Source organism: Zunongwangia pacifica, from assembly GCF_023499215.1.
GTDB classification, from domain to species: domain Bacteria; phylum Bacteroidota; class Bacteroidia; order Flavobacteriales; family Flavobacteriaceae; genus Zunongwangia; species Zunongwangia pacifica.
This window is the reverse complement of the sequence record NZ_JAKHSK010000002.1, coordinates 1-57671: the sequence shown is the minus strand read 5'-3', so window position 1 is coordinate 57671 and position 57671 is coordinate 1. Positions and strand designations below refer to the sequence as shown.

Here is a 57671-nt window from a genome sequence, read left to right as displayed (position 1 = left end):
AGTTCCTTGAAATTTTACCAAAAGGTAATTATGAAGCCCTCGGGAATTATCATTATGAAAAGCATAAGCCCCAATGGGTTCCCTTAAAGAAGAGAAATTGAAATTATCTACAACTCCTCGTATATAGGCATTATCACCCAGTCCTAATTGTACTCTTTTACCAACAGCCTCGTTAGGCGATATTCCTAAAAAATCTACCGCTTTTTTATTCAAAATGACATCTACAATGCTGTCGCCTTTGGCTTTATTTTTAGGTAATGTTTTGCCTGCCAATAGTTTTAAATTAAGGACTTTTACTATTTCTGCATCGGTATTATTGGTTTGGATATTATGCCCGTTTTTGGTAATGGGGTTAATAATATCTCTACCACTTACATCTACACCCGGGAACCCCTGGGCACTGCTTACCCCAACGATATTCGATGAATTAAGAAGTTTATTTTTTAAGCTGTTAATGCTGGTTTTATTTTCTGCCGCCCCAATGGATACGGCAATTATTTTATCTGGATTAAAACCTAAATCCCGATTTTTTATAAAATTGATTTGCTGATAAACAACCATAACCCCAATGATTAAAATAACCGAAGCTGTAAATTGAAAAACGACCAGTCCTTTTCTAACCAAAATACCAGAAGTCTTTGTTTTAAACACTGATTTAACGATAACATTTGGGGCAAGTTGAGATAAATGTAAGGCAGGATAAGATCCTGCGATTAGCGTGGTCACGATCCAGGTGATCAAAAGACTACCAATAAATGGTAACGTGAATAAATCTTTATAGTCAAGCTCGATTCCCGTAACCCGATTAAAAAGTGGAATGGCCAGAATGGCCAAAATTAAGCTAAAAATTACCGAAATAAGCGTAATTAACCCTGTCTCAGCATAAAAGCGACCCACAATCGATTTTGTAGAAGCCCCCAATGTTTTATTAATCCCAATCTCTTTATGCCTTTTTTGCGATCGTGCGGTAATCAAATTCATGTAATTGATACAGGCAATAATCAAAATAAGTACGGCTAAAAAGCTAAGATTGCGTACTTCTTCGATATTTCCAATACGGGCAGTGTAAGAATCAGAATAATCTGCGGAATATAAATGGACTTTAGGGAATGGCTGTAAAGAAAAGGTATACCACGGGTCGATAACCTCTTTTTTAATTAATTTCGCCATCTTCTTCTCTACGGAAGTTAAATTGGCATTTTTAGAAAGTAACACATAGGTTTCAAAGCTCGCATTTCCCCAGCTTGGATTTTTCGCAAAATGAGTTGATTTAAAAGAAGCGACCACATTACAATCTATGGTACTGTTACTTGAGAAATCTTTAAACACACCGGTAATTTCAAAATCCTGATAATTTTCCAGCTTCAATTGTTTTCCTATAGGATTTAAATTTCCAAAATAGCGTTTTGCGCTACTTTCAGAAATAATAATCGTATTAGGACGGGTTAGCGCTGTTTTTGGGTTCCCCTGAATAAATTTCAGATCAAAAACATCGATTATTGATTCGTCAGCATAAAAAAATCGTGGCTCGATAAGCTCCTTGTCATTAACCGAAATTGAAGCAGGTTGCCCAAATGCATAATGATAAAACCGAACGGTTTTTTCAATTTCTGGGATTTCTTTTTGAAAAGATGGTCCAACAGCAGACGGACTGGCACACCAGGTTTCAGAGATTTGCTGATCTGTAGTATGAAGCAAAACCCGGGCGATACGATCTCTCTTGGGATACATCGTATCAAAACTTGTTTCATGAAAAACAAAAAGAAAAAGTAAAAGGGTAATTCCCAGCCCTATGGAAAGGCCAAGAATATTAAGAACAGAGAATAATTTATCTGCTTTAATCTTTCTCCAAGCTAGTTTTATATAATTTTTGAACATGATTTAGATTAATTTTGACTGGATAATCGAGATTAAATACTCTAAGGCTTATTTCGAAAATCTCACATGTTTATTCCGTCCGTAATGATTTTACCGGATTTTGTAAAGCGGCTTTTATGGTTCTAAAACTAATAGTTGCTACTGCAATTAAAAGCGATAATACACCGGCGGCGATGAAAAACCACACGCTTAATTCAATTCTAAACACATAATTTTGCAACCATTCGTTAGTAAAATACCAGGCGATAGGTGTAGCGATCACAAAAGCAATCCCAACCAGTATTAAAAAATCTTTGGTTAACAGTAATGTGATATTGGTCACTCCGGCACCCACAATTTTTCGAACGCCAATTTCTTTGGTGCGTTGGGTAACCACTAAAATCGACATTGCAAAAAGCCCTATACAACTTAAAACAATAGCGATTATCGATCCGCTGGTAATCATGCTGGTTAATCGCTTTTCATTTCTAAAAGTACGGTCGATATTTTCATCCAGAAAAGAAGCGGCAAATTCGGCATTAGGCTCGATATTCGCCCAGGCCTTTTTAATTGCATCATAACTTTGTGAAGCCGTATTTGGCGCCACTTTTATATAAGCATAATAAAGATCCCAGTTAGGATTTACCGAAATTGTAAGTGGGGCAATTTCTCTATTTAGATCCTGAAAATTATAGTCTTTAAGTATCCCGATAATTTTATAATCAAGATTATCTTCTATTGGGAGTGAAATATTTAATGGGTTTTCTTCCTGAAGTAATTTTGCCATTTTCTCATTAATTATAAGACTAAGGCTATCGGTAGCAAAATTTCGGTTAAAATCACGCCCTTCTTTCAGTTTAAGATCTAAGGTTTCAATATAATCATAATCTACCGCAAGTACGTTGGTATTGATGTTTCGGCCTTTATATTCAAATCCCATCTGGCTTTCAAAACGCGAACCTGTAGCATCGATTCCTAAAATATTATCGGCACCACTAATGTTTACGATATAGGGATGATCCTGAAGTTCATTCCGCAGTAATTTTAAAGATTCTCTGGCCGATTTTTTACCGTTAAGCGGAAACGCAATGACCTGTTCTTTATTAAATCCCAGATTTTTATTCTGCATAAAATGTAATTGCTGCCACAACACCAAAGTTCCCGTAACCAGAAGAATGGCGATACTAAACTGAAAAACCATTAGTACATTGCGCAGCCTGTTTTTACCGCTCATATCCAGTTTTCCTTTAAGTGATTGAATGGTTTTTAATTTTGAAAGCAATAAGGCAGGATATCCACCGGCAATCAAAGTGATTACCGCCAGGATAAGTAAAAAGCCTAAAATCATCGATGGATTTATGATGCTACTGAATTCAGCCGGAACTCTAAATAAAGACTGAAAAGGATCGGCGATTAAAAGACTTATCAATAAACCTATAATTGCTGAAGTAAGAAAAATAAATACGCTTTCTGCCCAAAATTGAATAAAGAGCTGACTTTTTGCGGCCCCCAGTGTTTTGCGCATCCCAATTTCTTTTAGGCGTTTTGTGCTGCGCGCAATACTCATATTAATAAAGTTTACGCTGGCAATTAGGATAATGAGCATTCCTATTCCAAAGATTAGGTAAGGATAACTTCTGGATACTTCAAAAAGATGATTTTTAATTTTCACAAAATGCCAATCGGTAATCGGCATTAATTTTAGTTTTTTAAAGTTGCCTTCGGCATTAGGCTGCGCGCCGTCCCTTTTGGCATCTTCAATATCTCCTTGAAAGTGAAGATTGGTGAATTTCTGGGCATTTTTTTCAAATTCGTTTACATCAACACCATTTTCTAATTGTACATATACATGATGATTTCTGTGTCCCCATTCGCTTAAATTTTCCTGATAATCAGGCATGTTTTCCATAGAAATGGCAAGACTAAGATTATCATTGGTATTTTTTGGCAGGTCTTTTAGCACTGCAGTAACTACAAAAGGTTTGAGTTCGCCACCCACCTGAATATCGATTGTTTTTCCTAAAATATTTTTTTCTCCAAAAATCTTATCAGCGGTTTCTGCCGTGACTACCACCGAGTTTTGATTTTCCAGCGGATCATTTTTCTTTCCGTAGATTATAGGAAAAGAAAACATTTTAAAATAATCATTATCCAAAAACACTACATCCAGCAATAATTCTTTGTCTCCTTTTTTTACAAGATTATAGCCTTCGCGATATCGGCTGGTATACTTAACACCGGGAACTTCTTCTTTAAGCGTAGGCGCCATCGCGATAGGTTGAGTGATCGTTGCTTTGGCTCCATTAGGTTTTTGCGATACAAAATAAGAGATAAATAAACGATCCTTATTTTTATGAAAATTGTCGAAAGAAAGTTCGTAAACCGAGGCGATGCTTAATAATATGGCTGCAGCAAAGGCAATAGACAATCCAAGAATGTTAAGTCCTGTAAAGGTTTTATCTTTAATAAGGTTTCGCCAGGCGATTTTTATATAGTTTCTAAACATAGCTTATTATTTTGTCCCTATAGCTATTGGGAGATGAGGTTTTATTCGGTTCTTAAGGATTTTACAGGGTTAGCGATGGCGGCTTTAATGGTCTGTATACTTACGGTTATGAGGGCTATGAACAGCGTAATCCCTCCTGCCAGGGCAAAAATCCACCAACTCATTTCGGTTTTATACACAAAATCCTGCAGCCACAACTGCATCACATACCAGGCGAGTGGAATCGCCACAACTGCTGCTACAATTACAAGAATTAGAAAGTCCTTTGATAATAAGCGCGTCACCTGAAAGACGGAAGCCCCCAACACTTTACGAATACCTATTTCGCGTTTTTTGAGCTGTGCTGCATAAGTGGTAAGTCCAAAAAGTCCCAGACACGAAACCAGAATTGCGATCACTGAAAAAATGCTAAATAATTTACCTGTACGTTGATCTTCGCGGTACATTTTTTCATAAGAGCTATCTAAAAATGAATAGTCTAACGGAAAATCAGGCGTATATTCTTTCCATATTTCTTTGACTGCGGCGATTGTTGCTGTGGTGTTAGTTCCCGAAGTTTTAAGATACACGCGATAGGCATCGGGGGCATAATACATCACAGCAGGGCCTATATCACTTTTTAAATCTCTAAAATGATAATCTTCAACAACACCTATAATGGTGCCTTTCGTCTCAAATAATTCAAGATTTTTTCCAACAGGATTGGTCATTCCCATCGCTTGAGCTGCTGTTTGATTGATGATGAAATGTGTAGAATCTGTGCTAATGCCTTTAAAGTTTTCCCCGGCGATTAAATTCATTTTTAAAAGCGGGATAAAATGCTCGTCAATAGCCATCGGGGTAATGACGAGTTCCTGATCGATATCTTCAGAATTCCAGGCGATATCCCCGGTTGAATTTTGGTTGTTGATAATCGGGTTAGAGGCAAATGAAACCTGGCTAACTCCCGGAATATTCTTCAGGCGTTGTTTTACCGTTTCGGCGTTTTGCTGCATACTGCCGCTCATCCAAAAATTAAGTACCTGACTGCGGTCATATCCGGGATTTTTTTCGGTTAAAAAATTAAGTTGGCGCCCAATTATGAGTGTCCCGATGATCAGTATTACCGAAAAAACAAACTGTACGGTAACCAGCACTCTCCTAATGGTACCCCGGCTTACACCGCGCACCCGGCCTTTAATCGCTTCCAGGGGTTTAAAGGAGCTTAGCATTAGCGCCGGATAAATCGAAGAAATCACGAAAGTTATGACCAATACCGTCAAAATAAGCAGGTGGAGTTGCCCTCTGATCAGATCCAGATGAAGCTCCTTCCCTGAAAGTTCCCGAAATGCCGGTGCCAAAACAAAGAGGAGGCCAATGGCCAGCAGACCTGAGATGCCAAAGAACAGGATCGATTCTGCAATAAACTGACCAAAAAGACTGCGTTTTCCGGCGCCCATGATCTTGCGGATGCTTACCTCTTTGGCCCGCTGAAAGGCACGTGCCGTGGCAAGGTTTACATAATTTATGCAGGCAATCGCCAGGATTAGGATCAGTACAATTGCAAATATCTTAACCGTGTTTATGGCCCGGGGTTCCCCGGCCGCACTATACAGGCTCATATCTGATATGGGCTGCAAATAGTAAGCGGCCTTTGCATCAAAAAGATCGGCATTGGGATCGTTTTTTTGCTGAATTTGGGTAAGCTTTTGCGTTACCTCAGCAACAGCTTCCGGCGATTGCAGCTCCAGATACGTGATGTAGTTGAAGTTTCCCCAATCAGAATCCAATGATTTCCAATACCGGTTAGCATCGTTATATTCCGCTTTTAAAATGTTCATGGAAAAAAATAGCTTATAATCAACGCTTGAGTTTTCAGGGATATCTTCTACCACGCCGGTGATGATGTAATTCTCCTTGTGATCAGCCTCTAGTGTTTTGCCTACTACATCAGTGGTTCCGTAGAGTTTTTCGGCAACGGATTTTGTAAGGACTACGGCATTTACATCGTTAAGGAGGTTTTCTTTGGTGCCTGCTAAAAGTTTTCGCTCAAAAAGATCAAAAAATCCATCATCTACGTAGGCCCCTTCTAGTTCATAATCTGTATTGTCTACAGTGTATAACCGGTTAGACCAGTTTTGACGCAACCTTACCGCATGCTTTACCTCAGGGATATCACTTAAAGCATAGACCGCTACCGGCCCTGTGGATTCACCCCAGGTTTGAACCGCTCCCCCGCTTTTTATATTGCTTGAAACCCGAAACACATTCTGGTGATTATCAGTAAAGGTGTTGTAACTCAATTCAGACTGAATCCAGATGATGATAAAAATGGCGATAGTGAGACCAATGGTAAGTCCCAGCAAACTTATGAGATTGTAAAATTTATCCTTCTTTAGGTTTCGCCAGGCGATTTTTATATAGTTTTTAAACATAGCTTATTATTTTGTCCCGATAGCTATCGGAGATGAGGTTTTACTCTGTTCTCAATGATTTTACCGGGTTAGCGATGGCGGCTTTGATGGCTTGAAAGCTTACCGTGAGCAGGGTTAAACTAAGAGCCCCTACAGCGGCAGCTATAAAAATCCATACTGAAATAGTGGTACGATAGGCATACGACTGAAGCCATTGCTGCATCAGATAAAAAGCCACTGGCGACGCAACAAGCAAAGCAATTACAACCAGTGAAACAAAATCCTTGGACAACAGCAGCCACAAGTTAGCTACCGAAGCACCCAGTACTTTACGCACCCCAATTTCTTTAGTGCGCTGCTCGGCGACAAAAGAAGCTAATCCAAATAATCCTAAGCAACTGATAAGCATCGCAAGTAACGTAAACACTTTGGCCAGACTGGCGATACGTTCTTCCTGGGCAAACTTTTTAGCATATTCCTGGTCTACAAAATCGTAGGAGAATGGAGCATCTGGAAAATGGTTCTTATAAACTTCTTCTATAATTTCCAGATTTTTCTGCATACTCTGTTTTGGATTAAGCCTTAAATCCCAGTAGCTGGCACTTTGATACTTATCAAAGGTATAAATGGCTTGTTTTACAGGACGATAAGGGGATTGCGCGATGACATCCTTTACAACCCCTATAATTTTAAATTCGGTATAGTCCTCGCCCTTCTTACCTGTGGTTAAAATTTTTCCAACCGGATTTTGCATATTCATATACCGGACGGCAGATTGGTTAATCAGAACCGCACTCGAGTCTGAAGGATATGCTCTTGAAAATCCTCTTCCCGCAATCATCTGAAGGCCTAAAGTTTCGACATATTCGTAGGAAACCATGGAGTAATTAAAATCTGCCTGAAAACTTTGGGGTTTCCCTGCCCAACCAATTCCAGATCTCGTAGACCATACATCTGTAATAGGGCTGCTTGAAGAGGCCATTTGCGTTACCGCTCCAGAGGCAATAAAGGCATTGCGCATCACATCGGTCTTGCCCCAAAATTCAGCACCTCGCAGCGGTATCTGTATCAGTCCGCTGGTTTCATAACCTATAGGTCTGTTTTTACTGAAATCAATTTGTGACATAACCACCAAAGTGCCGATAATTAAAGCTATGGAAACACTAAATTGCGTGATCACCAAAATTTTTCTTGGTAACGCAGCCATTTTCCCTGTTTTAAACGTGCCTTTTATAACTTTTACAGGCTTAAAGGACGACAAATACAAGGCTGGATAACTTCCTGAAAGTAATGTGGTAATGCTTATAAATAGTAATGCAACACCCCAAAAATACAAGTTGCTCCAGGGGAAATCAATAACTTTATCAGACAGTTCGTTAAAAGCATTAAGGAAAAGCAATACCAAACCTAGTGCAATCACAAAGGCTAAAATCACGATCACAAAAGATTCAATTAAAAACTGTTTAACAAGTTGATTTTTTGTGGAGCCAATAGCTTTACGGATGCCTACTTCCATCGCTCTTTTTTCTGAACGAGCTGTGCTGAGGTTCATAAAATTGATACAGGCCAATGACAAGACAAAAACACCAATTATACTGAACAGCCATACATTTTCTATTGGGCCACCACTTTGGCGACCGTTTTCAAAACTGGTATATAAATGCCATCGATTCATGGGCCACAAGAAGAGTTCTGGATTGTATTTTACCTGTTCAGGATCTCGATCCCTTTTGATGTTTGCTATTAAATTTGAAACCTCACTCATCGTTACCCCATCGGCCAATTCTACAAATAGCTGAAAAGAATCATTCCCCCATTGATCTTCAGCATTCTTTATCCAGCTTCGGTTTGAATAGAGAGACCAGGGCATTAAATAATCTAAATCAGCAAAATCATTTCCTTTAGGAATATCCTTAAAAATACCTGCAACCATCATTTTATGTTGATTGTCAACCATAATCGTTTTGCCAATTGGATCCTGATCGCCAAATAAGGTAGTCGCCGCATTTTGGGAAAGCAATAATGAATTACTATCATTCAATGCTTCAGATTGCCCACTGATAAATTTTAAATCAGTAATATTTCCAAATTCGGGTTGTACAGAATATCCGCGCATCAGCAGGGTATTTCCGTCCACTTTCATAATTCGCTCTCCTTCCCAAGAGGTAATACTTATATTTTTGAACTTGTCTTTATATTCTTCCCTTAAGACAAATTCCAGCGGACGTGGTACCGCATTATCCGTATCAATTTTACCATTATAGGCGATGTTTTGATAAACCTGCGCAATTTGATTTTTATTCTTAAAATAAGCGTTATAATTAAGCTCATCTGCAACCCAAAGCCCTATCATAAGCGTTACCGCCATCCCCAGTGCTAAACCCAGGATGTTGATAGCCGAATAGCCTTTGTGTTTAAGTAAGTTCCGCCAGGCGATTTTGATATAATTTCTAAGCATAATCTATTGCTATTATTATTGCAATTGTTATTATTATTTCAAATGAGTTCCGGATTAAGAGGCTACTTCAGTCCAGGGGTTTATCCTCAAAATAACTCAATAACCACATTTAACCTTTAGCCATTAACCTTTAACTATTAACCCTTTACACTTCCTCTTGCCATTAATTCCGCCTTTGGGGATAGGGGGCTTTATTCGGTTCTCAACGATTTTACCGGGTTTGCGATTGCCGCTTTAATCGCCTGAAAGCTTACCGTTAAAAGTGCAATGCTAATAGCGGCAATACCGGCAAACACAAATACCCAGACGTTAATGGAAATGCGATAGGCAAATCCCTGCAGCCAGTTGTACATAATATACCAGGCCAATGGAACTGCAATTACAATAGCTACAAGCACCAGCACTATAAAGTCTTTGGACAGCAGGCGTACAATACCGGCAACACTCGAGCCTAAAACTTTGCGCACCCCTATTTCTTTGCGCCTTTGTTGTGCGGTGTAGGCCGAAAGTCCAAAAAGACCCAGGCAGGATATCAAAATGGAAAGCGCGGCAAAAATCTGGGACAGCGAACCCATCAACTGTTCGTTTTTAAAACGCCGGTCAAATGCTGCATCAACAAACTCGTATTCAAAGGGATACCCGGGGTTGTAGGTTTTCAGGCTGCTTTCTATGTCAGATAGTACCTGTGCGGTGGGAATTCCGGCTTTGGTTTTGACATACAGGAAATTTGCTGATTCTGGATCGTGGAAATACAGTACAGGATCTCCTGTTCCATACATATTACCGTATACAAAGTCTTTAACAACCCCAATTACAGTGTAAGTTATGCCTCTCCTGATTTTCTTACCCAGAGGGCTTCCTTCACCCATTAATTGAGCAAAAGATTCTGATATTAAAACATTGGCACTATCCTTCTTTACCGATTCGCTAAAACCACGGCCTTCTGCAAGTTGTAGGCCAGCGGTTTCCAGGAATTGAGGAGTGATTCTTCTAAAAGAAATTAAAACATCTTCTGTATCTGTACCACCGTCCCAGGTGAGACCAGAGCCATTGTTACCGCCGGAAAGCAAATCGCTATTTGTCATGCCTAAATTTTTCACAGAACCCCTGGCCAGCATATCCCGTCTGAGCGCATCAAAATTCTTAATGATATCGCCGTTCTCGTGAAGCCTGATCAGATTTTCTTTATCAAAGCCCATATCCCGGCTTTTGATGTGTTTAACCTGCTGATAAACCACAATCGTACTTACGATAAAAAGTATGGAAACCGTAAATTGAAGTACCACGAGTCCCTTGCGCACAAACGGAGCCTGACCTTTTGAAGATCGCCCCTTAAGTACCTGTACCGGGTTAAAGGAAGACAGGTAAAATGAAGGGTATAAACCTGCTAAAATTCCGCATAGCACCAATATCGTCATGAAAATCAACCAGTGCGAAAGGCTATCGAGCCCCAGGCTGAGCTGCTTGTCTATAAGATTATTAAACGGACTCATAAAAAGTGCTAGCAAGATTAGGCTGAGCAAGCCTCCTAAAAAGGCAGTCACTACAGACTCTGTTAAAAACTGTCTTATCAAATCCTGTTTACCAGAACCTAAGGCTTTTCGCACTCCTACTTCATTGGCGCGTTTTTCGCTGCTCGCGGTACTAAGGTTCATAAAATTGATACAGGCGATGCATAATATGATTAGGGCAATTGCCGTAAACATCCGCACATAGGTAATACGACCGCCTACCGCCTTACCACCTTCAAACTTCGATTTGAGGTGCCAGTTTGCCGCGGGATGCAAAATGGCTTCAGTACCCGGATCATCCATTTTTTCCGGGATCATTTTCCGTACTTTGGCATCTACGGCTTTAAAATTGGCACCCGGAGCAAGTTTCACAAAGGTATCGGCAAAATTATTTCCATATTCTTGTGTCCATTCCTGGTCTTTGGCAAAAACTTCATAAGGAGCCAGCCATGTGAAGTCAAAAGACATATTTTTAGGCAGGTTTTGTACCACTCCTGTTACTGCCCAGCTTTCGTTATTATTGACCTGTACCAACTTACCTAAGGCTTTTTGATTCTTGCCAAAAAGTAGATCGGCCGTTTCACGGGTTAAAACAATACTGCGGTCATCCGGGAAAGCAGAAGCTGCCTGCCCTTCTAAAAATTTTAGATTGAAAATATCAAAAAGGTCGGCATCAGCATATCTCCCGTTTCTATTGATCGCATTATCCCCAACCCTAAAAAACAGATCCCAGCTAAAACTTCGTGCGGCCTTATCAATTTCGGGAATCTCAGCTTTGAGGTCTGCTGCCAAAGGCCCGGGAGTTGAGTAAAACGTGCTCCATTCTCCCTGGTAGTTTTGGTTGGTTGGCACATAATAAACCAGCTCTTTATTTTCAAAAATGCTATCATAACTCATCTCATCTTCCACCCATAAGAAAATGAAGCTGGCACAGGTGATTCCTATGGCAAGCCCAAAAATATTGAGTGCGCTGTATCCCTTGTTCTTCCAAAGGTTTCTAAAGGCGATTTTGAAATAGTTTTTGATCATAATTTTTTGATTTTTGATTGATTCTAAACCTCACAGTTTAATCCCGATAGTCATCTGAACTGTGAGGTTTGGCTTATTCCGTTCTTAGTGACTTTACTGGGTTTTTAATGGCCGTCCTTAGTGTTTTAAAACTTGTAATGCCCAGAGCGAGAAAAACCATCCCTATTCCACTTATGGCGAAAACCCACCAGTTTAAGGTGGTTTTATATGCAAAATCTTCTAACCATACAGAAGTCCTCCAATAAGCAATAGGTATGGCAATGACAAAGGCCAAAGCTATAAGCTTTAAAAAGTCCCTACACAGCAAGACCTGTAGTTCAAGTAACGAAGCGCCCAGTACTTTTCGGATGCCGATCTCCTTGATGCGGCGCTCGGTGGTATAGACTACCAGGGCCAGCAAGCCTAAAACGCTTATTAAAATGGCCAGGCCTGTCGCCCAGTTTAGGAGTTTCTGGGTGCGTTGCTGTGATTTGTAAAAATTGGAAACCGTTTCATCCATAAACTGGATCTCAAAATCTGAATCGGGATAAACCGATTTCCAAATATCCTGTATTTTGGCAATGGTACCTGATAGATCTTTAGTGTTAGGCTGAAGCTTAAAGTGAACGATATTGAACTGCGAAAACCAGTCCCGGTAAATATCTCCCACAAACACGACCGGTTGTACCGCTGAGGTTAGTGGCTTTTCATTAAAATCCCGCATAACCCCTACAATGGGATAGCTTTTTGACCCCATTTTCAATTGCTGACCCACCGCTTCTTCAGGCAATGTAAAACCCAGTTTATGCAGCATGGTTTCGTTGATGATATATTCCTTTATGGTATCGTTAAGGGGTTTTCGGCCCGCAAGCAGTTCTAAACCATACAGGTCAAAATAAGCTGCATCTCCAAAGCGCTGTTCCTGAAGCACTTCTATAGTTTCACCATCCTTGCTAAATTCTACAAGGTTTGAATTGAGGTACATAGACGCCGGTGGCGCACCGCCTAAACTAATCATGGAAAGCTCGGGAATAGCAGTCAGGCGGTTTTTTAAAAGCTCTTTTTTACTCATCGCCGCATCGTTCCATGGAAGGTCGAGGTACGCGATATCATTTATAGCAATACCTATATCTTTATTCATCAAGTAATTTATTTGCTTTCCTACCAGAAGGGTACTTATGATAAAAACCTGAGCAACTACAAACTGAAAAACGGTAAGTCCCTTTCTAAAACTGCCGTTAGAATTCTGCGGGCTGAATTTATTTTTTAATACGGAGACAGGCTTAAACCCAGACAATACAAAGGCTGGATAAATACCGGATAACAAAGCAACTACAACTATGAGTATGAACATAGCAGTAATAATCCATGGGTTTACAAAAAGTTTAAAATTTAATCCGGCAGGAATAAATGCAGAAAAAATATGCAACAACCAGAAAGCTAAAACCAAAGATACTAATGACGCCAGTAGCGTAAGCAGGAAAGTTTCACCTAAAAACTGAGAGATCAGTTGCTTCTTTGAACTCCCCAAAGTCTTACGAATGCCTATTTCCCGGGCTCGCTTTGTAGCTTGTGCCGTCGTTAAATTAATGAAATTAATACTGCCCAATAGCAGAAGAAACAAGGCTACCATCCCTAAATTGGATAAGACCTCTTTACTCGCCTGAGGAGCATTATGATCAAACGTACCGTAACGCGTATCAAAATGTAACTCCTTTAAAGGCTGGGCATAGAAACGGTCCCATTCGCCGTCTGCAAGTTTTTCTTGATCGGCATGGGACTTGCTCAGTTTATCCAACTGCTCCTGAATAGTTGCACCGCTTACACCGGGAAGGCTTTTAAAAAGCACTTGTATGGTTGAATTATAGCTATTCCAGTTGGTATTGGTTACCGTTGCTTTAAGATCTGTTTGCAACGCGGTAGGTAGTGAGATAAATTCCTGAAAAATAAAATCGCTTCGTTCCTCAAAATCAGCAACAACACCTGTTATTTTAGCCGGTATGGAGTCATTATAAATCAGGATTTTACCAATAATGTTTTCTGCCGGTGTATTGGGGAAATAGCTTTTGGCCCGTTGCTGCGTAAGCACCACCTCGTTAGGTTCACGCAAACTGGTTTCTTTATTACCTGCCAACCAGTTGTAATCAATCACATTAAAATATCCACTATCCGTAAAAATGACGTGATTGGGCTTTTTGAAAACCACATCCCGACTTTCAACTTCCACTTTTAAAGGTTCGTAATCGTAAAAGGCATTCACACTTTCAAGGCCGCTCACATTTTGTTTTAAAGCATCGGCCAGCACCGAGTTTACTCCACTAAAATGGTCTGTTCCCTCGGGGCTTAAAAATTGCGTTGTGGTGCGGTAAATGCGATCGCCATCTTTATGAAATTTATCAAACGTGAAATCATAATATACCATAAGACCTATCACGAATGATGCGCTAAACCCAATGGCAAGACTGATCACGTTAATGAACGAAAACAATTTATTGTTCCAAATATTTCGCCAGGCTATTTTGATGTAATTTTTAAACATGATTGATGAGTTTTATTCTGTTCTTAGCGACTTTACCGGGTTTTTTAATGCGGCTTTTATACTTTTAAAACTTATAGTGATTAATGCGATTGCCAAAGTGATGATCGCGGCCATTAAAAATTGCCAAACGCTTAAATCTATTCTATAGGCAAAATCCTGTAGCCATTGATGCATAAAATAGTAGCCAATAGGGAAAGCAATTAGAAACGCTATAAAGATCAATTTGATGAAATCTTTAGCGAGCATTCCTACGATCTCGCTAACATTGGCGCCTAAAACTTTGCGAATTCCTATTTCTTTAAAGCGCTGTTCTGTTGCGAAAGTGATTAGACCAAATAAACCAAGACAGGCCACAAATATGGTTAGCAGGGTAAAAATGCTAAGAATTGTACCCATTTGTTGCTCCTTGCTATAGGTTTGCGAAAAAGCTTCGTCTAAGAATGAATACGAAAAATCTTCATTTTCGTTGAAATTGGACCATTTTTCTTCAGCAAAATTTAAGACCGAAGCAATGTTGGCATTTTTCGTTTTTAAGATTAATCCGCCGTAAGGATTATAGGCTAAAACCAAAGGATCGATCTCGTGATGGAAAGATTTAAAATGAAAGTTTTTAATAACACCAATCACGGTAAACTCTTCATTTTTGGGATCTGCAGCACGTTTAAAGGTTTTTCCGATAGGATGATCTCCCAGGTCTAAGATTTTAGCGGCTTCTTCATTGATAATCGCCTTATTTGCTTCATTTTTTAATTCCGAAGAAAAATTTCGCCCTTCAATAAGCTCTAATCCAAGGGTTTCGATGTAATCTTCATCAACGTCATAAAAGAAAAACTTCCGTAGATATTCGTTATTCTTAAAAATACCCCGCAAATGGTCGTCTGTTTCCCCGGCAGGCACATAAGCCGACTGGCTAACACTGGCGATATTGGGGTTTTTTAGCAGTTCTTTTTTATAAGATTGTACTTTTGTGCTGCCCATTCTGTACGCATCCCTAAGTACGATTACCTGTTCTTTATCGTAGCCTAGTTTTTTATGCTGAATAAATTGCATTTGCTTATAAACAACAATGGTAGCCAGAATTAGCCCGGCCGAAATCACAAACTGAAAAACTACCATTCCACTTCTTAAGCTGTTTTTTCTTCCGCTACTGGCAAACTTACTTTTAAGGGCCATTAAGGGCTTAAAGGAAGAAAGTACAAATGCGGGATAGGCTCCTGCCAGCAAACTAATGGCAATCACAAAAGCCAACAATAAAAGAACAGTTGGAACATTTAAAAAGCTAAAAAACTGTAGTTCTTTATCCGCCAGGTCATTAAATGTTGGTAAAAGAAGCGCTATAATACCTGCTGCCAGAAAGGTTGCAAAAGAAGTTGTGAGTAAAGATTCGGTTAAAAACTGTGTTATCAATTGTTTTTTAGCAGATCCCAGTACTTTTCTAATTCCTACTTCCCGACTGCGTTTTGTAGCGGTTGCAGTGGCCAGATTCATAAAATTTATGCAGGCGATAAGCAACATAAATAGTGCTATAGCACTAAAAACATACACGTATTTGATATCTCCGGAAGGGGAAAGCTCGGTATTCGGTGCAAAATCTGAGTACAGATGAATATCCGTAAGCGGTTGTAAAAACAACCCCAACTTATTGTTCTTCTGAAACTCCTCGTATGATATACCTATGGCTTGCTGTACCTGGTCGCTTATATACTTCTTCATCCAAGCAGGGATCTGGGCTTCTAACTGCGCAAGGTCCGTACCCGGCTTTAAGGCTAAGTAGGTCGCAAAACCGGAATTCACCCAGGAGTTTGAAGTACTACTTTTTTTATTCTGCATCGGGATAAACACATCAAACTGCAAGTGGGTGTTATGCGGGGTATTTGTGAGCACTGCTGTTACTTCAAGATCTTGTTCTATATCCTGAAATTTTATACGTTTTCCTATTGGGTTTTCAGTACCAAAATACTTTTTAGCTTCAGAAGAAGTGAGCACTACGCTATTGGGATTTGTAAGTGCTGTTTTGGCGTTACCTTTTATAAATTTGAAGCTGAAGATTTCAAAGAAGTTAGGATCTACATAAGCCGCCCGTAGATTTTCAAAAGTCGTATTGTTATACAGAATTTGCGGATTGTACACCTTACTCAAGCGCGTAACATTCTTCACTTGTGGAAAGTCTTCCTTAAAGGTTTTGGCTACAGGAGCTGCCACCACAGCTTCGTTAAGCTCCTCCCCGTTTACATTACCCCTCAACACAACCCTGGCGATATTCTCGGCATTATCATAATAACGATCATAGCTAAGTTCGTCCCAAACGTAAAGAGTTATCAATAAACAACTGGCAATACCTATAGCAAGGCCACAACTGTTTAAAAAGAATAAAGACTTATCTTTTTGAAGATTCCTCCAGGCTATTTTGATGTAGTTTTTAAACATGATTGATGAGTTTTATTCTGTTCTTAACGACTTTACCGGGTTTTGTAATGCGGCTTTTATACTTTTAAAACTAATGGTGATAAAGGCGATGGCTATGGTGATAAAGGCTGATAAAATAAACTGCCAAACACTTAAATTAATATGATAGGCAAAATCCTGTAACCATTTTTCCCCGATGTAATAGGCCAAAGGAGTCGCGATGATGATACTTATTAAAATTAACTTTAGTAGATCCCAGGTAATTAGTTTTAGAATGGCATTTACCGAGGCTCCAAAAACTTTCCTGATCCCTATTTCTTTTACCCGGCGTTTTAGGCTGTAAGAAACCATTGAAAAAATGCCGAAACAGGCTAACAGCATCGCAATAATTGTCGAGGCATTTAAAATTTTGCTCCACCTAATTTCCTGTTGATATTGATGTTGAACCAATTGATCCAGAAAATTAAAACTGAAACTTTCCTCTGGTAATATATCGTTCCAGGAATCTTCTATGGCAGCCAGCGTTTTTAAATTGGTTTCTGAATTTAATTGAACCAGCACTGTACTGGGAGCTTCCGTATTGATATATTTTAAAGCTATTGGTTCTAATGGATTGAATAATGAATTGAAATGATAATTATCTACTACTCCTATGATCTTTTTTCCGTCGAAAAGAGGCGTCCAGCCATCATCATTTTTGTCCTGAAGAACTTCTCCTACCGGGTTTTCTGAGCCAATAGCTTCAGCAAACTTTTTATTTACTAAAATACCATTCTCAAGATCTACCGGTTTTTCTTTACTGAAGTTTTCTCCCTGTAGTAACTTAATATTCATGGTTTTTAAGTAGTTCTCGTCTACTACTTCTGTTTTAATGCCTTTGCCTAACCCCGGAATAGTAGAACCTACCAATAAACTGCCCATCCCAAAACCAAACTCCTTCATGTCATAATTTTTATAGGATCCAGAAACGATCGAAGCATTCTCTATTGCAGGTAACTTTTTAAGCTCGTTTACAAATAAGGAAGCAAGTTCATTGGCACGTTCTATTTCAGGGTTAAAATTAACCGCAACGATATTCGATGTACTATAACCTAAATCTTTATTCAGCATAAAGCTAACCTGCTGTTTCATGATAAAGCTTAAAATGAGGAATATGATCGATAGGCTAAATTGAAATACGACCAGACTTTTTATAAAACCAGGTGTTTTTGTTGAAGAAACATGCTCACTAAAAAATGATGCCGGTGTTTTTCTTGAAATGTGAATTGCCGGGTAAATACCGGTAATAATCGTTAAAAAAAGCAGTAAACCTAAGATCGATAACCAGATTACAGGATCTGCCCAGAGCTTCATTTCCAGCTTCTTTCCTATTAAGTCTTCAAAAGATGAAGAAAAAAGAGAAGCCATTAAAAAGCCCAATATTAACGATAAAGCACAGTGTAAGAATATTTCACCATAGATCTGAAATCCAATTTGGTTTTTAAAAGCACCTATAGAACGTCTAACGGCTATTTCTTTCATTTTCTCGTCGGTTTGGCTAAGCCTAAGGCTCACAAAATTAATCCCGGCGATGATTAAAATAATTGCTGCTATAACCCCTAAGATGATTGTGTACATAGCATTGGTTACGGTAGGATTGTAGACTTCAGTATTAAAATGAACCTTAGAAAGTGGCTCCAAATGCATTTTCATGTTTTGGTTGGTCGCGAAATTTCCCATATGTTTTTCTAAAAACTCTGGGAATTTTGCTTCAATGGTCTGTACAGAAGATTCATTATTCAGTTTTACCCATAGGTTACAAAAACCGCTAGTCCATTCATTTTTATAATAATCTGCCAATGCTGGGTTGCATGAGCTAAAATAATTTTCGAAAGGAAGCAAAATATCAAACTGGATACTCGAGTTTTTAGGGATCTCTTTTGCAATTCCTGCAACCGTATAACTTTTAATACTATTGTTTGCTCTTATATTTAAATATTTACCAATGGCCTGGCTGGTACCAAAATATTTTTTGGCGATCGCTTCAGTAATAACAACATTATTTTTTTCATCTAAAACCGAAGCTGCATTACCATACAAAAGCGGAAAACTGAAATCATTTAAAAACTCACTACTTACAAAATCGATTTTCTCTTTGTGAAAGTAATTTTGATGTTTTATGTCTAAAGTTAATTGTGCAATACTAGTGATCGATTCGATCTCAGGTATATCATTTTTTAAAGTTAAAGCAGCCTGGTAAGGATGGAAGGCAAATTTATGGATCGAGCCGTCACTAGGATATGTTACTTCTTCCGTAAGGCGGTATAAATTATCGGCATTATCATGAAAATCATCAAAAGACCATTCGAATCTTACATAAAAAACAAGCAGGATACAGCAAGCTAAACCTAAGGCCAACCCACCAATACTTATTACTGAATCTTTCTTGTTCTTAAGAAGATTCCTCCAGGCTATTTTGATGTAGTTTTTAAACATGACTCTTTATTTTGTCCCGATAGTTAGTGGGAGATGAATTATTCGGTTTTTAAGCTTTTTGCAGGATTGATGATTGCTTTTTTTGCAGATTGGATTCCCACAGTTAACATAGCGATACTAATTATTACGGAAGCTGCAAGACCAAAGACCCACCATTTTATTTCTATGCGATGCGCATAATCCTGAAGCCATTGTTGCATAGCGTACCAACCAATTGGGACTGCAATTATGACGGCTACAGCAATGGTTTTTAAAAAGTCTTTTGAGAATAGCATCACAATAGATTGTACCGATGCGCCAAGCACTTTCCGAATCCCTATTTCTTTTACGCGCTGCTCGGTTACCTGAACGATCAACCCAAAAACACCCAAGGCTGCCAGGAATAAACTAAGCGCACTAAAGAAGCTGAAAAACTGTAAAAGTTTGGTTTCGGCATCATATTGTTTTTGTAGTAGATCTGAAACATTATTGATTTCCAGAAGCTTGTAAGGATAAAATTCTTGCCATAATTGGTTGATTTTGGCAACAACTTTTTCCTCAGAGCCAGATTTTATACGCATGAGTAGGCTTCCCCGATCTGGATTTTTATCAGCCTGAATCACGATTGGTTTTGCGCTGGTTCTAAGATTTTCATTATTAAAATTGCTTACAATACCAACAGGCGTTGCTTCCAAATCTTTATTAGCGACATTTAATTGATCTACTTTTAGAAGTTTTGCAGCCTGAGCGGTAATTAGAGATGGCCTTTTCTCCAACTCAGCTTTTTTGGCCGAATCCATTTCAACATAAAAACTTTGTGCCAGGGCATCACCGCCAAAATCATTGCTTAAAAATCTTCCTTTTTCAATTTCCAGGCCTAGTGTTTCAGCTAGGTCGGTATCGGCGAACATATACCAGATCTCCACTTCATCACCAGAATTGTCCGGACTTTCAATTTTTCTGGTCATGTTTCCACCACCGTTTGAAGGTAACCACGAAGTAATGCTTGCTTTCTCTATAAAAGGATTTTTTAGTAATTCGTTTTTAAATCTTTCTCCTTTATTCTGCCAGGTAGAATACTTAATACTTAAAAGATGGGAAGCATCAAACCCAATATCTTTAGTTTTTAAAAGTGCTACCTGCTGATTTACCACGATCATAGCGATGAGTACAACCAGTGAAATTGAAAACTGAAAAATCACGAGCCCTTTCCTTACAAACTGAGTTTGGCCTGTGGCGCTAGTTATAAATTTCTTGCGCAGCGACGCCAAAGGATTTATTCTTGAGATCAATAACGCGGGATATAAGCCGGTAAGAATACTTAAGGCGAAAATCGATGAGGTTGCATAAAGAAATAATAAAATAGAATTGGTGAAAGTGAGCGCCAAAGGATGATCGATATAACTTACGATACCCGGTAAACTCAGCTGATAGATCACAAAAGCCAGAATACCAGAAATAAGAAAAAACAATCCAGATTCTGCTAAATATTGAGAGATAAGCTGAAACCGTTCTGCTCCTAAAACCTTTCTAACACCAGTTTCCTGCATTTTATGAGAAGCTCTTGCAGTAGTTAGATTGATGTAATTGATGCAGGCGATAACCAATAATAAAATTGCTATCGCACCCAAAATATAAAGTTTGTGGGCACTTCCTTTATAGGATTGGTTTTGTGCAAAATCAGATTTTAAATAAATATCCTGTAAAGGCTGTAACTCAAATTTATCTGGATGTTCCGCTTCGGTATAATTTGAATACCAGTTATTGAATTTTGTCTCAAACTTTGTTTTACCTATATCTTTTTTTAGACTTACATAATAGCTTTGAAAAAATCCAAACTGCTGCTTATTAAGCAATTCTGTTCTGGGTTTACGAAGATAAATCACCTCTCCTTTAAGATGTGTGTTTTTAGGAATATCTTTAAAAACCCCGGTGATAAGATATTCGTTAGGCTCATTGCTGTAGGAAGGAAGATCTTTAATGGTTTCACCAACCGGATTTCTTCCGTTAAAAAATCTTTTTACCAATGATTCTGAAATTATAATGTTTGAAGTTCCTTCAACCAAATTTTTTGGACTTCCTGAAGAGATCTCAATATCAAATATGTCCAAAAATGAAGGATTGGTTTGGATCACTTTGGTTTCTGTGCCTTCACCCTGAATATTTCTAAAACTAAAATAGGTATCAAATTGCTCGATGGTAGCAATATTCTCGACTTCCGGGAAATCTTTTAATGCGATATTTGTACCCGAAAGTGCATAATCTCCCTTTTCTAAGAGTTCACCATTTCGGGTATTTATAGTATTTACCCTAAAAATTCGATCCTTTTTAGACCAAAATCGATCATAGGAGGATTCATCGATCACCACTGTTGTCACAGCTAGGCAGGCAGCTAATCCAATCGTTAACCCAATAATATTGATTAATGAATAGGTGCCATTCTTCAAAAGATTCCTCCAGGCTATTTTGATATGATTTCTGATCATGACTATTCGGTTCTTAAAGAGTTTACAGGGTTTTTTAGAGCAGTTTTGATGGTTCTAAAACTTATCAGGATGGTGGAAAAAACTAACATTCCGATGGCACTAAGGGCAAAGACCCACCAGGAAAGTTCGGTTCTATAGGCAAAATCCTGTAACCATTCATTTAGGAGCCAGCCTGCGATAGGAGCAGCGATCACAAAAGCAATAAGTACCAGCACAAGGAAATCTTTACAAAGCAATAGATTAAGCTGTGCCAGCGAAGCCCCAAGAACCTTTCGGATTCCTATTTCTTTGGTTCTTCGATTTATAGTATAAAGTACCAGTCCCAGCAATCCCAGGCTACAAATAAGGATCGAAAGCCCCATTGCCCAATTAAGAAGAGTCGAAAGCCGGCTTTCACTTTGATAGAACCTTTTGATGGATTCGTCTACAAAATGCATTTCAAAATTCTCTCCCGGGAACACCTCGTTATAAGCTTTTTCTATTTGTGTAATGGTATTTTGTAATTGCCCAGAACCTGCGCTGGGCAGCATTATGTGGATATCCCTAAACCTAGGCCAATCCTTACGGTAGGTATCGCCGGTAAGCGCCATAGGATTAATGCCAGATCTTAACGAACGCTGATTAAAATCTTTCATCACCCCTACGATCCTATAATCATCTTCTACTTTTAAAATTTGCCCTAGGGCCTTTTCGGAATCTTGAAATCCTAAGGCATTCAAGGCCGTTTCGTTAATGACTAATTCTTTAATGGTATCGTTTAATGGGAGCCTACCAGCCAATAATGGAATTTCATAAATGTTAAGATAAGCTGAATCGCCATACAAAAATTCAATCTCGGTATTAATTTCCCGATCCCCATTCATAAAATTTACACCAGAAGAATGCGTGCTGTTAGAGGCCGGTGGCATGCCCCCCATACTGATCTTATCTATGGCAGGAATACGTTTAAGTTTATTATACAGCACCAGGTTCTTATCAAAACCCCTGTAGGACCATGGCGCTTGCACATAACCTATGGCCTGGGTTCTAAAACCCATGTCGGATTGCATCAAAAACCGTGTTTGTTTGCTCACCAGTAAAGTTGCAATAAGAAATCCTTGCGCAATGGTGAACTGAAAGACAGTAAGAAACTTTCTTAAACCTGCCTTACCCGGCGCTGTAGTCACCTGATTTTTTAATACGCGTACCGGTTTAAAACGGGTAAGTACAATAGAGGGGTAAACTCCAGAAAGGAGCGTAACGAATAAAATAAGAAGTACACCACAAACAAGGACAAGAGGTTCTTTAAAAACCGAGAATGATAGGCCTGCTGGTATAAAATCTGAAAAAACTTTTAAAAGCCAGTAGGACAATAAAATAGAAATTATTGCAGATAAGATCGTTAAAACCAGAGTTTCGCCCATAAACTGCATTACCAATTGCTTTTTAGAGCTTCCCAAAGTCTTTCGTATTCCTATTTCCTTGGCACGTTGCGTTGCCTGAGCCGTATTGAGGTTTATAAAATTAACACAACCCAAAAGCAGCAGAAAAACGGCTATTATAGAAAGACCCCAGATTGCAGATTTGTTTGAAGTATATTCTGTAAAGCTGAAAATCCCTAATTCCTGATCAAAATGGAGCTCCTTAAGGGGTTGCAGTTTGAAAAGACGTTGAATATTCATTTGTTTGTTGTAGTCAGACTCGTGTGCCGCTGCAATATCATTCAGTTTCTTTTGTAAAACGTAAGGGGTCTTTTTATTTATCCTTACAAATAACTGTGAACTGTTACTGGTGCTTCCCCAATTATCATTGAAAACCTGATCGGACATGTCGGTTGCCTTTGCCGTTTCTAAAGAGAAGAATTCTTCAAAAATAAAATCTGTTCTTTTGGTAAAATTCGCTACAATTCCACTCACTTCCACAAGGATAGAATCGTTATATACCAGTTGTTTTCCTATTAAGTTCTCTGCAGGGATATTTGGAAAATACTTTTCAGCCCGGGCTTGAGTAAGCACGACTTTATTGGGTCCACCTAGTGAAGTTTGAGGGGAGCCTGCAAGCCAATTGTATTGAAAAACATCAAAATACTCCGGATCTGTAAATACGGTATATTCGGGTTCTTTAAAAATAATGCCATTTTCGGTATTCTTCACATTAATAAAACTTCCGGTATACAAAGTGGTAGCCTGCTCCACATCAGCGATCTCTTCTTTTACAACCTGATGCAACGGGATGCTAACACCTGCGTTACCGTAGGTTCCCTCAGGTGAATTAAAAACCGTCTTGATCCTGTAGATGTTGTTAGCATTTTTATGAAAATCATCAAAGGTGAAATCATAATAAACCATTAAGCCTATAACAAAAGAGGCACTAAAACCTATCGCAAGACTAATGATATTGATTGCAGAAAAGATCTTTGAGTTCCAGATATTCCGCCAGGCGATTTTGATATAGTTTTTGAACATGGCTTTATTCTGTTTTGATGTTTTTTACCGGATTTGACAGAGCTGCTTTAATGGCTTGTGAACTTACGGTTAGTAAAGTGATAAAGATGATTACTATTCCTACAAGAGCAAAAACCCACCACTCGACGCCTATATTATAGGTGTAGTTGTTTAGCCACCTGCTCATTGCGTACCATGCGATTGGAGAGGCAATAAAAAACGAAATAAGTACCAATTGTAAAAAATTAGAAGATAAAAGAGTTACAAGCTGGGCGATATTGGCACCTAATACTTTTCGTATTCCAATTTCTTGGATTCTACTATGTACCATATAGGTTGCTAAACCAAATAACCCAAGACAGGATATAAATATGGTTAGGCCTGCAAAAAGAGCTGATAAAGAGGCGGTACGTTTTTCAGATTCAAATTTATTAGCATATTTTTCATCGACAAAATGATATTCAAAAGGATAATCTTGATTAAATTTTTTAAAGATTTTTTCAGCGGTCGCAAGGTTTTCGCTTATACTGTTTTTAGAGTTCAATTTCATATGCATCACCCCAAACCAACGAGAAGGGCCACAGATCATCATGGGTTGGATAGGTTCGTAAGGAGATTGAATTATAAAATCCTGTATAACCCCAACAACTTTCCAATTTGTGTTGCTATCACTAACAATAGCTCCTATAGGGTTTTTCAATCTCATTTTTTCAACAGCCGTTTCATTTAATAAAATAGCGGTACTGTCTGAAGGGTAAGTATTAATATCGATATCTCTGCCAGCAATAATTTTGGTTCCTGTAGATTTTGTAAAATCGGTATCGGCGCTCATAATAGTAAAGCCTGTATCATGATCGGCTTCGGTGCTTCCGTTCCAACTAAACCCCCAACTATCACTATATTGCTCTGTAATTGGACTAAGGGTTTTGGTTACTGCGACTACAGCATTACTTTGTAGTAACTCATTTTTAATCGATAGGTAATTGCTCCTAATATTATCATCTAAAATGGTATAAATTAAATTTTCCTTTACATAACCTGTATCTCGTTGTTGCGCATAGTTAATTTGGCGGTTAATAATGATAGTACATGTTATAAGCAGAATAGCAAAAGTAAATTGAGAAACAACAAGTATTTTACGTGGCATGATGATATCTTTTATGCTACTAATTTTGCCTTTTAAAACTTTAGCAGGCTGAAAGGAAGACAGGTAAAATGCAGGATAACAGCCTGCTAAGAGTCCTGTGAATAAAATGAACCCGATAATTAGTAACCAAAATGTGAAATTGGTATAATCAATATGTAGTGACTTATTTACTAATTGATTAAAGGGATTAAGGAAACTAAATACAAGAAGTAAAGCTAAAATACCTGCAAAAAAAGTAATTAGAATACTTTCTCCTGTAAACTGCAAAATAAGATTTCTTTTTTGTGCTCCTACAACTTTACGGATCCCTACTTCTTTGGCTCTTTTTTCACTACGAGCGGTACTTAAATTCATAAAATTGATACAAGCAATAAGTAGAATAAAAATGGCAATAACACTAAATAATCTAACGGTAATTATTTTTCCTGCCACTAATTTTCCATTTTCACTTTTTGAATAAAGCCATAACTTTTCTAGCGGCCAGCTAAAAACTTCGGTACTGGATGGATGGGCACTTTCTTTGGTATGATTTATAGTGATTTCTTTTATATGCTTGTCAAAATCAACTTGTGAGACGTGCGGTTTTAATTGCACAAAAGTTTGTACAGAATTATTTCCCCAGTAACTATCGTCCCAACCGTTAACTTTCATATAATTCCACGGTAAGATAAAATCAAAGTTAAAACGAGTGTTGTTTGGTAAATCTTTGAGAATTCCAGCTACTTTATATACATGGGATTGCTCTACCTGAATGGTTTGTCCCATGGCATCATTATCATCAAATAATTTCTTTGCTAATTTCTGAGTAATAACAATTCCTGAAGGATCTTTTAATATGGAAGATTCATCACTGTCATATAACGGAAATGAAAACATTTGTAAAAAATCTACATCGGTTATGATTCCTGTAGTTTTAAACTTTTTATTACCTACTTTTAGCCAAAGATCCTCATTAGGATCAACTCTGGCTACATGGGATACTTCAGGATAATCTTCCTTTATTGTTTTTCCCAGAATTTTAGGTGTGTTACCCCAAGCCCAGTTTTCACCATCAAAGGTATCTCGATTGTAGAGTTTATAAATATTTTTCCCATTTTCATGAAATCGATCATAACTTAATTCATTTTCAATCCAAATCAATATGAGAATTGCACTTGCCATACCTACAGCGAGTCCACCAATATTAATTACCGAAAAAGCTTTATTTTTCCAGATGTTGCGCCAGGCGATTTTGATATAGTTTTTTAGCATTGCTTTTTAATTTTATTGGGTTGCCTACCTCACGGGTTTTTAACCCCTGTGAGGTTTAGGCCTTATTCTGTTCTTAGTGATTTCACAGGGTTTGTTATGGCTGCTTTAATAGCTTGTGAGCTAATCGTTAGTAATGCGATGAATAACGTTAGTATCCCAGCACCGGCAAAAACCCACCAATCGAGATTCGTTTTATAAGCAAAATTTTGTAGCCAGAATTGCATTAAATACCAGCCAACTGGGATAGCGATAATGCATGAAATGGCAATCAATTTTAAAAAGTCTTTGGAAAGTAGCGTAGTAATTTGTGCTACTGAAGCGCCTAAAACTTTGCGGATCCCTATTTCTCGTTTTTTAAGTTGTGCGGTATACGTGCTTAGCCCAAAGAGTCCCAGGCAAGAAACGAAAATGGCCAAAATCGAGAATATTTTAAACAGCTTTCCTGTTCTGATATCATCGCGATACATGGTTTCGTATTGTTTATCCAAAAAGGAATAATTAAATGGAAAACCAGGATTATAGGTATTCCAAATTTCTTCAATAGCCACCATACTTGCAGAAATATCACCATCTGTTGTTTTTATGTACATACGATATGGGTCAGGGTCATAATACATCACTGCGGGTTGAATTTGATTTTTCATGGAAGTAAAATTGAAATCTTTTACTACTCCTGTAATGATGCCTTTAGTGTCCCAAAGTTCGAAGCTTTTGCCAATAGGATTTTTAATTCCGGCTTGTTTAACGGCCGTTTCATTCAGTATAAAATGTAAAGAATCTTCAGCACGACCTTTAAAATTTTCCCCTGCCAAAAGCTGCATTTTCATCATTGGGATAAAATCTTTGTTTATACCAATAGGATGCACGATAAAATCGCTTTGTGGATCTTTGCCATCCCAATTGGTATCTCCGGTAGTCATTCCATTATTTACGATGTTACTGTTGCTAAAGGAAACCCCGGCGATATTGGGCAAATTTTCAACTTGATTTACAATAGCTTCTTTATGAGAGCGCATTTTAGAAGACATATAAAAGTTAAGCACTTGCGAGCGATCGTACCCGGGATTTTTACTGGTAATAAAATCCAGTTGTTTCCCAATAATAATAGTGCTAATGATAAGGATTACTGAAAATGAAAACTGAAGGCAAACCAATACCTTTCTAAATGTTCCTGCGCCAACACCAGTGATCACATTTCCTTTAATAGCTTCTAGCGGCTTAAATGAAGATAATAAGACTGCCGGGTAAATGGAAGAGGCGACTAAGGTGGAAACAAACACCACCCCGATCATTCCCCATAATTCGGGCTCAAGAAAATTAAAATGGATATCTTTTCCTGCAACCTGATTAAAATAAGGGGCTAATAAATAGATTAGCCCCATTGCTAAGACAATCGCTAATAAAAAGAAAATACACGACTCAATAATAAATTGTATAAAAAGTTGACTCCTGTCTGCCCCAATAAGTTTACGTAAACTAACCTCTTTGGCTCTTTGTATAGATCTTGCCGTATTAAGGTTCACATAGTTTATACAAGCGATAGAGAGGATAAGCACTAAAACAATCCCAAAAATGCGAACTGTTTTAATACGTGTTGGATCACCACCATAACTGTAAAGATTCATTTGCTGAATAGGCTGGAGGTAATACGAATCTTTTTCGCCACTTAGATGAGCATTGGGATCTTTAGCTTGCTGTATTTTTGTAAGTTTTTGAATCACTTTTTCTTCGGAAGCATCTTTCTGAAGCTTTAAATAGGTTACAAAATTGAAGTTTCCCCAATCACTGTTCATTGATTTCCAATAACCTGTACCGTCGTAGTTTTCAGAAAAAATCAACATTGGGAAAAACAGCTCGTAATCTAAACTTGAATTTTTCGGAATATCTTCAATGATTCCGGTTACGGTAAAATTATCTTTATAATCGGCAGCGATGGTTTTGCCCATAGCTTCTATAGTTCCAAAATATTTTAGGGCTGCTTTTTTTGTAATGATAACCGAATTATTGCCTGAAAAAGGAGCGGATGAATTTCCATCGATAAACTTCAGGTTAAAGACATTGAAAAATTCAGGATCAATAAAAGCCCCACCTCTGGCTTCGAATTTGTTTGATGAGGTACTAAAAATTCGGTAACCATTAAAATCCATTATTCTAGTTGCGTTTTCAACCTCTGGAATTTCGGTTTTGGCGTAATATGCTACCGGGCCAACAGAGCTTCCCCATGTTTGCGAATTTTCGCCACTGCTTAAGATACTGGAAACTCTATAAATATGTGATGAATCACCAATTTTGTTATAATTTAATTCGGCTTTAATCCATACGGCGATAAAGATGGCCACACAAAGGCCCAGTGATAAGCCCAGCAAACTTAGTCCATTATAAAACTTGGATTTCCAAAGGTTTCTCCAGGCCGATTTTAGATGAATTTTAAACATAATTTTTGTTTTGAATAACGATTGATGTATACCCCTAGAATTTTTAAAAATGTTGATCCCAGCTTAAAATATTCTCTTTTGATGATAAGAGATTAGATGATTGATGAATGACCCCTTAAAATGTCTAGTGTTGGTATTCTGCGAGTATATTTTCGGTTACTTTTTGTCCGTCTAACATTCTGATGATTCGATGACTGTACTTTGCGTCGTGTTCGCTGTGAGTAACCATGATGATGGTGGTTCCGGCAGCGTTGAGCTCGGTTAATAAATCCATAACCTCGTTACCATTGCTGCTATCCAGGTTTCCGGTAGGCTCATCGGCAAGAATAAGCTTAGGGTTATTTACTACGGCACGGGCAACGGCTACACGTTGTTGTTGCCCGCCAGATAATTGTTGCGGGAAATGCTTGCGGCGGTGCATAATTTGCATTTTCTCTAAAACTTCATGCACCCGTTCTTTACGTTCTGCTGGTTTTACGCCTGTATAAATTAATGGCAGCTCTACATTTTCGAAAACGCTAAGCTCATCGATAAGGTTAAAGCTCTGGAAAACAAAACCAATATTGTGTTTTCTAAGATTCGCTCTTTTACGCTCATTAAATCCGGCAACTTCGATCCCATTAAAAATATAGCTGCCGCCATCAGGATCATCAAGAAGCCCTAAAATATTAAGCAATGTTGATTTTCCGCAACCCGATGGCCCCATAACCGAGACGAATTCTCCTTCTTTTACTTCAAAAGAAAGCTTATTAATAGCAATGGTCTGTACTTCGTCTGTACGGTAAAACTTTTCGAGATCTGTTATTTTTATCATGATGAATGTATTAGTCCTTAATAATTATGTTTAAAAGTATGGAATTTAGTCTTTTAGCACCAGCTCCTGAATATCTTCATAATTGCTGTAGCTTGAGGTAATGACCCGGTCGCCCGGTTCTAAACCTGAAAGTACTTCGTAATATTCGGTGTTTTGGCTGCCTAACTGAATATCGGTTTTATAAGCAATACTGCCGTCTTCACTTAACTTAAAGATCCAGTTCCCGCCGGTTTCCTGAAAAAACCCTCCCTTAGGAATAAGCACAGCTTCTTTTTCCTGGCTCAATGCTACCCGGATTTGCAGTGTTTGCCCTCTTCTAATTTTTTGTGGAGCGTCTTCCAGAAAGGTCATATCTACCTGAAACCTTCCGTTTGCCACCTGAGTATAGACTTTCTTTATTTCCAGCGTATAACTTTTTCCGTCGAAATTAAAACTTCCCTGCTGCCCGGCGTAAATTCGGGAAATATAATGCTCATCTACATCTACACGCACTTTATAACCGCTAATCACGTCGATTTGTCCCAGGCGTTCACCTTTAGATTTAGACTGACCAATTTCAGCATCTAAGGAAGTCAGCTGCCCATCTACCGGGGCTCTTACGATAAGGTCTTCAACTTTTTTACGCATTAATTCTAAGGCTTTTCTTGTTTTTTCGTAAGATTCTCTTGCCTGTACATTTTCTTGTTTAGATGAAATAGAATCCTGCTGTAGCACTCTTTCGGTTAAGGCTAAACGGTCTTTTTGATAATTGTAATTGTTTTTGGTTTCCAGATATTCCTGTTCAGCAACCGCACCTTTTTCAAATAGTTTTTTATTCAGTTTATATCTTCTTTCCGCTTCTCTAAGACTGCTTTTTACTTCAGTTAGTTGATTGAGCTTACCAATCGTATTCTCCCGAGACGCATTTTGTGTGCGCTGCATTTGTGTAAGCAGATTATAAACCTGGGTTTCCTGATTCACTAAACTCAACTCTAAATCGGTATTCGATAATCTAAGGATAGGCTCTCCTTTTTTCATCATTGCGCCGTCCTCAACAAATTTTTCCTCTACACGACCACCTTCTAAAGCATCCAGGTAAATGGTGGTAATAGGCATCACTACTCCGTTAACCGGAATGTTCTCCTGAAAAATGTCTTTTTTAACGCTGCTTATACTAATTCGTTCTTTTTCAACATTAAGTCGGGTGCTACCACTTGAGGAGAGTAATACAAAAACGATAAGCCCCACTAAAAGTATAATACCAATAATCATGGCTATTTTCTTAGGAGTAAATCGTTTTTTTTCTATAGGTATATCCATTTTGATTGATGTTGTCTAATTGATATTGGTTATTATTTGTATTGTTTTTCTAGATTGAAAATTTTCACATGCTCTTAAAACTATGTTATAATGATGCCAAAATCGTAAGTGTCTGAATTTAAATCATTTAAATTTTTATGCAGAAGGAAAAGTGTTCGTTTTTAAGACACTATCTGTTCGAAAACAAAACAAATTCGAGCAGGATTAAATTTCTAAAGTCATTTTTATTTATAGGTAATAGAAAGTCGTAATATTGTAGGTATGCAATTGAAGAATGCGAACATACTGGTTATAGATGATGATCCCGATGTGTTAACTGCATTACGGATTATGCTGAAATCGTTGGCAAACAAAGTCGTTACCGAAAAGAATCCGAATAATATCGCCGCTCTTTTAGAACAGGAAAAATTTGATGTCATTATTCTGGATATGAATTTTAACGGAGTGGTAAATACTGGTAATGAAGGAATTTTTTGGCTGAATAAGATTAAGCAGATCGATAAAAAGGTAGATGTTATTTTAATTACGGCTTATGCCGATATTGATTTGGCGATACGTTCTTTAAAAAAAGGAGCTTCAGATTTTTTGGTAAAGCCCTGGAAAAATCAAAAAATGATTGAGGCCTTAAAATCGCTGGTTGAAAAAAAGTCAGTAAAACCGCAACTATCCAGACCTACTGCTGCCGGAAATAAAATTATTGGCGAAAGTGAAGAAATGCAGCTGGTATTTGAAAAACTTAAAAAAGTAGCGCCTACAGATGCGAATGTGTTGATCTTGGGTGAAAATGGGACCGGTAAAGATTTGGTTGCCCGAGCGGTACACGATCAATCCCTTCGGAAGAATAAGCCATTCGTAAAAGTAGATGTGGGTGCACTGACGGAGAGTTTGTTTGAAAGTGAACTTTTTGGATATAAAAAAGGAGCATTTACCGATGCGCGTGAAGATCGAAAAGGACGTTTTGAAGCGGCCAACGGCGGTACACTTTTTCTAGATGAAATAGGGAATATTAGTTTACGCCAACAGGCAAGATTGCTTACGGTTTTACAAAACCGAACCATTACTCCGCTAGGATCCAACGAAAGTATTCCTATTGATATTCGGTTAATTTGCGCTACAAATTTAGAGCTGAGTGATCTTGCTGATGAAAATACGTTTAGAAAAGATTTAATTTACCGTATTAATACGGTAGACCTTATGGTGCCACCACTTCGGGAGCGTGGTACCGATATAACCCTACTTAGCCGATATTTTACCGATTTATATGCTGAAAAATACTTTAAAGCACCATTTTCATTCGATAAAGATTTCTTTAGTAAGCTGAAATCACATTCTTTTCCGGGGAATGTTCGGGAGCTCCAGTATGTGTTGGAAAGGGCCGTGATTATGGCTGATGGTGATACCCTGGCTGCTGAAGATTTAGTTTTTTCAGGATTAGAAAAATCGATACCAGCAGCAAACGGAATTCAGGAAACAAATCTTGAAACGGTAGAAAAACAAACGATTTTAAAAGTTATCGAAAAAAATAAAGGAAATATTTCCAAATCGGCTAAAGAATTAGGGATTACCAGGGCAGCTTTGTATCGCAGACTCAATAAATATGACTTATAAAAGGTACAGTTTAGGTCTTTTGCTAAGATTGGTGATTTTAACGGGGGCTTTAACTGCCGTAGCTTTCGGAATTAGTCTACACCAAATGGTATTGCTTGTTTTAGGAGCTATCCTATCCTTAATATTATTTTATAACCTGTATAAATTTATAACCCGTCGTTTTAATGCGATGGACGATTTTTTTGAATCGGTTAAATACAACGATTTTTCAAGACGCTTTGTAAGCAAAGGTGCTCCTGAAGACCTGGCACGCCTTCATAAAGGTTTTAATCTGATTAATGACAAAATTAGAGAGATCAACTCGAATAAAGAGGCACAGTATCTTTATCTTCAGAAAATATTAGAAATGGTAGATGTTGGGATCATTTCTTATAATCAAAAAAACGGAGATGTTCTTTGGGCAAACGAAGCAATCAAGAAAACACTAAGTATTCCTTCCTTTAAAAATATTAAGTTTCTAAAAAGCCGAAAACCGGAATTATTCGAGACTATTTTTGAAATGAGTCATCTTACCGGGAGTTCAATAAGCATCAAAGTAAATGGCGAAAAGCTAAAAGTTTTGGTTTCTGAAACGGTTTTTTATGAAAATGAACATTCGTTTAAGATCATTTTACTACAAAATATTGATGAAACCTTAAATCAAAACGAATCTGAAGCCTGGAAGAAATTATTGAGTGTAATGACGCACGAGATTATGAATTCTATCGCGCCAATTTCTTCGCTGGCCGATACGTTGCAATATCAGGTAAGAGAAAACCTTAAAAATCCCGAAGAAAATACTTTAGATATTTTAGATTTAAATGAAGCGATTGGAAGTATTAAAAAGCGGAGTGAAGGTTTAATGAAATTCGCGAAAACCTACCGTAGCCTAAATAAGGTGACTCATATTAATCGTAACAATGTTTTTGTAGAAGATCTTTTTGCATCGATAGAACGATTAATGAAGCCTTCTTTAGCAGCTAAGGATATAATGTTAAACTTCGATCTTTCTAATTCACAATTACAGGTGAAAATCGACAGTTATCTTATCGAACAGGTGCTAATTAATTTAATTGTAAATGCACGGGATGCGTTACAGGATATTGAAAACCCAGAAATTTATGTGACCGCTAAATCCACTACAGACGGTTACACAATTATAAAAGTAATTGACAATGGTAATGGTATTCCGCCAGAAATTCAGGAAACCATATTTGTTCCTTTCTTTACCACCAAAAAGAATGGTAGTGGTATCGGCTTAAGTTTATGTAAGCAAATTATGATGTTGCATAAAGGGAAAATCCAAATTCATAGTGAAGAACATAAAGGGACGTCGATAAGTCTTTTGTTTTAAAATAAAAGTGTATTTAGTCCTTATCAGCTTCTATTCGAATCATAGAGATACGTCTTATACCTGTAAATAATTTCCTATTAATACGAGTAAAAAGTGTTACGAAATCGAAATAGTTTGTTTTAAGCGATAATTAGTGATATTCAACGAAAAATTCTGTTTTAATCATTGATTATAGATAATTTAGCGAAAAATTTAAAACCTTTACAAAGAGTTTTACGTTAATTTATTAACAAGAAGTTTTAGGTCGATACTTTTAAAATTAAATTGTGCTGTAGGAAAAGTTATATGAAAAAGAGATTTTTAATACTAACCATACTTCTTTTTAGTATTACAACCAATCCGGTTTTTGCTAACGATGGTTCAGATCCACCTAATCCAGGAAAGGCAGCAGAAGATGACGGCCTACCGCCCCCACCTGGTAGAAATGTACCCATTGATTCCAATCTAAGTTTTCTTTTGGTCGGAGGATTATTTATTGGAGTAACTTATATTTTTAGATCTTACTCTAAGAAAGTTCAGTAATTCTTTTTACGTATTTTCCAATAACATCAAATTCGAGGTTTACGATTGTCCCATTTTCTATTTGCTTAAACGTAGTGTTTTCAAAAGTATAAGGGATAATTGCTACAGAGAATGAATTTCTTTCAGAATTAACAACCGTTAGGCTTACGCCGTTTATGGTGATAGACCCTTTTTCTATTGTAATGTTATTTAGCGAAGGGTCATATTCAAAAGTGAATTGCCAGCTGCCATCGATATCTTTAACCTCTATACATTTTGCGGTCTGGTCTACATGTCCCTGTACAATATGGCCATCAAGTCGGTCTCCAAGTTTCATTCCTCGTTCCAGATTCACATGGTCACCTTCAGCCAGGTGATTTAAGTTAGTTTTGTTTAATGTTTCCTGAATGGCCGTAACGGTATAGCTATGATCTTTAATAGAAACCACTGTTAAACATACGCCATTGTGGGAAACACTCTGGTCAATTTTTAATTCGGGTGTCATTGCTGCTTCTACCTCTATATGAAGATTAGTATTTTCTCTAACTAATTTCCTTATTTTTCCTACTTCTTCTACAATACCGGTAAACATGGATTCTATAATATTGGTTACATTTGTATGTAAAAGTAAAATATATATTCGAAGGAAGTATGAAACATCCTAAAAAGATAAAAGTAGGAATTAGTATAGGTGACTTGAATGGAATTGGAAGCGAAATTGTACTGAAGACTTTTGATGATTCCAGAATGCTGGACTTTTGTACTCCTGTAATTTTTGCTTCAACCAAGATTATCACTTTTTTAAAGAAAAAATATAAACTGGCAATTAACTTTCAAGGAATCGATAGTGCAGAACATGCGATCGATGGAAAAGTAAATATTGTAAATGTTTGGAAAGAAAGTGTGACGATTAATTTTGGGGAAGAAGATCCTAAAGTTGGGGAGTATGCTTTTAAATCTTTAGAAGCTGCTACAGAAGCTTTAAAGAAAGATGAAATTGATGCGTTGGTTACGGCGCCCATTAATAAGCATACCATCCAATCAGATAAATTCAATTTTCCGGGTCATACTGATTACTTGGCGAAAGAACTACAGGGGGAGAGCCTTATGTTTATGATTACCGATAACCTTAAAGTAGGATTATTCACAGATCATGTAGCTTTAAAAGATATAGCCAATGTGATTACTCCGGAATTAATAAAAAAGAAAATTGCTATTATTCAGCATACGCTTAGGCAGGATTTTAGAATTCAGAAACCAAAAATCGCTGTGTTAGGTATTAATCCTCATAGTGGTGATAATGGCGTCATAGGCAAAGAAGATGAAGAAGTTTTAAAACCAACTTTAAACGAAATTCGTGAAAGCGGAGAGTTGGTTTTTGGTCCATTTTCTGCAGATAGCTTTTTCGGATCAAAAAATTATAAGAATTTTGATGCCGTAATTGCTTCCTATCACGATCAGGGATTAATACCTTTTAAAACACTATCCTTTGGGCAGGGGGTTAATTTTACAGCAGGATTAAGTAAGGTAAGGACCTCACCCGATCATGGTACCGCTTTTGAAATTGCGGGTACAAATTCTGCTAATATTAATTCCTTTAAAGAAGCTGTTTTTAAAGCAATTGATATTTATAAATGCAGAGAAGAATATAAAAAACTCACAAGAAACCCGCTAAAAAAGCAGAGCAAAAAGATATAAACAAAAAATTGTTTATAAAAAGCTTTTAGTTGATTTTATTTTTTATCTTTGCAGCCGCCTTTGTAAAAGGGCGAAAACTCAAAACTGAGGACGAAATGAGGAAAATGAAAGCCTATACGATCCCTTTTGTGGGGTTAAAGCTTGGGAAACACCAGTTTGAGTACGAGGTTGACAATGAGTTCTTTGAGCATTTTGAGTACGATGAGTTTAACAGTGCCGATGTAAAAATCGATCTGTTATTCGAGAAAAAGACAACCATGATGGAGCTTACGTTTAAAGCTTCCGGGACGGTAAATGTAAATTGTGATATCACAAACGAGCCTTATGATCAGCCAATAGAAAGTAGTTTATTCTTAGTGATCAAGTTTGGGGAAGAGTTTAATGATGATAACGAAGATTTACTTATCATTCCGCATGGGGAGTTCGAGATCAACGTACAACAATATATTTACGAACTTATTGTTCTTGCAGTACCAGCAAAAAAGATTCATCCCGGCGTTGAAGACGGGACGTTAAAATCTGATGTGTTGGATAAACTGGAGGAACTAAGCTTAGGCAATAAAGAAAAGAAAGATGGGGACGATATAGATCCCCGATGGGATAAATTAAAAAATTTACTAAACGATTAAATAATAGTAAGCCATGGCACATCCAAAGAGAAAGATATCTAAAACCAGAAGGGATAAAAGAAGAACTCATTATAAAGCAACTGCACCACAAATTGGTATAGATCCTACCACTGGTGAGGCACATTTATATCACAGAGCTCACTGGCATGAGGGTAAATTATATTACCGTGGTCAGGTGTTAATTGATAACACAGAGGAAGTAGAAGCTTAATTTTGATTAGGGCTTCAAAGAAATATACAGAAACTCTCACAACGTGGGAGTTTTTTGTTTTTAGTTGATTAAGTCCCAAAAAGACCTTAATTTGCACCCCTGTTTACAGAAATTTTAGTACATTTCTCAAATTGTTTGTACACTAACGAGCTGCAAACAAGGTGTATAAATTCAATTCTATGAATAAAATCACAGCAGCCATAACAGCTGTAGGTGGCTATGTGCCAGAAGATGTGTTAACCAACAAGATGTTGGAAGAGATGGTAGAAACCAATGACGAATGGATTACTACCCGAACTGGAATTAAGGAAAGAAGAATTTTAAAAGACCCCAATAAAGGAACTTCATATTTGGGGATTCAGGCAGCTAACGATCTTATCAATAAAACAGGTTTAGATCCTAAAGAAATAGACATGGTTATTCTTGCTTCAGCAACCCCGGATATGCCGGTGGCTGCGACAGGAGTTCATGTAGCTTCACAAATTGGAGCAATAAATGCCTTTTCTTACGATTTGCAGGCAGCTTGTTCAGGCTTTTTATATGCGATGTCTACAGGCGCTGCATATATAGAATCGGGTAGATATAAAAAAGTATTGGTGATAGGGGCAGATAAAATGTCTTCAATTATCGATTATACAGATCGTACGACCTGTATAATTTTTGGTGATGGTGCCGGTGCTGTATTAATGGAGCCCAACGAAGAAGGTTATGGCTTACAGGATGAGATTTTGCGTAGCGACTCTATTGGTAGGGATTCTTTAAGAATCGAAGCAGGAGGCTCACTTTTACCTCCTTCTGAAGAAACCATAGCTAAAAAACTGCATTACGTAAAGCAAGATGGTAAAACGGTATTTAAATATGCCGTCTCTAATATGTCTGGAGTAAGCGCTCAGATTATGGAACGTAATCATCTTACAAATCAAGATGTAGATTGGTTAATTGCACACCAGGCAAATAAAAGAATTATTGGGGCCACTGCCAGTAGAATGGGTGTAGAAGACGAAAAAGTATTGATGAATATCGAAAGATATGGTAATACCACTTCTGCAACTTTACCTTTATTACTTAGCGATTACGAGAAAAAATTTAAAAAAGGAGATAATCTAATATTTGCTTCATTTGGAGGTGGTTTCACTTGGGGAGCTACATATCTTAAATGGGCTTATAATTCTTAAATAACACCCTTATTATTATGGATTTAAAAGAAATTCAGAATTTAATAAAGTTTGTTGCCAAGTCTGGTGCCAGTGAGGTAAAACTGGAAACCGGTGATGTGAAAATCACTATTAGAACGGGCTCAGACGAAAAAGAAACCACAGTTGTGCAACAAGTGCCAATGGGTGGACAGGTACAACCGCAAATGCCCGTACAACAACAGGCACCTGCTCCTGCACCGCAGGAAACTGCTGCACCTAAAGAAGAAGCTAAAGCAACCGAAGATACTTCTAAATACGTTACTGTAAAATCTCCGATCATCGGAACTTTTTACCGTAAGCCTTCGCCAGATAAACCTGTTTTTGCAGAAGTTGGAGATACCATAAAAGAAGGAGATGTACTTTGTGTGATAGAGGCGATGAAACTTTTCAACGAAATTGAAAGTGAAGTTTCTGGTAAGATCGTAAAAGTACTGGTAGACGATTCGTCTCCGGTAGAATTCGATCAGCCTTTATTTTTAGTAGATCCTTCTTAATTCTTACCAATTTTTGCACAGGAAAAATTTTCCTGTAAATAAAAACCACAGGTATGTTTAAAAAAATATTAATTGCCAATAGGGGAGAGATCGCAATGCGTATTATCCGTACTTGTAAAGAGATGGGGATAAAAACGGTAGCGGTTTATTCTACTGCAGATGCAGAAAGTCTTCACGTAAGATTTGCAGATGAAGCTGTATGTATAGGTCCTCCTCAAAGTAGTTTATCGTATTTAAAGATTGCCAATATTATTTCAGCGGCAGAAATCACGAATGCCGATGCGATCCATCCAGGATACGGATTCCTTTCTGAAAATGCCAAGTTCTCTAAAATTTGTGAAGAGCACGATATCAAATTCATCGGTGCCTCGGCAGAGATGATTAATAAAATGGGAGACAAAGCGACTGCAAAAGCTACGATGAAAGCTGCAGGAGTACCATGTGTTCCCGGTTCAGAAGGAATTTTAGAAAATTTTGACCAATGCCTTAAACTGGCTAAAGAAATAGGTTTTCCTGTGATGCTTAAAGCTACTGCCGGTGGTGGTGGTAAAGGAATGCGTGCTGTTTGGAAAGAAGAAAACCTTCAGGCAGCCTGGGATTCTGCTCGACAGGAAGCTGGTGCTGCTTTTGGCAACGATGGCATGTATATGGAAAAGCTTATCGAAGAGCCGCGCCATATCGAAATTCAGATTATTGGAGATCAAACCGGTAAAGCCTGTCATCTTTCAGAAAGAGACTGTTCAGTACAACGTCGTCACCAAAAATTAACCGAGGAAACTCCTTCTCCGTTTATGACGCCTAAACTGCGTAAGCAAATGGGAGAAGCAGCCGTAAAAGCTGCCGAGTATATTAAATACGAAGGTGCTGGAACCGTAGAATTTCTGGTAGACAAACACCGCAAATTCTACTTCATGGAGATGAATACCCGTATCCAGGTAGAGCACCCAATTACCGAGCAGGTGATCGATTACGATTTAATCCGTGAGCAAATTTTAGTAGCGGCAGGAGTTCCAATTTCAGGAAAAAATTACGAACCGCAATTACATTCTATCGAGTGTAGGATCAATGCTGAGGATCCTTATAACGGTTTTAGACCATCGCCAGGAAAAATTGAGACACTGCATACGCCAGGTGGCCATGGGATTCGTATCGACACCCATGTTTATAGCGGATATATTATCCCGCCGCATTACGATTCTATGATCGCTAAATTAATTACTACGGCACAAACCCGTGAAGAAGCGATTAATAAAATGAAGCGTGCATTAGACGAATTTGTGATCGAAGGAATCAAAACAACCATTCCTTTCCATAGACAGTTAATGGACGATCCAAGATATGTGGCCGGGAATTATACCACCGCATTTATGGATGATTTTAAAATGAATCCCATAGAAGAATAGTCAATATCGATTTTATATATAGCAAGCCTCGTTTTTACGAGGCTTTTTTATGGACTAATATTTAGCAATTTCCTTAAACTATTCAGAAAATTTACTTGCTTCTGCCTAATTACTGCTGAAATTATAAAAGTTTGTGTAATTTCAGATTATAAATTTTAAGCATGAATTTTTCGTATTGGGAGCAAAAAAGCTGGCTTTCTGATGTAGATTTTGTGATCGTGGGCAGCGGTATTACCGGTTTAAACTGTGCGCTCCAACTTCATAAAGATTACCCGGGTGCTACTATTTTAATTCTTGAAAACGGACTCTTGCCAGAGGGAGCGAGTACAAAAAATGCAGGGTTTGCCTGTTTTGGAAGTCTTTCTGAAATCTTAGAGGATCTTAAAGTACTACCGGAAGAGGAAGTGGTCGCTTTAATTCAAAAACGGGTAAATGGCTTAAAATTACTTCGGAAGAATTTGGGCGATGAGGAAATTGGATATAAAAATCATGGCGGATATGAAGTTTTTCTGAAAAAAGACAAAAGCCTCTTTGAAGAATGTGAGGCTGAAATGCCCAAGATCAATAAAATGCTTCAGGAAGTTTTTGAAACCGACTGTTTTTCGATTTCTGAGAATAAATTCAGGTTTAAAAATACTATGGAAAAGCTCATCTTTAGTCCGTTTGAATCCCAGATCGATACCGGGAAAATGATGAGCGAATTATTGCGAAAAATTTATAAAAAAGGTATCCGAATTTTGAATAATATTGCCGTCCGAAATTTTGAAGATCTGGGGAATAAAGTGGTGGTGAAAACAACGAATTTCGAGGTGGAATGTAGAAAGTTATTTATAGCTACAAATGGTTTTGCTTCTAAGTTTGGGATCACTAATGTAAAACCGGCAAGAGCGCAGGTTTTGGTTACAAAACCTATAGAAAACCTTCAGATTAGAGGAACATTTCATTTAGATAAAGGTTTTTATTATTTCAGGAATATTAATAATAGATTACTTTTTGGTGGCGGTAGGAACCTGGATATAAAAGGTGAGGAAACTACCCAATTTGGGCAAACAGAAATTATTCAGCAAAAATTAGAAGAGCTCTTAAAAACAACGATTTTGCCAGATCGGGAAGTTAAGATCGACCAGCGCTGGAGCGGAATTATGGGAATGGGAACAAATAAGAAACCCGAAATAGGGCAATCATCGGAGAATGTCTTTTACGGTGTAAAATTAGGCGGAATGGGGATCGCCATAGGCAGTTTAGTAGGAAAAGAACTGGCAAAAATTAGCGAATGATAAAAAGAATATTTTGGTTTATATCAAAGGTTATAGGGTGGTTTTTTCTAATCACGTTTTTGCTTGTCCTTTTTTTTAAGTGGGTTCCATTGCCGTTTACACCCCTCATGGCGATTCGGTATTTTGAGCATCCAGATGAAGAAATTAAGCATGATTGGGTACCCATTGAAAAAATTTCAAAAAACCTGCAACTGGCCGTTATCTGTAGTGAAGACCAGAATTTTGAAAATCACAGTGGTTTCGATTTAGAAGCGATTCAAAAAGCGATTGAAAACAATAAAAAAGGAAAGCGCGTTCGTGGCGCCAGTACCATATCGCAGCAAACCGCCAAAAATGCCTTTTTATGGCCGGGCAGAAATTATGTGCGCAAAGGACTGGAGGCCTATTTTACGTTTTTGATAGAACTTTTATGGAGTAAAGAACGTATTCTGGAAGTCTATTTAAATAGCATTGAAATGGGGAAAGGCGTTTACGGGGCACAAGCTGCTGCACAAAACTGGTTTGGCAAGGAGGCAGTAAATTTAAGTCCGGCAGAAGCTGCTGCGATAGCGGCTATTTTACCAAATCCACGAGAATATCGCGCTAATCCTGCCAGTAGTTACGTAAGCCAAAGAAAAAGTTGGATTACCCAGCAAATGAAGTTTTATGGCGAATTTGATCTAGATAAACCAAGAAAAGTAAAAGAATAACACCTATATTTTGACGACAAAAGACCATTTGTACACCATGTGCGAAGAGTATGTGGAATCCCGAATTCAGCGTATTTTAAGATCCCTTAAGGATCTTGAAGAAGATATGGAAAGCGAAGGGAAAAACAGTGCCGGGGATAAATATGAAACCGGTAGGGAGATGATGAGCGAAGAGTGGAATAAATTATCCAATCAGCTTAGAGAATTCAAGCAACAAAAAGATACACTAAAATTAGCCAAAAACAGAGAGGCTTCTAAACGTGTTCAGCTGGGTTGTTTAGTGAAAACTTCGGCCTCCAATTATTTTATAAGTATTCCGGCAGGAAAGATGGAACATGATAATGAAAGCTTTTATGCGGTAGGTGGGAATTCTCCCGTAGCTAGATTATTAATGGGAAAGACGGAAGGCGAGGAATTTGAATTTAACGGAATTAGAAATACTATTATCAGCGTCGAATAATTAATTTTTCCGTTTTTCAATAAGTGGTTTTGAGATCACAAAATATACAGGAGCGCCGCTAGGGATAGCCGAACGATGTTCTGCAAAAATGGTTTTTCCATTAAGATCGGCTTCAATTAAATAATTATTCCCTTTAAAGTATGAGTTGATCACAGTGGCTTTAATTGGTGATTTCCGGCTCACTTTTATTTCTTCAGGATAAAGGATAATTTTTTTTCGGGAAGTCTCATTTTGAACAATATCCTTAAGCATCACTTCATTAACATCGCCAAACAATGAGGCAACATATTTGTTTGGCGGATTGTTATATAAGTCTTCAGGACTTGCCTTTGCATAAATTTTATGATCTTTTAAAACCATAGTCGTATCGGCAAAAGAAAGCGCGTCGGTTATATCGTGTGTGGCGATAATACAAGTGATATTCTGCTCTTTTAAATACTTAAAAACTTTACGCCGAAGATTATTTTTTCTGAAATGGTCGATATGACTAAACGGTTCATCTAACAAGACCATTTCTGGCTCTTTGGCAAGTGCCCTGGCAAGCGCTACACGCTGCTGTTGGCCACCGCTTAGAAGCTTAGTTTTTTTATCGGCCATATCTTCCATTTCTACCACTTCCAGTAATTCCTGAATACGCTTTTTCTTTTTTACAGGATACATATTGCTTAGGTATTTCCCCACATTATCGGCAACACTTAGCGGAAGCATGAGATCGAAATCCTGTGCCAGGTATTTAATGAAATCTTCACCAGGCACCAAATTGAATTTAGGCCCCAGTAACTCTTTATCACCCCATAAAATTTTACCATCCGTATGCAGCAAGCCATAAATAAGCTGAAGCAGCGTACTTTTACCGCAACCACTTTCCCCGATTATAGAAATATTTTCTCCGCGTTTCGCTGTTAAATTAATATTTTCTAAAACCTGTTCTCCATTTTCGTAAGCAAAGGATACGTTTTCTAACTTCAGCATAATAAGGTGTCGTTTTAGGAAAGTTGAAGATACCCAAATTTGAAAGTTTTGGAAACAAAAAAACCGCCAGATTTTTATCGAATTTTAAAACCTGGCGGGAATTATTTTAAATTCTCAATGCCTGAGAACAAAATGATATTTCTGTCATCTCGACCCTGCCTCGCCAGCATTCAGGCGAAGGGGAGAGATATCTTTTTGGAAAGTTGTTCTGGCTGAGATTTCTCCGTTCCGCTGCGCTCCAGTCGAAATGACAAAGCCCGGTATTATTGCTTTCCCTTCTATGAAATGTAATCATTGTTTCTCCTAAATCTAACCAACACAAACATAGGGTTACTAGTTTGTTCGTGAGCTCGATAGGAAGATGCTGTCATCTCGACCCTGCCTCGCCGGCAGGCAGGCGAAGCGGAGAGATCTCTTTTTGGAATGTTTGTTCTGGCTGAGATTTCTCCGTTCCGCTGCGCTCCAGTCGAAATGACAAAGCCTGGTATTATTGCTTTCCCTTCTATGAAATGTAATCATTGTTTCTCCTAAATCTAACCAACACAAACATAGGGTTGCTAGTTTGTTCGTGAGCCCGATAGGAAGATGCTGTCATCTCGACCCTGCCTCGCCGGCAGGCAGGCGAAGCGGAGAGATCTCTTTTTGGAATGTTTGTTCTGGCTGAGATTTCTCCGTTCCACTGCGCTCCAGTCGAAATGACAAAGCCCGGTATTATTGCTTTCCCTTCTATGAAATGTAATCATTGTTTCTCCTAAATCTAACCAACACAAACATAGGGTTGCTAGTTTGTTCGTGAGCTCGATAGCTAGCTATCGTGAGACACGGAAACATATGTTGAATTTCAAAGCTTTACTGATGAGATCCTGAATCGAGCCTGCCTGCCGGTCAGACAGGTTCAGGATGACGTGCTTCATTATGATTCAATAGTCTAATCTTTTATTTCTTTATTATCATTTGGGAGTTTTTCAAATCCCATATTGTATAATGTGAAACCAAAAATATCAGCATATTCATCAATGATCATGCTAGTTGGTTTTCCGGCGCCGTGGCCCGCTTTGGTTTCGATACGAATAAGCACGGGGGCGTCTCCGGCTTGTTTTTCCTGTAGTTCTGCCGCAAACTTAAAAGAATGTGCTGGTACCACACGATCGTCATGATCTCCCGTAGTGATCAAAGTTGCAGGATATTTAGTGCCTTCTTTAACATTATGAACCGGTGAGTAATTGTAAAGATAATCGAACATTTCTTTACTGTCTTCAGCAGTTCCGTAGTCATAGGCCCAGCCGGCTCCGGCAGTAAACGTGTGATAGCGCAACATATCCATAACGCCTACAGCAGGCAGTGCTACTTTCATAAGATCTGGACGTTGCGTCATTGTTGCGCCAACCAGTAAACCACCGTTAGAGCCACCTCTAATAGCGAGATAATCTTTAGACGTATAGTTGTTTTCAATTAAATATTCTGCAGCGGCGATAAAATCATCAAACACATTTTGCTTTTGCATTTTAGTACCTGCATCGTGCCATTCCCTGCCATATTCGCCTCCGCCACGAAGGTTTGGTACCGCGTAAACACCACCTTGCTCTAACCATACAGCGTTGGCCGTACTAAACGATGGTGTTAAACTGATGTTGAAACCGCCATAACCGTATAGTATAGTTGGGTTTTTACCGTTAAGTTCAATGCCTTTTTTAGCGGTGATAATCATCGGGATTTTAGTGCCGTCTTTAGATTTATAAAATACCTGACGACTTTCATAATTATCTGGATTGAAGTTGATATTTGGTTTGTTGTAAACCGCAGAAGTTCCCTCTTTAATATCGTACTTATAGATGGTACCCGGAGTTACATAATTTGTAAATGAATAGTACAAGGTATCAGCATCTTTTTTAGCGCCAAAACCACCGGCCGAACCTAATCCCGGTAATTCAATTTCACGAACAAGTTTTCCTTCGTAATCATATTGTTTTACCTGAGAAACAGCATCTACCATATATTCGGTGAAGAAATAACCGCCACCAGTTGAAGGGCTAAGTACATTTTCGGTTTCCGGGATAAAATCTTTCCAGTTTTCAGGAGATGGATTTGCAGCATCTACGGTTACGATTCGTTGGTTTGGTGCATCAAGGTTGGTAACGATATAAAGTTTACTGCCTTTGTTGTCGATCACGTAAGTGTCGGTATCCTCATTGCCGATAATAGTCTTTAATTCAGGGTTACTTTTACTAAGATCCATCATAAAAACCTTGCCTCCAGATGTGGAATTTCGAGCTGAGATAAACAGATATCTGTTGTCTTCACTTACGCTACCCCCTACATAACGATGTTTTTGTTCTGGCATACCGCCAAAGATCATTTTATCATCAGATTGCGGGGTGCCGATTTTGTGATAGAATAAACGGTGCTGGTCTGTTTTTGCTGATAGTTCGCTGCCTTCAGGTTTTTCGTAACTGGAATAATAGAAACCTTCATTCCCTTTCCATGAAATACCACTGAATTTAATGTCTTTCAGGGTATCTTCAGTAACTTCTTTGGTTTCGGTGTCCAGTACAATAACTTTTCTCCAGTCGCTTCCACCTTCAGAAATGCTATAGGCCGCCATTTTTCCGTTTTCAGAAAAACTTAATCCACTTAACGAAGTCGTACCATCTTCACTAAATTTATTTGGATCTAAAAATACTTCGGGCTCGTCATTTTCATTTTTGCGACGGTAAATCACATATTGATTTTGTAAACCATCATTTTTAGAAAAGTACGTGTAATCTCCTTCTTTGAAGGGAGCGCCAATTTTCTCGTAATTCCATATTTCAGAGAGGCGTTTTTTTAAGTCTTCTTTAAAAGGGATCTTATCTAAATATCCAAAAGTAACTTTGTTTTCAGCCTTTACCCATTCCTCGGTTTCTTTGCTGCGGTCATCTTCCAGCCAGCGATAAGGATCTTTAACTTGGGTGCCAAAGTAATCGGTTACGGTATCTACTTTTTTGGTTTCGGGATAGTTTAAATTCAAAGCAGTATCTTTTTCTGTTTTTGTTTCTTCAGAATCTTTACAGGATGCCAGGGCAGCCAATGTGAAAACTCCAATGATTATTTTTTTCATCGTGTGAGATTTTTGTGGGAAGCTAAATTTATAAATAAAAAACGAGGTTGCTGAAATCAACAACCTCGTAAATTATATGAACACTAAAAATTAACTTAAACCAGCTTATTTTCCATAAGATATTCTGCGATTTGAACGGCATTAGTTGCAGCTCCTTTTCTTAAGTTATCTGCAACCACCCAAAGGTTTAGTGAATTTGGTTGTGAGTAATCGCGACGAATCCTGCCCACAAAAACATCATTTTTACCTTCAGCATAAATTGGCATTGGGTAGGTGTTGGTGTCTGGATTATCCTGAACCGTAACTCCTGGGAAATCGTTTAAAAGTTTACGCACTTCACTTTCTTCAAAATCATTTTCAAACTCAAGGTTTACAGATTCACTATGCCCCCCTACAACCGGAATACGAATCGCAGTAGCAGTTACTGAAACCGAATCGTCCCCTAAGATCTTTTTAGTCTCGTTGGTAAGCTTCATCTCTTCCTTAGTGTATCCATTATCCTGAAAAACATCACAATGCGGTAAGGCATTACGGTGAATTGGGTAAGGATAAGCCATTTCTCCTTCTTTATTTTCGTATTCGTTTTCTAACTGCTGTACCGCTTTAACACCAGTACCGGTAATTGACTGATAAGTCGACACTACGGCACGTTTAATCGTGTATTTATCATGAAGCGGTTTTAAAGCCATTAATAACTGAATTGTAGAACAGTTAGGATTAGCGATAATCTTATCTTCTTTTGTTAATTCTGAAGCATTAATTTCTGGGATCACCAGTTTTTTAGTAGGATCCATTCTCCATGCTGAAGAGTTATCTACCACCGTAGTTCCGTTTTCAGCAAATTTTGGCGCCCATTCTAAAGAAGTGTCCCCACCAGCAGAAAAAATAGCAATCTCTGGTTTGGCAGCAACAGCATCAGCAAGGCTAATAATCGTGTATTCTTTATCCTTATAGGTTACTTTCTTTCCAACAGATTTTTCTGATGCAACCGGTAATAATTCGGTTATAGGAAAATCTCTTTCGGCTAGTACTTTTAACATAACCTGCCCTACCATTCCGGTAGCGCCAACAACTGCTACTTTCATTTTCAATTAATTTTATCTGCTTTGACAGATGGTTTAGAATTTGGAATTAAATTTTGATACAAATGTATTATACCTGTTAGGATCTATCGATTAAATAATTCTTTTTTTTGAGATAAAATGATCTTTTTAAACGTATTTAAGATATTTGTTAAAAAAAAGACCCCTCTTTTTGAGAGGGGTTTAATGATACATATTGCTACTTAGAATGTGCAGTATAGCGGTGCACGTATTTTTAAAGCGTTGCGATTATTCTGTCGCAGTGCCATTTTGCTTTTTAAGTTCGTCCCTAATTTGGGCTAAAAGCTCCTCCTGAGTAGGCCCTTTTGGAGCTGCAACAGGTTTTGGATCTTCTTTTTTCTTTGTTTTTTCGTATGCTCTTAAGAACAAAAATATAAATAATGCAACAATTAGAAAATTTATAATGGCCTGGATTAAATTACCATAAGTAATCACTGCCGCTTTGGCTTCCTGTGCTTCTGCAAGGTTTGCATAAGTCTGGCCGTCTAAAGCGATAAATTTTCGGGTAAAATCGGTGCCGCCCGTAAGCACACCGATAATTGGGGTAATCACATCTTTAACTACAGAGTCTACAATGGTTTTAAAAGCAGCTCCCATCACTACAGCAGTAGCAAGGGCAACGATATCTCCTTTCATTATAAACTTCTTGAAATCGGAATAAAAGCTCATAGAGTAAGTTTGATGGTTAATAGAAGTATAATAATACAGAAAAATCGACTAGTTTCTAATCAATTATAAATCTTTTAACTCTCTGGGAGATAGCGGTAATAAGCTCATAAGAGATTGTTCCGGCTTTATTGGCAAATTTCTCGGCACTTCTTTCTTTACCAAAAATAATCACCTGGTCACCTTCATTACAATCGATATCTGTGACATCAACCATGATCATATCCATACATACATTCCCAATTATTGGGGCTTCTTTACCATTAATAAGTACAGCGGTTTTTTGTTTACCGTAAATCCTGCTTATACCATCTGCATGCCCAAGTGGTAGAGTGGCCGTAGTGGTGTCTTTTTTAGCTATAAATGCGCGATTATAGCCAACACTTTCTCCGGCTTTGATATGATGAATCTGGGAAATGATGGTTTTTAAAGTTCCTATGGGCTTTAATTTTTCATCCTCTTCCACAGAATTTCCGTAGCCATATAAACCAATACCTGTACGTACCATGTCGAAAATGGCTTCAGGATAATTTAAAATCCCAGAAGTATTACATAAGTGGCGCAGGATGTTGTGATCGAAAGCTTCTAAGATTTTTTCTGAAGCTTTTTTGAAGGTCGCAATCTGCGATAAGGTAAATTCTTTTTCAGCCGGATCTTCACTGGCTCCTAGATGAGAATATATCCCTACCAGTTGTAGCGCTGAAGTTTTTCTTAAAATCGAAATGACCTCATCGATTTCTTCTGGTGAAAAACCCAGTCGGTTTAAGCCTGTGTTGATATTAATATGTACAGGATAATCCTTAAGGTTTAATTCTTCAGCCGTTTTTATAAATTCGGTTAAAATATGTTTGCTGTATAAACTTGGCGTAAGGCAGTTATCTATAAGTAACTTTAAGCTATGCGATTGTGGGTGTAAAACCAGTACAGGTTTTTCTATCCCGCCGGCTCTTAGGTTTTCGCCTTCTTTAGTATAGGCAACAGCAAAATGATCGATTCCTGCTTTTTCCAACTTAGAAGCAATAGCAACCGAGTCGCTTCCGTAGGCAAAGGCTTTTACTACCGCCATCATTTTTACCGTATGGGCAACTTTAGAACGTAAATACTGGTAATTGTGTTCTAGTGATTTCAGGTCTATTTCTAGAACAGTTTCCTGGGCTTTAGGCATTTTTTTCTTTTAAGTTAGGCTTTAGCTCTTCGGCATCTTTCACATTCATTCTTCTAACTTTTTCCTGATGCATCGCTTTGTAATAAGCGGCCCTGCTTAAAGGCTCGTATTCTTCGGTTTCACCAAGAAAAACCAAATCGTCGTTTACGGCCTTGCGGTAACTATATTGGGCAAGGTTTCCGGTACGGGTACAAACAGCGTGTACTTTGGTTACATATTCTGCCGTAGCCATCAGGTTAGGCATGGGGCCAAAGGGATTTCCTTTAAAATCCATATCCAGACCAGCAACCACTACTCGAATTCCTCTATTGGCAAGGTCGTTACAAACACTTACGATTTCATCATCAAAAAATTGCGCCTCGTCTATTCCAACCACATCACAACCATCGGCCAGTAGCCTAATATTGGATGCAGCGGGTACGGGTGTAGATCTAATTTCGTTAGCATCATGAGAGACGACCATTTCCTCGTCGTATCGGGTATCGACAGCCGGTTTAAAGATTTCAACGTTTTGTTTGGCAAATTGGGCGCGCTTAAGTCGGCGGATCAGTTCCTCGGTCTTTCCAGAGAACATACTACCGCAAATAACCTCTATCCAGCCAAATTGCTCTTTGTGATTTACTGTATTTTCGAGAAACATTTTGTAATTTTCAGATCGAAATGGGAAATAACCTCTTTTTTATAAAGGTGGAACAAATTTATTAAAAATCCAACCCTGTATGCAGGGCTAATTATTAAAGTTATGAAGAAGACTATAGAGGCTGAATTGAAAATGCTGGCGCAAAAGATTTTAGAGGGAGATGCAGAGAAGCAAATCGATCAGCTTAAGCAAGAAGCTAAAGTTCTTTATGAAAAACTTACCATATTACAATTTACCTACGCGCATCTAGAAGATGAAAAACCAGAAAAGCAACTGGCCTTAGAAACGGTAAGTTATGCTGAGGATACGTATGCGCCATCTAAACCACAACCTTCCAGAACCCAATCGCAGACAACCTATAAAGAAGGCGATTATTATGTGCCTGATGGAACGGAGTTTAATGATAGTGATGCGATAACCGAACCTAATACTGAAAAAATTAAGGATATCGTAGCGCAAATGCCTCCGGAAACCGAAGGTTTAGATCGGTTGATGGATGCACTTAATGAAGATTGGTCGAAAGTAAAACCTGAATTGGAAAAACCAGAAGATAACTGGCCGCAACCAACAGAGCATAAAGCGCCTAAACCAGCCGAGACAGAATCACCAAACATACCAGAAATCCCTGAAGAGCATTTTGCAGAGCCACCAATATTTGAACCTAAACAGGCGGAACCAGAACCCGAGCAGCAGAAATCACAACCGGAAGAAAAAACTGAAATAACACCAGAACCCGAGCAGCAAAAAGAAGAATCCAAACCTGTAGAAAATCAGGAGCCGCCTAAGCAAGATTCAAATGCTAGTGGTGATTTTAGGCAAATTGGGGTAGATTATGATAACCTTCCAGATTTTGAACCTTTAAATAACCGCCAAAGTGAACAACGGCCAAGATCGGTAAATGACCGACTTAAAAGCGGAATAAGTATTGGTTTGAACGATCGACTGGCGTATATCAAACATCTGTTTGCAGGCAATGCGGCCGATTATAACCGGGTACTTTCGCAACTAAATACATTTAGCGATTTTGATGAAGCTTATAAATTTATTCAGTTAGTGGTAAAACCAGATTATAATAACTGGGAAGGAAAAGAGCAGTATGAGGATAGATTTGTACAGATAATCGCTAATAAATTTCAATAATATATGGGAAAACTTTTTTTGGTTCCCACTCCAATAGGTAATCTTGAAGATATCACTTTTAGAGCGATCAGGGTTTTAAAAGAAGCCGATTTAATCCTTGCTGAAGATACTCGCAATAGTGGTAAATTACTGAAGCATTTTGATATTTCTACCCAAATGATAAGCCATCATATGCACAACGAGCATAAGACGGTAGATCATCTAATAGGGAGATTACAGGCTGGAGAAACTTTTGCTTTGATCAGCGACGCTGGCACTCCGGCAATTTCAGATCCCGGATTCTTGTTAACACGAGCTTGTGTAGAAGCGGGGATTCAGGTAGATTGTTTGCCGGGAGCGACCGCTTTTGTACCGGCTTTGGTGAATAGCGGGTTGCCCAATGATAAATTTGTTTTCGAAGGTTTTTTACCCGTAAAAAAAGGACGACAAACACGATTAAAATTACTGGCAGAAGAAAACCGAACCATGATTTTTTACGAATCACCGCATAAACTTCTAAAAACGCTTACCAATTTCACCGAATATTTTGGAGCTGATCGGCAGGTTTCGGTATCACGAGAGATCACTAAACTTCATGAAGAGACCATAAGAGGTACTGCGGAAGAAGTTTTAAAACATTACACGCAAAAACCACCAAAAGGGGAAATAGTAATTATTGTAGCCGGAAATAAATAATGCAGGAGCTGCTGAAGGAAATACGCAATTGCGATGTTTGCCAGGAGCATTTGCCTTTAGGCCCTCGCCCAATTATCGAGGCTGTAAAAGATTCAAAGATCATTTTGATTAGCCAGGCACCCGGTCGGGTGGTTCATCAATCGGGTGTAGCCTGGAAAGATCAAAGTGGTAAGAAATTACGGGAATGGCTGGATGTAGGTGAAGAGACCTTTTACGATCCGGCCAATTTTGCCATTTTACCCATGGGTTTTTGTTATCCCGGTAAAGGAAAAACCGGAGATTTGCCTCCAAGAAAAGAATGTGCCCCACTTTGGCATCATCAGGTTTTTAAACAGTTGGAAAATGTAAAGCTTAAGATCTTAATCGGTTCGTATGCTTCCAACTATTATCTCCCAAAATCAAAGCATGAAAATTTAACCGAAAAAGTGTCGAATTTTGAAGAATTTCTCCCTGAATTTTTACCCTTACCGCATCCGTCACCAGTAAACCGATTTTGGCGAATGAAAAAACCCTGGTTTGAAAAAGAAATGGTTCCCAAAATACAACAACGAATTGCTGAAATATTGAAGTAAAATACCTAAGGGCAAGCCCACAGTACATTCGGTAAAGACAAAATTTCAATTCCGCGGCATCCCGATTGCATCGGGACTGGGTATTAAATCCTTTGGCGGTGCCAATAAAAAAAGTGCTATGATCATCACATAGCACTTTAGATTTCCTTTCACTGAAAAAGCTTATTTTTTACCTGATTTTTTTAAAATTTCGATAGCTTCTTTCGCATTTGAATTAACAGCTAGTTCTTCAGCAGTTTGTTTTTCCTGATCTGATTTTACCGAAAGATCGGCCCCTTTTTCGATCAAAAGCGATAAAATTTTCGCTTTGTTATAACGAGCCGCGTACATAGCCGGTGTTTTTCCTAAGGATTTTTTGTTGATGTCTTCCCCCATTTCAATTAACTCGGCTACCATATCATAATTTCCTGTGATAATAGCTTTACAAAAAGAATTTAAATTGATATCCGCTAAATTTTCAATAGGAAATTCGGTTGATTTTGATAAAGAAGAATGAGACTCCGATGCAGAGGCAATTCCAGAAGTTAATACAAAGGCTAAAGCTAAGGTGAAAACTGATTTTTTCATGATGAATGATTTTTAATGATTGATAAATGATTGTTTACCTAAAAGACGCCAGAGAAATCAAAATGTTACAATACGAAATTAAATTCCTTTAATTTTAAGAATATTTTAATATTTTGACCCCGGAATTTAGAAGTTCGGAATTCAGATTAAGAGACAGGAGACAGGAGACAGGAGACAGGAGACAGGAGACAGGAGACAGGAGACAGGAGACAGGAGACAGGAGACAGGAGAAATAAGTTGATTTGAAAATTTGATGAATGTTCCACTTCAATTTTGAATGCTAAATGATTTTTTAAAGTCATGCTGAACTTGTTTCAGCATCTCTCTCTTGCTAAACTGAATCGAAAAAATTAAGCAATAAAACAAAAGCCACTAAAGTATTTTTGGGAATTCACACTTCGGAGGGAGGGGGAAACTGATAATTGTTTGTCGTTAATCGTTAATGACCTCTACAAACTCAAATTTTTTACCACTAAATAAGCCTTTGTCAGAGAGTTTTAAATCGGGGATTACCAGTAGCGCCATAAAGGATAAGGTCATAAACGGCGCTTTTAAAGTGCTCCCTAATTCTTTGGCCATTTTATCGATTTCCTGATATAATTTTCCGGTTTCCCAGGCATCTTTATCACTTATAATTCCGGCTACGGGCAATGGCAAAGATTTTTGATTTTCGTTATTTACAGCACAAATTCCTCCTTTGTTTTTAATGATGAGGTTTACGGCGTTGCAAATTTCTTTATCGCTGGTTCCAACAACAATAATATTATGAGAATCATGCCCAACAGAGCTGGCTATCGCTCCTTTTTTAAGTCCGAAGTTTTTAATAAACGCTACAGAAGGGGCTTTGTCCTCATAGCGATTAACCACTGAAATTTTTAAAATATCATGGGCGATATTCGATGAAAGGGAGTCATTTTCTAAAATTGCTTTGGCTTCAATCTCGTTCGAAATTAATTCGCCATCCAAAGCTTCGATCACTTTTACCAGATCGGTTGTGGCTTTCAGTTTAAAATCTTCAGGTGATTTTTCAGAAATATTAAAATTATTGGGCGCTTTAAAGTCGACAGACTGGATATGAGATTGGCCATTTTCAGCAACAATTTCTCCGTCAATATAGGTTTTAAGGACTTTAAAATTGTTCAGGTTTTCAACCAAAATAAAATCGGCTGCATCACCTTTTTTTAGCAGCCCCACATTAAGATGATAATGTTTTACGGGATTAATGCAGGCGGCCTTTAAAACCTTAAAAACATCAATTCCTTTCGCCACCGCGCGTTCGCAAAGCTGATTAATATGCCCTAAAACAAGGTCATCTGGATGCTTGTCGTCTGAGCAAAACATCATATTCTGGTAATTTTCGGGCAGAAGATCGATTAAAGCTTCAAAGTTTTTTGCGGCGCTACCTTCCCGAATAATCACCTTCATTCCCAGTTCCAGTTTTTCTTTTGCTTCATCGTAGGTAAAACACTCATGATCTGTACTAATTCCTGCTTTTACATATTTAGCGGCCTCTTTTCCGCGAAGCCCTGGAGCGTGCCCATCAACGGGTTTTTTAAAATGCTGTGCCCACTTTATTTTTTCGAGTACTTCAGGATCGTCATATAAAACCCCGGGGTAATTCATCATTTCGGCTAGATAAAAAATATCAGGAGACTGCATCAGTTCTTTGATCGCTTCAGCATCGATCACTGCACCGGCAGTTTCAAAAGTAGTCGCCGGAACGCAACTTGGTGCACCAAAATGAAATTTTAAAGGAACTTTTTTACCATTTTCGATCATAAAATTAACACCGTCAATGCCTAGCACATTGGCAATTTCATGCGGATCTGAAACCGTGGCTACCGTACCATGGATAGTGGCTACGCGGGCAAATTCAGAAGGAACAAGCATCGAACTTTCAATATGAATATGCGCATCGATAAAACCGGGCATAAGAAACTGCTTTTCATTATGTCGGGACTCTTTAATTTCGACAATCTTTTTATTTTCGATGTGAACTTCCGCAGGAAAAATCCGTTGGTTCTCGATATCAACCAGTTGCCCTTTTACGATCTTCATTTTCTAAATTTATTGAAAGTTGAAAGTAATAAATTAAATTGGGAACGTCTATTTTAGCAGCTGTATAAACAAATTCCGAAAATGGAATTATTCGTCATTCCGTGCTTGACACGGAATCTCATCCAGATTTGACTCTTGACCTAATAACTCTGCAATTGTCTTAGGATGATATGATTTTTAAAATTGATTATAAAATGAATTTATCAGACTATTTAGAACAGGTAAAATCCAATCCAAAATCGGCCGATTTTCAGCAAACAATGGCTTTAATCGACGAATATTATCAATTTTCGCCCGCTTCTTTTAAAAACGGAGAAATTTATAATGAAGCCGGAACCAATAATGGTAGCTGCAAAATTTTTGCTTTGGGTTTACTTAAAGAGCTAAGCGAGAAAACGACCTTAGCACTTTTTGGAGAACATTATTTTGAAGGCGTTTTAAATGATCCTGAAGGCGATAGCCACCAGAATATTCGTAATTTTATGAACACCGGCTGGAGCGGAATCGCTTTTGATACCGAAGCTTTACAGCCTGTAAAATAATTTCTTTTTAAATTGAATTGATATTCGATATTTTAAGACTAGATTTTATTGTCTGAATAATCCTTTTCAGGAAACTTTTTTGAATAGAAGATAAATGCCGATGAATACCCGCTGGACCATAAAACCCAATCCCGATCCTGAAATTGTCCATTCTTTAATGCAATCTTTAGGAGTAGGAAAACCTATAGCAAAACTTTTAGCGCAACGAGATATCACTACTTTCCAGGAAGCAAAGAAATTCTTTAGGCCAAACCTTAAAGATCTTTATGATCCCTATTTAATGAAAGATATGGATAAAGCGGTGACCCGTATCGAAAAGGCTTTAGCCGAAGAAGAAAATATTATGGTTTACGGCGATTATGATGTGGATGGTACGACCAGCGTAGCGTTGATGTCATCTTACCTAAAAACGCGATATCCAAATGTCGCAACCTATATTCCAGATCGCTATAACGAGGGGTATGGCGTTTCTTATCAGGGAATCGATTTTGCTGCCGATAATGATGTTAGTTTAATTATTGCTTTAGACTGCGGAATTAAAGCTATCGATAAAGTGGCGTATGCTAAGGAAAAAGGGATCGATTTTGTGATTTGCGATCACCACCGTCCGGGAGCAGCAATTCCTGAAGCTGTTGCGGTACTTGATCCTAAACGTGAAGATTGCGAATATCCTTACAAGGAATTATGTGGTTGCGGTGTAGGTTTTAAGTTGATTCAGGCGTTGGCTGAAAAACGAGGTGATACCATCGAAGTCTTGCTGCCATATCTGGATTTGGTAGCCACGGCAATAGGAGCCGATATTGTTCCTATCACTGGGGAAAACCGAATTTTAGCCTATCACGGTTTGCATGTGATCAATGTAGCGCCAAGACAGGGCTTTAAAGCGATATTGAGTCAGCTTAAAAAAGAAACCATTACCATCACCGATGTTGTTTTTGTGATCGCACCACGAATAAATGCTGCCGGAAGGATGAAACATGGGCTGCATGCGGTAGAGCTGCTTACTGAAGAAAATGAAGCACAGGCACAACAATTTGCTTCGGAAATAGAATCTCATAATGCCAGCCGAAAAGATACCGATAAATCCATTACTGCTGAAGCTTTAGTGCAAATTGAAGAACTAGAGGAGCAGGAACGTTTAAGTACTGTTGTTTACGCCAATCACTGGCATAAAGGGGTTATTGGGATTGTAGCCAGCCGACTTACAGAAACCTATTATCGCCCCACTTTGGTTTTTACGAAAAGTGGCGATAAGCTGGCGGCATCGGCAAGATCGGTAAAAGGATTTGATGTATATAACGCTTTAGAAGCCTGCCAGGATCATATCGAACAGTTTGGTGGGCACAAGTATGCAGCAGGTTTAACTATAAAAGAAGAAGAGTACGAGAACTTTAAAAGAAAGTTTGAAGAAGTAGTTGCTGAAACCATCGACAGGAAATTACTGACACCTGAAATCAGTATTGATGCCGAACTGGAATTAGATGAAATCACCCCTAAATTTTGGCGAATCCTAAAGCAGTTCGCACCATTTGGGCCAGGGAATATGTCTCCGGTTTTTATGTCGCGAAATTTAACCGATTCGGGATTTGGGAAATGTGTAGGGAGCGAGAATACTCATTTAAAATGTAGTGTAACGCAGTTAGGCAATACCTCTTCTTATAATGTTATTGGCTTTAATCTGGGTGAAAAATTAGAGCTTATCCAGAATAAAAAATCTTTTAGTGCCGTATATTCTGTAGATGAAAACGAATGGAACGGGAATGTTTCGTTGCAGTTAAAATTTAAGGATATTAAGGAAAGTTAGAAGTTGGATTTTAGAACGCTTCGCTGTTAGAGGTTAGAATCAAGAAAATAGACTGGATAGAATTGTACGTCCCTGATATAGGTTGACCATAACAGGTTAAATCTATGAAGTCAACAATCAAATTAATTCAAAAGTCCCGTAAGTATTCAGAGGCTTTTAAAAAATCTATTGTAAAAGATTTTGA

Annotated in this window: 39 protein-coding genes (1 of these 39 running past the window's edge); 16 read left to right on the top strand and 23 right to left on the bottom strand. The window is 38.2% G+C overall.

The features are described 5' to 3' along the window. From L1967_RS01685 to L1967_RS01620, 14 genes are all read right to left on the bottom strand, one after another. Window positions 1-1878, bottom strand: partial view of an ABC transporter permease gene (locus L1967_RS01685; protein WP_249599982.1) — the 5' portion only. Its footprint begins 504 nt before the window's first position; only the first 1878 of its 2382 coding nucleotides appear in the window; its start codon is at window positions 1876-1878; the stop codon falls past the left edge of the window. Window positions 1879-1948: 70 nt separating this feature from the next. Then, a complete protein-coding gene (locus L1967_RS01680; protein WP_249599981.1) occupies window positions 1949-4363 on the bottom strand; it encodes an ABC transporter permease in 2415 nt (804 codons plus the stop codon). Between the two features lie 41 nt (window positions 4364-4404). Beyond that, window positions 4405-6777 carry an ABC transporter permease gene (locus L1967_RS01675; protein ID WP_249599980.1) on the bottom strand — a complete coding sequence of 791 codons (2373 nt, stop codon included), beginning with the start codon at window positions 6775-6777 and terminating at the stop codon, window positions 4405-4407. 40 nt (window positions 6778-6817) lie between these two features. Beyond that, window positions 6818-9214 (bottom strand): ABC transporter permease, encoded by a 2397-nt coding sequence (locus tag L1967_RS01670; RefSeq protein ID WP_249599979.1) that lies wholly within the window; start codon window positions 9212-9214, stop codon window positions 6818-6820. A 191-nt stretch (window positions 9215-9405) separates the two neighbouring features. Beyond that, entirely contained in the window at window positions 9406-11754 is a 2349-nt protein-coding gene (locus L1967_RS01665; RefSeq protein ID WP_249599978.1) for an ABC transporter permease, read from the bottom strand. A gap of 73 nt (window positions 11755-11827) precedes the next feature. Continuing rightward, the gene (locus L1967_RS01660; protein ID WP_249599977.1) at window positions 11828-14272 is read right to left on the bottom strand and encodes an ABC transporter permease; all 2445 of its coding nucleotides are present in this window, start codon (window positions 14270-14272) and stop codon (window positions 11828-11830) included. 12 nt (window positions 14273-14284) lie between these two features. Next, window positions 14285-16699: an ABC transporter permease gene (locus L1967_RS01655; RefSeq protein ID WP_249599976.1), complete on the bottom strand. Its 2415-nt coding sequence runs from the start codon at window positions 16697-16699 to the stop codon at window positions 14285-14287. A 12-nt stretch (window positions 16700-16711) separates the two neighbouring features. After that, window positions 16712-19153: an ABC transporter permease gene (locus L1967_RS01650; protein WP_249599975.1), complete on the bottom strand. Its 2442-nt coding sequence runs from the start codon at window positions 19151-19153 to the stop codon at window positions 16712-16714. A 38-nt stretch (window positions 19154-19191) separates the two neighbouring features. Next, window positions 19192-21618, bottom strand: a complete 2427-nt coding sequence (locus L1967_RS01645; protein ID WP_249599974.1) for an ABC transporter permease — start codon at window positions 21616-21618, stop codon at window positions 19192-19194. A gap of 2 nt (window positions 21619-21620) precedes the next feature. Further along, on the bottom strand, window positions 21621-24062 hold the full coding sequence (locus tag L1967_RS01640; RefSeq protein WP_249599973.1) for an ABC transporter permease: 2442 nt from the start codon (window positions 24060-24062) through the stop codon (window positions 21621-21623). A 4-nt stretch (window positions 24063-24066) separates the two neighbouring features. Next, a complete protein-coding gene (locus L1967_RS01635; RefSeq protein ID WP_249599972.1) occupies window positions 24067-26439 on the bottom strand; it encodes an ABC transporter permease in 2373 nt (790 codons plus the stop codon). Between the two features lie 62 nt (window positions 26440-26501). After that, window positions 26502-28874 carry an ABC transporter permease gene (locus tag L1967_RS01630; protein WP_249599971.1) on the bottom strand — a complete coding sequence of 791 codons (2373 nt, stop codon included), beginning with the start codon at window positions 28872-28874 and terminating at the stop codon, window positions 26502-26504. A 124-nt stretch (window positions 28875-28998) separates the two neighbouring features. Next, the gene (locus L1967_RS01625; RefSeq protein WP_084842275.1) at window positions 28999-29688 is read right to left on the bottom strand and encodes an ABC transporter ATP-binding protein; all 690 of its coding nucleotides are present in this window, start codon (window positions 29686-29688) and stop codon (window positions 28999-29001) included. A 45-nt stretch (window positions 29689-29733) separates the two neighbouring features. Beyond that, entirely contained in the window at window positions 29734-30987 is a 1254-nt protein-coding gene (locus L1967_RS01620; RefSeq protein WP_249599970.1) for an efflux RND transporter periplasmic adaptor subunit, read from the bottom strand. 261 nt (window positions 30988-31248) lie between these two features. Here L1967_RS01620 and L1967_RS01615 point away from each other — a divergent pair, with 261 nt between their 5' ends. Together L1967_RS01615 and L1967_RS01610 are read left to right on the top strand one after the other, a co-directional pair. Continuing rightward, window positions 31249-32595 carry a sigma-54-dependent transcriptional regulator gene (locus tag L1967_RS01615; RefSeq protein ID WP_249599969.1) on the top strand — a complete coding sequence of 449 codons (1347 nt, stop codon included), beginning with the start codon at window positions 31249-31251 and terminating at the stop codon, window positions 32593-32595. Next, complete coding sequence (locus L1967_RS01610) at window positions 32585-33928, top strand: sensor histidine kinase (protein ID WP_249599968.1); 1344 nt, start codon at window positions 32585-32587, stop codon at window positions 33926-33928. The genes L1967_RS01615 and L1967_RS01610 overlap by 11 nt, the downstream gene beginning before the upstream one ends. Before the next feature lie 505 nt (window positions 33929-34433). On the opposite strand, the gene L1967_RS01605 is transcribed toward L1967_RS01610, so the two are convergent. Further along, a complete protein-coding gene (locus L1967_RS01605; RefSeq protein WP_249599967.1) occupies window positions 34434-35021 on the bottom strand; it encodes a riboflavin synthase in 588 nt (195 codons plus the stop codon). A gap of 59 nt (window positions 35022-35080) precedes the next feature. Between L1967_RS01605 and pdxA the strand changes: the two genes are divergently transcribed. From pdxA to L1967_RS01560, 9 genes are all read left to right on the top strand, one after another. Beyond that, window positions 35081-36127 (top strand): 4-hydroxythreonine-4-phosphate dehydrogenase PdxA, encoded by a 1047-nt coding sequence (pdxA, locus tag L1967_RS01600; RefSeq protein ID WP_249599966.1) that lies wholly within the window; start codon window positions 35081-35083, stop codon window positions 36125-36127. A 95-nt stretch (window positions 36128-36222) separates the two neighbouring features. Then, window positions 36223-36756 (top strand): YceD family protein, encoded by a 534-nt coding sequence (locus L1967_RS01595; protein WP_249599965.1) that lies wholly within the window; start codon window positions 36223-36225, stop codon window positions 36754-36756. Between the two features lie 13 nt (window positions 36757-36769). Then, a complete protein-coding gene (rpmF, locus tag L1967_RS01590; RefSeq protein ID WP_013073983.1) occupies window positions 36770-36967 on the top strand; it encodes a 50S ribosomal protein L32 in 198 nt (65 codons plus the stop codon). A gap of 179 nt (window positions 36968-37146) precedes the next feature. Further along, window positions 37147-38142, top strand: coding sequence for a beta-ketoacyl-ACP synthase III (locus tag L1967_RS01585; RefSeq protein WP_249599964.1), 996 nt, complete (start codon window positions 37147-37149; stop codon window positions 38140-38142). Window positions 38143-38159: 17 nt separating this feature from the next. Beyond that, the gene (gene accB / locus L1967_RS01580; protein ID WP_249599963.1) at window positions 38160-38657 is read left to right on the top strand and encodes an acetyl-CoA carboxylase biotin carboxyl carrier protein; all 498 of its coding nucleotides are present in this window, start codon (window positions 38160-38162) and stop codon (window positions 38655-38657) included. A gap of 53 nt (window positions 38658-38710) precedes the next feature. Continuing rightward, a complete protein-coding gene (gene accC / locus L1967_RS01575; RefSeq protein WP_249599962.1) occupies window positions 38711-40060 on the top strand; it encodes an acetyl-CoA carboxylase biotin carboxylase subunit in 1350 nt (449 codons plus the stop codon). A gap of 161 nt (window positions 40061-40221) precedes the next feature. Next, window positions 40222-41337, top strand: a complete 1116-nt coding sequence (locus L1967_RS01570) for an NAD(P)/FAD-dependent oxidoreductase (protein WP_249599961.1) — start codon at window positions 40222-40224, stop codon at window positions 41335-41337. Then, the gene (mtgA, locus tag L1967_RS01565) at window positions 41334-42026 is read left to right on the top strand and encodes a monofunctional biosynthetic peptidoglycan transglycosylase (protein ID WP_249599960.1); all 693 of its coding nucleotides are present in this window, start codon (window positions 41334-41336) and stop codon (window positions 42024-42026) included. Before L1967_RS01570 ends, mtgA begins: the two co-directional genes overlap by 4 nt. Before the next feature lie 10 nt (window positions 42027-42036). Further along, complete coding sequence (locus L1967_RS01560) at window positions 42037-42486, top strand: GreA/GreB family elongation factor (RefSeq protein WP_249599959.1); 450 nt, start codon at window positions 42037-42039, stop codon at window positions 42484-42486. Here the strand turns inward: L1967_RS01560 and L1967_RS01555 are convergent, their stop codons facing one another. The 6 genes from L1967_RS01555 to L1967_RS01530 form a co-directional block, all read right to left on the bottom strand. Then, window positions 42487-43458 carry an ABC transporter ATP-binding protein gene (locus L1967_RS01555; RefSeq protein WP_249599958.1) on the bottom strand — a complete coding sequence of 324 codons (972 nt, stop codon included), beginning with the start codon at window positions 43456-43458 and terminating at the stop codon, window positions 42487-42489. Between the two features lie 928 nt (window positions 43459-44386). Beyond that, window positions 44387-46555, bottom strand: coding sequence for a prolyl oligopeptidase family serine peptidase (locus L1967_RS01550; RefSeq protein ID WP_249599957.1), 2169 nt, complete (start codon window positions 46553-46555; stop codon window positions 44387-44389). Between the two features lie 95 nt (window positions 46556-46650). Next, on the bottom strand, window positions 46651-47640 hold the full coding sequence (locus tag L1967_RS01545; RefSeq protein WP_249599956.1) for an aspartate-semialdehyde dehydrogenase: 990 nt from the start codon (window positions 47638-47640) through the stop codon (window positions 46651-46653). Between the two features lie 246 nt (window positions 47641-47886). Continuing rightward, entirely contained in the window at window positions 47887-48327 is a 441-nt protein-coding gene (mscL, locus tag L1967_RS01540) for a large conductance mechanosensitive channel protein MscL (RefSeq protein WP_249599955.1), read from the bottom strand. A gap of 55 nt (window positions 48328-48382) precedes the next feature. Then, window positions 48383-49489 carry an alanine racemase gene (gene alr / locus L1967_RS01535; protein ID WP_249599954.1) on the bottom strand — a complete coding sequence of 369 codons (1107 nt, stop codon included), beginning with the start codon at window positions 49487-49489 and terminating at the stop codon, window positions 48383-48385. Next, window positions 49482-50129: a thymidine kinase gene (locus tag L1967_RS01530; protein ID WP_249599953.1), complete on the bottom strand. Its 648-nt coding sequence runs from the start codon at window positions 50127-50129 to the stop codon at window positions 49482-49484. Before L1967_RS01530 ends, alr begins: the two co-directional genes overlap by 8 nt. A 102-nt stretch (window positions 50130-50231) precedes the next feature. Here L1967_RS01530 and L1967_RS01525 point away from each other — a divergent pair, with 102 nt between their 5' ends. From L1967_RS01525 to L1967_RS01515, 3 genes are read left to right on the top strand one after another with little or no spacing between them, the layout of a single operon-like run. Next, the gene (locus L1967_RS01525; RefSeq protein WP_249599952.1) at window positions 50232-51269 is read left to right on the top strand and encodes a prolipoprotein diacylglyceryl transferase; all 1038 of its coding nucleotides are present in this window, start codon (window positions 50232-50234) and stop codon (window positions 51267-51269) included. 3 nt (window positions 51270-51272) lie between these two features. After that, window positions 51273-51944 carry a 16S rRNA (cytidine(1402)-2'-O)-methyltransferase gene (gene rsmI / locus L1967_RS01520; protein WP_249599951.1) on the top strand — a complete coding sequence of 224 codons (672 nt, stop codon included), beginning with the start codon at window positions 51273-51275 and terminating at the stop codon, window positions 51942-51944. Next, a complete protein-coding gene (locus tag L1967_RS01515; RefSeq protein ID WP_249599950.1) occupies window positions 51944-52516 on the top strand; it encodes a uracil-DNA glycosylase family protein in 573 nt (190 codons plus the stop codon). Before rsmI ends, L1967_RS01515 begins: the two co-directional genes overlap by 1 nt. A gap of 162 nt (window positions 52517-52678) precedes the next feature. Here the strand turns inward: L1967_RS01515 and L1967_RS01510 are convergent, their stop codons facing one another. Both L1967_RS01510 and ade read right to left on the bottom strand, forming a co-directional pair. Then, window positions 52679-53083, bottom strand: coding sequence for an ankyrin repeat domain-containing protein (locus L1967_RS01510; protein WP_249599949.1), 405 nt, complete (start codon window positions 53081-53083; stop codon window positions 52679-52681). Window positions 53084-53515: 432 nt separating this feature from the next. Continuing rightward, a complete protein-coding gene (gene ade, locus L1967_RS01505; RefSeq protein ID WP_249599948.1) occupies window positions 53516-55141 on the bottom strand; it encodes an adenine deaminase in 1626 nt (541 codons plus the stop codon). 194 nt (window positions 55142-55335) lie between these two features. Between ade and L1967_RS01500 the strand changes: the two genes are divergently transcribed. After that, window positions 55336-55683 (top strand): HopJ type III effector protein, encoded by a 348-nt coding sequence (locus tag L1967_RS01500; protein WP_249599947.1) that lies wholly within the window; start codon window positions 55336-55338, stop codon window positions 55681-55683. A 100-nt stretch (window positions 55684-55783) separates the two neighbouring features. Further along, entirely contained in the window at window positions 55784-57487 is a 1704-nt protein-coding gene (gene recJ, locus L1967_RS01495) for a single-stranded-DNA-specific exonuclease RecJ (protein WP_249600175.1), read from the top strand. Window positions 57488-57671: the final 184 nt, after the last annotated feature.

Coding starts and splice junctions, on each gene's coding strand:
- L1967_RS01680 (WP_249599981.1), bottom strand. CDS start 4,363: ATGTTTAGAAACTATATAAAAATCGCCTGGCGAAACCTTATTAAAGAT.
- L1967_RS01675 (WP_249599980.1), bottom strand. CDS start 6,777: ATGTTTAAAAACTATATAAAAATCGCCTGGCGAAACCTAAAGAAGGAT.
- L1967_RS01670 (WP_249599979.1), bottom strand. CDS start 9,214: ATGCTTAGAAATTATATCAAAATCGCCTGGCGGAACTTACTTAAACAC.
- L1967_RS01665 (WP_249599978.1), bottom strand. CDS start 11,754: ATGATCAAAAACTATTTCAAAATCGCCTTTAGAAACCTTTGGAAGAAC.
- L1967_RS01660 (WP_249599977.1), bottom strand. CDS start 14,272: ATGTTTAAAAATTACATCAAAATAGCCTGGCGAAATATTTGGAACAAT.
- L1967_RS01655 (WP_249599976.1), bottom strand. CDS start 16,699: ATGTTTAAAAACTACATCAAAATAGCCTGGAGGAATCTTCAAAAAGAT.
- L1967_RS01650 (WP_249599975.1), bottom strand. CDS start 19,153: ATGTTTAAAAACTACATCAAAATAGCCTGGAGGAATCTTCTTAAGAAC.
- L1967_RS01645 (WP_249599974.1), bottom strand. CDS start 21,618: ATGATCAGAAATCATATCAAAATAGCCTGGAGGAATCTTTTGAAGAAT.
- L1967_RS01640 (WP_249599973.1), bottom strand. CDS start 24,062: ATGTTCAAAAACTATATCAAAATCGCCTGGCGGAATATCTGGAACTCA.
- L1967_RS01635 (WP_249599972.1), bottom strand. CDS start 26,439: ATGCTAAAAAACTATATCAAAATCGCCTGGCGCAACATCTGGAAAAAT.
- L1967_RS01630 (WP_249599971.1), bottom strand. CDS start 28,874: ATGTTTAAAATTCATCTAAAATCGGCCTGGAGAAACCTTTGGAAATCC.
- L1967_RS01625 (WP_084842275.1), bottom strand. CDS start 29,688: ATGATAAAAATAACAGATCTCGAAAAGTTTTACCGTACAGACGAAGTA.
- L1967_RS01620 (WP_249599970.1), bottom strand. CDS start 30,987: ATGGATATACCTATAGAAAAAAAACGATTTACTCCTAAGAAAATAGCC.
- L1967_RS01615 (WP_249599969.1), top strand. CDS start 31,249: ATGCAATTGAAGAATGCGAACATACTGGTTATAGATGATGATCCCGAT.
- L1967_RS01610 (WP_249599968.1), top strand. CDS start 32,585: ATGACTTATAAAAGGTACAGTTTAGGTCTTTTGCTAAGATTGGTGATT.
- L1967_RS01605 (WP_249599967.1), bottom strand. CDS start 35,021: ATGTTTACCGGTATTGTAGAAGAAGTAGGAAAAATAAGGAAATTAGTT.
- pdxA (WP_249599966.1), top strand. CDS start 35,081: ATGAAACATCCTAAAAAGATAAAAGTAGGAATTAGTATAGGTGACTTG.
- L1967_RS01595 (WP_249599965.1), top strand. CDS start 36,223: ATGAGGAAAATGAAAGCCTATACGATCCCTTTTGTGGGGTTAAAGCTT.
- rpmF (WP_013073983.1), top strand. CDS start 36,770: ATGGCACATCCAAAGAGAAAGATATCTAAAACCAGAAGGGATAAAAGA.
- L1967_RS01585 (WP_249599964.1), top strand. CDS start 37,147: ATGAATAAAATCACAGCAGCCATAACAGCTGTAGGTGGCTATGTGCCA.
- accB (WP_249599963.1), top strand. CDS start 38,160: ATGGATTTAAAAGAAATTCAGAATTTAATAAAGTTTGTTGCCAAGTCT.
- accC (WP_249599962.1), top strand. CDS start 38,711: ATGTTTAAAAAAATATTAATTGCCAATAGGGGAGAGATCGCAATGCGT.
- L1967_RS01570 (WP_249599961.1), top strand. CDS start 40,222: ATGAATTTTTCGTATTGGGAGCAAAAAAGCTGGCTTTCTGATGTAGAT.
- mtgA (WP_249599960.1), top strand. CDS start 41,334: ATGATAAAAAGAATATTTTGGTTTATATCAAAGGTTATAGGGTGGTTT.
- L1967_RS01555 (WP_249599958.1), bottom strand. CDS start 43,458: ATGCTGAAGTTAGAAAACGTATCCTTTGCTTACGAAAATGGAGAACAG.
- L1967_RS01550 (WP_249599957.1), bottom strand. CDS start 46,555: ATGAAAAAAATAATCATTGGAGTTTTCACATTGGCTGCCCTGGCATCC.
- L1967_RS01545 (WP_249599956.1), bottom strand. CDS start 47,640: ATGAAAGTAGCAGTTGTTGGCGCTACCGGAATGGTAGGGCAGGTTATG.
- mscL (WP_249599955.1), bottom strand. CDS start 48,327: ATGAGCTTTTATTCCGATTTCAAGAAGTTTATAATGAAAGGAGATATC.
- alr (WP_249599954.1), bottom strand. CDS start 49,489: ATGCCTAAAGCCCAGGAAACTGTTCTAGAAATAGACCTGAAATCACTA.
- L1967_RS01530 (WP_249599953.1), bottom strand. CDS start 50,129: ATGTTTCTCGAAAATACAGTAAATCACAAAGAGCAATTTGGCTGGATA.
- L1967_RS01525 (WP_249599952.1), top strand. CDS start 50,232: ATGAAGAAGACTATAGAGGCTGAATTGAAAATGCTGGCGCAAAAGATT.
- rsmI (WP_249599951.1), top strand. CDS start 51,273: ATGGGAAAACTTTTTTTGGTTCCCACTCCAATAGGTAATCTTGAAGAT.
- L1967_RS01515 (WP_249599950.1), top strand. CDS start 51,944: ATGCAGGAGCTGCTGAAGGAAATACGCAATTGCGATGTTTGCCAGGAG.
- L1967_RS01510 (WP_249599949.1), bottom strand. CDS start 53,083: ATGAAAAAATCAGTTTTCACCTTAGCTTTAGCCTTTGTATTAACTTCT.
- ade (WP_249599948.1), bottom strand. CDS start 55,141: ATGAAGATCGTAAAAGGGCAACTGGTTGATATCGAGAACCAACGGATT.
- L1967_RS01500 (WP_249599947.1), top strand. CDS start 55,336: ATGAATTTATCAGACTATTTAGAACAGGTAAAATCCAATCCAAAATCG.
- recJ (WP_249600175.1), top strand. CDS start 55,784: ATGAATACCCGCTGGACCATAAAACCCAATCCCGATCCTGAAATTGTC.